Origin of the sequence: Candidatus Salinivivens marinus, assembly GCF_965655845.1 — a bacterium.
GTDB classification, from domain to species: domain Bacteria; phylum Pseudomonadota; class Alphaproteobacteria; order Rhodobacterales; family Rhodobacteraceae; genus Salinivivens; species Salinivivens marinus.
Genome location: NZ_CBFHHX010000002.1, coordinates 1 through 57671, shown reverse-complemented (window position 1 = coordinate 57671; position 57671 = coordinate 1). Strand labels below are relative to the sequence as shown.

Annotated in this window: 52 protein-coding genes, 2 tRNA genes, 2 rRNA genes and 1 riboswitch (1 of these 57 running past the window's edge); of the genes, 29 read left to right on the top strand and 27 right to left on the bottom strand. The window is 40.5% G+C overall.

The features are described 5' to 3' along the window. Both ACTF5Q_RS02530 and hisS read right to left on the bottom strand, forming a co-directional pair. A protein-coding gene (locus ACTF5Q_RS02530; protein ID WP_438953130.1) for an ATP phosphoribosyltransferase regulatory subunit crosses the window boundary here: on the bottom strand, positions 1–769 show its 5' portion. The gene continues 416 nt to the left of window position 1, outside the view; the window shows 769 of its 1185 coding nt (coding positions 1–769); it begins with the start codon at positions 767–769; its stop codon lies beyond the left edge, outside the window. Continuing rightward, on the bottom strand, positions 682–2157 hold the full coding sequence (gene hisS, locus ACTF5Q_RS02525; RefSeq protein ID WP_438953315.1) for a histidine--tRNA ligase: 1476 nt from the start codon (positions 2155–2157) through the stop codon (positions 682–684). The genes ACTF5Q_RS02530 and hisS overlap by 88 nt, the downstream gene beginning before the upstream one ends. Positions 2158–2264: 107 nt before the next feature. Between hisS and ACTF5Q_RS02520 the strand changes: the two genes are divergently transcribed. Beyond that, entirely contained in the window at positions 2265–2927 is a 663-nt protein-coding gene (locus ACTF5Q_RS02520) for an SDR family NAD(P)-dependent oxidoreductase (RefSeq protein WP_438953129.1), read from the top strand. Beyond that, on the top strand, positions 2921–4453 hold the full coding sequence (locus tag ACTF5Q_RS02515) for a cryptochrome/photolyase family protein (RefSeq protein ID WP_438953128.1): 1533 nt from the start codon (positions 2921–2923) through the stop codon (positions 4451–4453). The genes ACTF5Q_RS02520 and ACTF5Q_RS02515 overlap by 7 nt, the downstream gene beginning before the upstream one ends. Before the next feature lie 12 nt (positions 4454–4465). Here the strand turns inward: ACTF5Q_RS02515 and ACTF5Q_RS02510 are convergent, their stop codons facing one another. Both ACTF5Q_RS02510 and ACTF5Q_RS02505 read right to left on the bottom strand, forming a co-directional pair. After that, complete coding sequence (locus tag ACTF5Q_RS02510; RefSeq protein WP_438953127.1) at positions 4466–5911, bottom strand: MORN repeat-containing protein; 1446 nt, start codon at positions 5909–5911, stop codon at positions 4466–4468. Positions 5912–5989: 78 nt separating this feature from the next. Further along, positions 5990–6190: a SlyX family protein gene (locus ACTF5Q_RS02505; protein ID WP_438953126.1), complete on the bottom strand. Its 201-nt coding sequence runs from the start codon at positions 6188–6190 to the stop codon at positions 5990–5992. 318 nt (positions 6191–6508) lie between these two features. On the opposite strand from ACTF5Q_RS02505, the gene ACTF5Q_RS02500 reads away from it, so the two are divergent. Continuing rightward, the gene (locus tag ACTF5Q_RS02500) at positions 6509–8080 is read left to right on the top strand and encodes a 2-isopropylmalate synthase (protein WP_438953125.1); all 1572 of its coding nucleotides are present in this window, start codon (positions 6509–6511) and stop codon (positions 8078–8080) included. Positions 8081–8112: 32 nt separating this feature from the next. Here ACTF5Q_RS02500 and ACTF5Q_RS02495 read toward each other — a convergent pair whose 3' ends face one another. The 4 genes from ACTF5Q_RS02495 to ACTF5Q_RS02480 form a co-directional block, all read right to left on the bottom strand. Beyond that, positions 8113–9126 (bottom strand): ribonuclease E/G, encoded by a 1014-nt coding sequence (locus ACTF5Q_RS02495; protein WP_438953124.1) that lies wholly within the window; start codon positions 9124–9126, stop codon positions 8113–8115. Further along, positions 9123–9701, bottom strand: coding sequence for a Maf family protein (locus tag ACTF5Q_RS02490; protein WP_438953123.1), 579 nt, complete (start codon positions 9699–9701; stop codon positions 9123–9125). Before ACTF5Q_RS02490 ends, ACTF5Q_RS02495 begins: the two co-directional genes overlap by 4 nt. A 3-nt stretch (positions 9702–9704) precedes the next feature. Beyond that, a complete protein-coding gene (infA, locus tag ACTF5Q_RS02485) occupies positions 9705–9923 on the bottom strand; it encodes a translation initiation factor IF-1 (RefSeq protein ID WP_153692719.1) in 219 nt (72 codons plus the stop codon). 193 nt (positions 9924–10116) lie between these two features. Continuing rightward, positions 10117–10743, bottom strand: coding sequence for an arylesterase (locus tag ACTF5Q_RS02480; RefSeq protein ID WP_438953122.1), 627 nt, complete (start codon positions 10741–10743; stop codon positions 10117–10119). A 63-nt stretch (positions 10744–10806) separates the two neighbouring features. Here ACTF5Q_RS02480 and ACTF5Q_RS02475 point away from each other — a divergent pair, with 63 nt between their 5' ends. From ACTF5Q_RS02475 to ACTF5Q_RS02460, 4 genes are all read left to right on the top strand, one after another. Beyond that, positions 10807–11475 carry an ABC transporter ATP-binding protein gene (locus tag ACTF5Q_RS02475; protein ID WP_438953121.1) on the top strand — a complete coding sequence of 223 codons (669 nt, stop codon included), beginning with the start codon at positions 10807–10809 and terminating at the stop codon, positions 11473–11475. Further along, positions 11472–14000 (top strand): ABC transporter permease, encoded by a 2529-nt coding sequence (locus ACTF5Q_RS02470; RefSeq protein ID WP_438953120.1) that lies wholly within the window; start codon positions 11472–11474, stop codon positions 13998–14000. Before ACTF5Q_RS02475 ends, ACTF5Q_RS02470 begins: the two co-directional genes overlap by 4 nt. Positions 14001–14147: 147 nt before the next feature. After that, on the top strand, positions 14148–15683 hold the full coding sequence (locus ACTF5Q_RS02465; protein WP_438953119.1) for an adenylate/guanylate cyclase domain-containing protein: 1536 nt from the start codon (positions 14148–14150) through the stop codon (positions 15681–15683). Positions 15684–15751: 68 nt separating this feature from the next. Beyond that, positions 15752–16069, top strand: coding sequence for a hypothetical protein (locus tag ACTF5Q_RS02460; protein WP_438953118.1), 318 nt, complete (start codon positions 15752–15754; stop codon positions 16067–16069). A gap of 156 nt (positions 16070–16225) precedes the next feature. On the opposite strand, the gene ACTF5Q_RS02455 is transcribed toward ACTF5Q_RS02460, so the two are convergent. Further along, a tRNA-Ala gene (locus ACTF5Q_RS02455) sits at positions 16226–16301 on the bottom strand. 76 nt (positions 16302–16377) lie between these two features. Further along, complete coding sequence (locus tag ACTF5Q_RS02450; protein ID WP_438953117.1) at positions 16378–16701, bottom strand: TIGR02300 family protein; 324 nt, start codon at positions 16699–16701, stop codon at positions 16378–16380. Between the two features lie 122 nt (positions 16702–16823). Here ACTF5Q_RS02450 and ACTF5Q_RS02445 point away from each other — a divergent pair, with 122 nt between their 5' ends. Together ACTF5Q_RS02445 and ACTF5Q_RS02440 are read left to right on the top strand one after the other, a co-directional pair. Continuing rightward, complete coding sequence (locus ACTF5Q_RS02445) at positions 16824–17525, top strand: M48 family metallopeptidase (protein ID WP_438953116.1); 702 nt, start codon at positions 16824–16826, stop codon at positions 17523–17525. Positions 17526–17556: 31 nt separating this feature from the next. Next, on the top strand, positions 17557–18207 hold the full coding sequence (locus ACTF5Q_RS02440) for a GntR family transcriptional regulator (RefSeq protein WP_438953115.1): 651 nt from the start codon (positions 17557–17559) through the stop codon (positions 18205–18207). Here the strand turns inward: ACTF5Q_RS02440 and ACTF5Q_RS02435 are convergent, their stop codons facing one another. Beyond that, the gene (locus ACTF5Q_RS02435) at positions 18208–19170 is read right to left on the bottom strand and encodes an acetyl-CoA carboxylase carboxyltransferase subunit alpha (protein ID WP_438953114.1); all 963 of its coding nucleotides are present in this window, start codon (positions 19168–19170) and stop codon (positions 18208–18210) included. A gap of 250 nt (positions 19171–19420) precedes the next feature. Here ACTF5Q_RS02435 and ACTF5Q_RS02430 point away from each other — a divergent pair, with 250 nt between their 5' ends. Beyond that, a complete protein-coding gene (locus ACTF5Q_RS02430; protein ID WP_438953113.1) occupies positions 19421–20281 on the top strand; it encodes a D-amino-acid transaminase in 861 nt (286 codons plus the stop codon). Here the strand turns inward: ACTF5Q_RS02430 and ACTF5Q_RS02425 are convergent, their stop codons facing one another. Next, positions 20282–20842 (bottom strand): gamma-glutamylcyclotransferase family protein, encoded by a 561-nt coding sequence (locus ACTF5Q_RS02425; protein ID WP_438953112.1) that lies wholly within the window; start codon positions 20840–20842, stop codon positions 20282–20284. 79 nt (positions 20843–20921) lie between these two features. Next, positions 20922–21006, top strand: a riboswitch (glycine riboswitch). Between the two features lie 143 nt (positions 21007–21149). On the opposite strand from ACTF5Q_RS02425, the gene gcvT reads away from it, so the two are divergent. The 3 genes from gcvT to gcvP are packed head-to-tail and all read left to right on the top strand — an operon-like array spanning position 21150 to position 25551. After that, positions 21150–22280, top strand: coding sequence for a glycine cleavage system aminomethyltransferase GcvT (gene gcvT, locus ACTF5Q_RS02420; RefSeq protein ID WP_438953111.1), 1131 nt, complete (start codon positions 21150–21152; stop codon positions 22278–22280). A gap of 15 nt (positions 22281–22295) precedes the next feature. Then, positions 22296–22655: a glycine cleavage system protein GcvH gene (gcvH, locus tag ACTF5Q_RS02415; protein WP_154038094.1), complete on the top strand. Its 360-nt coding sequence runs from the start codon at positions 22296–22298 to the stop codon at positions 22653–22655. Positions 22656–22701: 46 nt separating this feature from the next. Beyond that, complete coding sequence (gene gcvP / locus ACTF5Q_RS02410; RefSeq protein WP_438953110.1) at positions 22702–25551, top strand: aminomethyl-transferring glycine dehydrogenase; 2850 nt, start codon at positions 22702–22704, stop codon at positions 25549–25551. A gap of 16 nt (positions 25552–25567) precedes the next feature. Here the strand turns inward: gcvP and ACTF5Q_RS02405 are convergent, their stop codons facing one another. Beyond that, positions 25568–28927, bottom strand: coding sequence for an indolepyruvate ferredoxin oxidoreductase family protein (locus tag ACTF5Q_RS02405; protein WP_438953109.1), 3360 nt, complete (start codon positions 28925–28927; stop codon positions 25568–25570). 345 nt (positions 28928–29272) lie between these two features. On the opposite strand from ACTF5Q_RS02405, the gene ACTF5Q_RS02400 reads away from it, so the two are divergent. The 6 genes from ACTF5Q_RS02400 (at position 29273) to ACTF5Q_RS02375 (ending at position 34590) form a co-directional block, all read left to right on the top strand. Next, positions 29273–30589: an amidohydrolase family protein gene (locus ACTF5Q_RS02400; RefSeq protein WP_438953108.1), complete on the top strand. Its 1317-nt coding sequence runs from the start codon at positions 29273–29275 to the stop codon at positions 30587–30589. Between the two features lie 4 nt (positions 30590–30593). Continuing rightward, positions 30594–31430: a purine-nucleoside phosphorylase gene (locus tag ACTF5Q_RS02395; protein ID WP_438953107.1), complete on the top strand. Its 837-nt coding sequence runs from the start codon at positions 30594–30596 to the stop codon at positions 31428–31430. Between the two features lie 16 nt (positions 31431–31446). Beyond that, entirely contained in the window at positions 31447–32226 is a 780-nt protein-coding gene (locus ACTF5Q_RS02390) for an SDR family NAD(P)-dependent oxidoreductase (RefSeq protein WP_438953106.1), read from the top strand. A gap of 26 nt (positions 32227–32252) precedes the next feature. Further along, positions 32253–32615, top strand: a complete 363-nt coding sequence (locus ACTF5Q_RS02385; protein WP_438953105.1) for a cupin domain-containing protein — start codon at positions 32253–32255, stop codon at positions 32613–32615. Between the two features lie 56 nt (positions 32616–32671). Then, the gene (locus tag ACTF5Q_RS02380) at positions 32672–33634 is read left to right on the top strand and encodes an aldo/keto reductase (RefSeq protein WP_438953104.1); all 963 of its coding nucleotides are present in this window, start codon (positions 32672–32674) and stop codon (positions 33632–33634) included. Between the two features lie 110 nt (positions 33635–33744). Beyond that, positions 33745–34590, top strand: coding sequence for a fumarylacetoacetate hydrolase family protein (locus ACTF5Q_RS02375; protein ID WP_438953103.1), 846 nt, complete (start codon positions 33745–33747; stop codon positions 34588–34590). A gap of 8 nt (positions 34591–34598) precedes the next feature. On the opposite strand, the gene ACTF5Q_RS02370 is transcribed toward ACTF5Q_RS02375, so the two are convergent. Genes ACTF5Q_RS02370 through ACTF5Q_RS02360 form a run of 3 tightly spaced genes read right to left on the bottom strand, consistent with a single transcriptional unit; the run spans position 34599 to position 37922 of the window. Continuing rightward, positions 34599–35603: an aldo/keto reductase gene (locus tag ACTF5Q_RS02370; RefSeq protein WP_438953102.1), complete on the bottom strand. Its 1005-nt coding sequence runs from the start codon at positions 35601–35603 to the stop codon at positions 34599–34601. 24 nt (positions 35604–35627) lie between these two features. Further along, a complete protein-coding gene (locus ACTF5Q_RS02365; RefSeq protein ID WP_438953101.1) occupies positions 35628–36374 on the bottom strand; it encodes an SDR family oxidoreductase in 747 nt (248 codons plus the stop codon). Positions 36375–36398: 24 nt separating this feature from the next. Beyond that, the gene (locus tag ACTF5Q_RS02360; RefSeq protein ID WP_438953100.1) at positions 36399–37922 is read right to left on the bottom strand and encodes a UxaA family hydrolase; all 1524 of its coding nucleotides are present in this window, start codon (positions 37920–37922) and stop codon (positions 36399–36401) included. A 116-nt stretch (positions 37923–38038) separates the two neighbouring features. On the opposite strand from ACTF5Q_RS02360, the gene ACTF5Q_RS02355 reads away from it, so the two are divergent. From ACTF5Q_RS02355 to ACTF5Q_RS02345, 3 genes are read left to right on the top strand one after another with little or no spacing between them, the layout of a single operon-like run. Continuing rightward, positions 38039–38737, top strand: coding sequence for a GntR family transcriptional regulator (locus ACTF5Q_RS02355; RefSeq protein ID WP_438953099.1), 699 nt, complete (start codon positions 38039–38041; stop codon positions 38735–38737). Positions 38738–38746: 9 nt separating this feature from the next. Next, positions 38747–39727 (top strand): sugar phosphate isomerase/epimerase family protein, encoded by a 981-nt coding sequence (locus ACTF5Q_RS02350; RefSeq protein ID WP_438953098.1) that lies wholly within the window; start codon positions 38747–38749, stop codon positions 39725–39727. Beyond that, positions 39728–40633, top strand: a complete 906-nt coding sequence (locus ACTF5Q_RS02345; protein ID WP_438953097.1) for a PfkB family carbohydrate kinase — start codon at positions 39728–39730, stop codon at positions 40631–40633. On the opposite strand, the gene ACTF5Q_RS02340 is transcribed toward ACTF5Q_RS02345, so the two are convergent. Then, complete coding sequence (locus ACTF5Q_RS02340) at positions 40622–41461, bottom strand: amidohydrolase family protein (RefSeq protein ID WP_438953096.1); 840 nt, start codon at positions 41459–41461, stop codon at positions 40622–40624. The two genes, ACTF5Q_RS02345 and ACTF5Q_RS02340, sit on opposite strands and share 12 nt — an antisense overlap. Positions 41462–41614: 153 nt before the next feature. On the opposite strand from ACTF5Q_RS02340, the gene ACTF5Q_RS02335 reads away from it, so the two are divergent. Genes ACTF5Q_RS02335 through ACTF5Q_RS02325 form a run of 3 tightly spaced genes read left to right on the top strand, consistent with a single transcriptional unit; the run spans position 41615 to position 45006 of the window. Next, the gene (locus tag ACTF5Q_RS02335) at positions 41615–42418 is read left to right on the top strand and encodes a BtpA/SgcQ family protein (RefSeq protein WP_438953095.1); all 804 of its coding nucleotides are present in this window, start codon (positions 41615–41617) and stop codon (positions 42416–42418) included. After that, the gene (locus ACTF5Q_RS02330; RefSeq protein ID WP_438953094.1) at positions 42415–43503 is read left to right on the top strand and encodes a M42 family metallopeptidase; all 1089 of its coding nucleotides are present in this window, start codon (positions 42415–42417) and stop codon (positions 43501–43503) included. Before ACTF5Q_RS02335 ends, ACTF5Q_RS02330 begins: the two co-directional genes overlap by 4 nt. Positions 43504–43512: 9 nt before the next feature. Next, a complete protein-coding gene (locus ACTF5Q_RS02325) occupies positions 43513–45006 on the top strand; it encodes an FGGY-family carbohydrate kinase (protein WP_438953093.1) in 1494 nt (497 codons plus the stop codon). A 21-nt stretch (positions 45007–45027) separates the two neighbouring features. On the opposite strand, the gene ACTF5Q_RS02320 is transcribed toward ACTF5Q_RS02325, so the two are convergent. The 3 genes from ACTF5Q_RS02320 to ACTF5Q_RS02310 all read right to left on the bottom strand — a co-directional run bounded on the left by ACTF5Q_RS02320 (position 45028) and on the right by ACTF5Q_RS02310 (position 48842). After that, on the bottom strand, positions 45028–45945 hold the full coding sequence (locus ACTF5Q_RS02320; RefSeq protein ID WP_438953092.1) for a carbohydrate ABC transporter permease: 918 nt from the start codon (positions 45943–45945) through the stop codon (positions 45028–45030). Position 45946: 1 nt separating this feature from the next. Next, the gene (locus ACTF5Q_RS02315; RefSeq protein ID WP_438953091.1) at positions 45947–47134 is read right to left on the bottom strand and encodes a carbohydrate ABC transporter permease; all 1188 of its coding nucleotides are present in this window, start codon (positions 47132–47134) and stop codon (positions 45947–45949) included. 70 nt (positions 47135–47204) lie between these two features. Then, complete coding sequence (locus ACTF5Q_RS02310) at positions 47205–48842, bottom strand: extracellular solute-binding protein (RefSeq protein ID WP_153692749.1); 1638 nt, start codon at positions 48840–48842, stop codon at positions 47205–47207. A 206-nt stretch (positions 48843–49048) separates the two neighbouring features. Between ACTF5Q_RS02310 and ACTF5Q_RS02305 the strand changes: the two genes are divergently transcribed. The 3 genes from ACTF5Q_RS02305 to ACTF5Q_RS02295 are packed head-to-tail and all read left to right on the top strand — an operon-like array spanning position 49049 to position 51519. Continuing rightward, a complete protein-coding gene (locus tag ACTF5Q_RS02305; protein ID WP_438953090.1) occupies positions 49049–50116 on the top strand; it encodes an ABC transporter ATP-binding protein in 1068 nt (355 codons plus the stop codon). A gap of 24 nt (positions 50117–50140) precedes the next feature. Then, complete coding sequence (locus ACTF5Q_RS02300) at positions 50141–50593, top strand: RbsD/FucU family protein (RefSeq protein ID WP_438953089.1); 453 nt, start codon at positions 50141–50143, stop codon at positions 50591–50593. Positions 50594–50598: 5 nt separating this feature from the next. Beyond that, complete coding sequence (locus tag ACTF5Q_RS02295) at positions 50599–51519, top strand: ribokinase (protein ID WP_438953088.1); 921 nt, start codon at positions 50599–50601, stop codon at positions 51517–51519. A 36-nt stretch (positions 51520–51555) separates the two neighbouring features. Here the strand turns inward: ACTF5Q_RS02295 and ACTF5Q_RS02290 are convergent, their stop codons facing one another. Next, the gene (locus ACTF5Q_RS02290) at positions 51556–52614 is read right to left on the bottom strand and encodes a fatty acid desaturase (RefSeq protein ID WP_438953087.1); all 1059 of its coding nucleotides are present in this window, start codon (positions 52612–52614) and stop codon (positions 51556–51558) included. 56 nt (positions 52615–52670) lie between these two features. Next, complete coding sequence (locus ACTF5Q_RS02285; protein ID WP_438953086.1) at positions 52671–53030, bottom strand: hypothetical protein; 360 nt, start codon at positions 53028–53030, stop codon at positions 52671–52673. Between the two features lie 256 nt (positions 53031–53286). Between ACTF5Q_RS02285 and ACTF5Q_RS02280 the strand changes: the two genes are divergently transcribed. Beyond that, a complete protein-coding gene (locus ACTF5Q_RS02280) occupies positions 53287–54789 on the top strand; it encodes an AMP-binding protein (RefSeq protein ID WP_438953085.1) in 1503 nt (500 codons plus the stop codon). Between the two features lie 278 nt (positions 54790–55067). On the opposite strand, the gene ACTF5Q_RS02275 is transcribed toward ACTF5Q_RS02280, so the two are convergent. The 5 genes from ACTF5Q_RS02275 to ACTF5Q_RS02255 all read right to left on the bottom strand — a co-directional run. Further along, positions 55068–56273, bottom strand: a complete 1206-nt coding sequence (locus ACTF5Q_RS02275; RefSeq protein WP_438953084.1) for an MFS transporter — start codon at positions 56271–56273, stop codon at positions 55068–55070. Between the two features lie 157 nt (positions 56274–56430). Next, positions 56431–56691, bottom strand: a complete 261-nt coding sequence (locus ACTF5Q_RS02270) for a hypothetical protein (RefSeq protein WP_438953083.1) — start codon at positions 56689–56691, stop codon at positions 56431–56433. 564 nt (positions 56692–57255) lie between these two features. Then, positions 57256–57332, bottom strand: a tRNA-Met gene (locus tag ACTF5Q_RS02265). A 30-nt stretch (positions 57333–57362) separates the two neighbouring features. Continuing rightward, positions 57363–57477, bottom strand: a 5S ribosomal RNA gene (gene rrf, locus ACTF5Q_RS02260). Between the two features lie 72 nt (positions 57478–57549). Further along, positions 57550–57671: ribosomal RNA gene (locus ACTF5Q_RS02255) — 23S ribosomal RNA — on the bottom strand; the annotation flags it as partial.

Here is a 57671-nt window from a genome sequence, read left to right as displayed (position 1 = left end):
TATCTTGCCGTAAACTTTCAATACGCTCAATTATCTCAGACTTGCTTCTTAAGCCAATTTCTTTAGCTTGGTTCTCAAAACTTTTTTCTTCGTCAAAACTATCAAATCGTTTAGTTGATAAGCTCACTTCATCCGTAAATTTTTCTAAAATAGTTTTAAATCTTTGAGGGCGCCATATATGGCGCAACAGAGATTTTTTGCGTCTATCGGTCGTTTTCAAACCAGATACAGCAGCCATTAGTATACCAATATCACCGGTAGCAACTTTGAGAGGCAAATCGCTCAAAGCATTTTTTATTCTACAAAAAGCATCCGCATCAGATTGGATCACGTCTGTGCGATCGAAAATCTCATAACCTACCTGCAAATATTCACTCGCTCGATCAGAGTTTTTTTCCTGCCGTCGAAATACCTTACCACAGTAAGCATAACGGGCAGTTTCATTCCCTGATAAATCGTTCATGTGGGCTTTTACAATAGGTACTGTAAAATCAGGCCGCAACATCATCTCACCATTAAAGGGATCACTTGTAACATACGCACGTGCCCGGATATCCTCACCATATAAATCCAGCAAAGTATCGGCCTGCTGCAAAATAGTCGGCTGTACTATTTTTGCTCCTGAATTCGAAAATAACCGTAAAATCCGGTCTGCTTCAATTTCTATCTGTTTCTGCTCATTCACTTTTTCAAAGCTTTCAGCATCTCTTGCACCGTAGAAACCATTTCGTTTCTGGGCACAGTAAATTGACTTGGCCTTTCCTTCCATTCTTCCAAGGTGGCGCTTTTGGCAAGTTGCGTGCCCAATATTAAGTCTTTAATTTGGATAAGGCCCTTATCTCTTTCCTCACTGCCCTCTATGATGGCCAGGGGTGAACGCCGTTTGTCAGCATACTTCAATTGGTTGCCAAAATTCTTCGGGTTTCCGAAATACATTTCTGCACGAATACCAGCAGACCTTAATTCTGACACGATACGTATGTAATCATTGAGCCTTTCTCGATCCATAACCGTTACAACAACTGGCCCAATTGTATCAATTCTAGATCCTGCTTTATCCCGCAGTGCAGCCATAAGTCTATCTACCCCAATAGAAACGCCAGTCGCTGGAATAGTTTGCCCAGTGAAGCGTTTAACTAAGTCATCGTATCGCCCTCCACCTGCAACAGAGCCAAATTGTCTTTTTCTTCCCTTTTTGTCATATATCTCGAATGTTAACTCTGCCTCAAATACCGGACCCGTATAATACTCCAAACCTCTTACAACAGATGGGTCCAGCTGAACCCGTTTAGAGGTATAATCGCCTACAGTTAGAAATTCGGCCATCATATCCAATTCTGATATACCCTCGAGACCAGTACTCGAATTCCCAACCACGTCCCGTAAATTCAAAAGTGTTTTTTCATTTGTGTCACCCTTTGCAGTAAGAAATGCAACAACAGGCGCAGCTTGATCTTTTGACAGCCCGACACCATCAATATATGCCCCTGAAGCATCCAATCTACCAGAGCCTAAAAGTTCTTCTACTCCCTGAACGCCAACCTTATCAAATTTATCAATAACCCTTAACACTGCAAGGCGCTCTGCCTGATTTTCAAGCCCGATCATTTCCAAGACACCATTAAGAATTTTTCGATTATTTATCCGCACCATATAATCGCCAAAAGGTATCCCGACCTCTTCTAAGGCATCTGCCAACATTGCACAAACTTCAGCATCCGCCGATACATTTGAAGCTCCAATTGTATCTGCATCACATTGATAGAACTGTCTAAAACGCCCCGGCCCTGGTTTTTCATTCCTCCAAACAGGTCCCATTGCATACCTACGATACGGGTTGGGTAATTCATTTCTGTATTGGGCATAAACACGAGCAAGAGGAGCAGTTAAGTCATAACGTAACGCGAGCCATGAATTGTCATCTTCTTGCCACGCAAATACTCCGTCATTTGGTCGATCGACATCTGGTAAAAACTTCCCCAGCGCGTCAACGTTTTCAACTGCTGATGTTTCCAGTGCATCAAAGCCGTGATGATGGTAGACTCGCGCAACCTGCTGCAGCATCTCGTTTCTTTCAGAAACTTCTTGATCAAAATAGTCACGAAAACCTTTAGGAGTTTCGGCCTTTGGTCGTGATTGTTTTTTGTCCTTCGCCATCTGAAATGGACCCCAAATCATATTTTCTCGGCATGATTTATTACAGAGTAAGCAAATGAGCAAGAAATCTTCTTGAATGTTACTTGCGGGCATCTATCTCCAAGGTAATGAAGAGAGCTTTAATATTAGGCGCGTCTGGTGGAATAGGAAGCGCAGTAGCAAACAATTTAAAGAAGCAATACTGGGATGTTACCAGCCTCTCTCGATCTTTAGATCAATTTGACATCACAAATGAAGACAGCGTGCGGTCTTCTTTAAGTTCTGTGAGAGGCCCATTTAATTATATCCTAATAGCCACAGGAGCTTTAGAAATTAAAAGCACGCCAGAAAAATCAATAAACCACCTCTCACAATGCAATATGATTGACCATTTTGTTACAAACACTATCGGCCCAGCTCTAGTTTTAAAACATATAAGGTTACTTTTAGATAAAAAGTCATCTTCAATAGTTACAGTATTATCAGCCAGAGTCGGATCAATTGAAGATAATAAATTGGGAGGATGGTATTCTTATCGAGCAGCCAAGGCCGCAGTGAACCAAATTGTTAAAAGTTTTTCTATTGAATTATCCAGATCTCACCCAAAAGCTTGTTTGCTCGCTATACATCCAGGGACCGTTGATACAAATCTTACCCATAAATATTCGAGTAATTATCCAAAGCAAACGCCAGCAGAAGCAGCTCAAAATATTTTAGATGTAACTCTTAATAAGGACACATCTCACACGGGGAAATTTTTTGATTGGGCTAATAAGGAGATCCCGTGGTAAAACCAAACCTAATCCTCGTCTTGGGAGATCAATTAACTTTGGATTTGGCAGCAATTAGGCAAGCAGACAAATCAAAGGATGTAATAATAATGGCCGAAGCGGATGCTGAAGCAGAATATGTTAATCATCATCCTAAAAAAATCGCTTTTATTTTTTCAGCTATGAGGCATTTTGCAAATACTCTCTGGGCATCTGGTTGGAAAGTTTTATACAGTAAAGTCGATGATCCGCAGAATTCTCAAAACATTTTGGGCGAAATTCTTCGATACGCGGACGAAGTAGGCGCAAATGAACTGATCGTTACAAAACCGGGTGAGTGGCGTCTAATAGAACTACTTAATGAAGCGCCATTAGAGGTTAAAATGATCGAAGATGATCGCTTTATTGCATCACAGGTAGAATTTGAAAATTGGGCACATGACAAAAAAACATTGAGAATGGAATTTTTTTATCGTGAGATGAGAAGAAAGACCGGTTTATTAATGGATGGTGATAAACCCATTGGCGACAAATGGAACTTCGATCAAGAAAATCGAAAGTCACCACCTAAAAAAATTATCAGTCCAGCACCTACTGAATTCAATAACGACAAAATAACGGAAGATGTTTTGGTTCTTGTTAATGCAAGGTACAATTCGCACTTTGGTGACGTATATCCTTTCAATTACGCAGTAACACCTGACGACGCTAACGTCGCTCTTGATAAATTCATAAAAAATTCACTACCGTTATTTGGGGACTATCAAGACGCTATGATGCTTGGCGAACCGTTTCTATATCACGCCCTTATTTCGTTGTACCTTAACACCGGACTACTCGATCCCTTAGAAACCTGCCGAAAGGTGGAAAAGGCTTTTATTACTGGTCTTGCGCCATTAAACGCTGTGGAAGGTTTCATTCGGCAAATAATTGGATGGCGCGAATACATTAGAGGAATCTATTTCCTAAAGGGTCCGGATTATATCAATCAAAATTATTTAAATGCAAAGGCAAAACTCCCAAGTTTTTATTGGAGTGGCGATACAAAAATGCAGTGCATATCTCAAGCTGTTCTACAAACTAAGAAGTACTCGTATGCTCACCATATACAGCGTCTTATGGTCACGGGCAACTTTGCTCTTCTAGCAGATATTGACCCAAAAGAAGTTCATCGTTGGTATCTTTCTGTGTACATCGACGCTTTTGAGTGGGTTGAGGCACCCAATACTTTGGGAATGAGCCAATTTTCTGATGGAGGGGTGGTCGCATCAAAACCGTACATCAGTAGCGGTGCATACATAAGTAGAATGTCAAACTATTGTAAGAGTTGCCATTACGACGTTAAAGACAAATTGGGCGATCGAGCCTGTCCATTTAATGCCCTATACTGGGATTTCCTTATTAGGCATGAAGAAAAATTTTCTTCAAACCCTAGAATGAGACAAATGTACCGCAATTGGGAAAGACAGGACGCAAATCTAAAATCTGCGACCTTAGCTAAAGCCAAAAAAATTCTTTCTGATATTTCAAAAAATCGTATGATTTAATCGCAGTTAATATCATTCATTGCCAGTAGATGCCTCAATATCCGTATCGGTTACTGAAGTCCCGGACTCAATAAGTGCACCATCTTGCCAATTACCTTTAGCCGACCTTCCGTTTGCAAATTTGATTGTGCCTTGACCTTGGCGGCGCCCATTAACGAAAGTTCCTTCATAAACATCTCCATTTGAATAAGTGGCGATGCCCTTACCAGTTATTTCACCAGCCAACCATTCACCCTCATATCTAAAGCCATCCGCAAGAGTGATTTTACCTACACCATGGCGTTTGCCGTTCAAATAATCCCCTTCATAAACCATTCCATCGGCAAATTTTGACACCCCCTTGCCATGGCGGTTACCATCTTTCCAATCACCTTCGTAAATGTATCCATTTCCATAATCCATTATTCCAAAACCATGATTACGGGCATTTTTAAATCCACCCTCATAAACGACCCCATTTGAATACTGAGCGCGGCCTATACCCTCGATAACCCCAGCCTTCCACTCTCCCTCGTACAAAGAGCCATCTGGATATTGAATTTTACCAGTACCACTAGCTAATCCATTTACAAAATTACCTGCGTAGAATGAACCATCAGGATAAGTAACTTCACCCGCACCTTGAATTTGCCCCTCGGCCCACTCCCCTACATACTTATAGCCATCAGAACCTAGGAAAGTGCCCTGACCTGCTCTTTGATCTTCTTTAAATTCTCCATCATATATGTCGCCGTTTGCATACTCTACAACCCCGTTACCGTTTCTTTTTCCATTAGAAAGTTCACCTTTGTAGATGTCGCCATTTGGCTGAGTTAATTTCCCTAATCCGTTAATCTCACCATTTTTCCAAAAGCCCTCAAAGATCAAACCTTCTGGCATCTCAAGGGTCCCTTTACCTTCTCGAGCTCCGCGAATGACACTTCCGCTATACACTGATCCATCGGGGTAGGTAATTTTCGCTGAACCTTCCTTGACGCCATTTACCCAATCACCGTCATATACATAGCCATCAGAGTTAGTCATGACACCTTGCCCATGATGCATTGCTTCCAAAAATCCGCCCTCGAACCGAGATCCGTTTGCGTAAACAGCTATACCCTGACCAGTTATTTTTCCATCTAACCAAGTTCCTTCGTAAGTTCCCCCGTCTGCAAAAATTATTTTGCCAGAGCCCTCCGGTTTACCTTTTATAAAATTTCCTTCATATACAGAGCCATTTGGGAATTTTGCTACACCAACTCCCAGAATCTCGCCGTCAACCCATTCGCCGCTATACTCATATCCATTCGGCAAACGATATGTTCCTATTCCATGCTGAACACCGTTTTTAAAGGTACCCTCATACATACCGCCATCGTCATATTGCTTTGTAACGACAACATCATCTTGAGCACCAACACTGAAGGGAACTGAAAACACCAAAAATGCTGATAGAAATAACTTAACAAAAAATTTCATAGTACGCCCATTTGTGCTTTATTTTATTTTTTAATAAAGCCTACTTTAGCTTCGATAGAATGACAATTGCTTTCGTATCTACCAATGTGGTGGAAGTTTTTCATCTGTAACCGTATTTTCGGCATTTTGACGTTCAAAGTCTCTCTCCAGAAGCCACTGTAGGCTATCCTTAATTCTGGATATTTCTTTATCTTGAGCCGCAACAATATCGGACAAATCTTCGCTATTGCGCACCAAATTAGAAATCACTGCTTCAATTTTTTCTATTCTTTCTTCCATTTGCTTGTTCAAAACTATTAGCCTCTTTAAAATCTCACTCGATATATAAAATATAACCTGATGCGCTATGTGTCTACTGCACACACTTTACGATCAAAAATTATTTTATTGTTTTCTTTTAGACCAATGCATGTATAAGTTCTCCCTCAAGAAACGTCTTGGTGTAAATGAGTTCAATGTCCAAAATTTGTAAGGTAATAGATCAACGTCAAAATCTGATACTAGGCAGCCTCTGAGCGTGCCAGAAAGGTGCGTCCGCTCAGAGGAGACAATGACCGCATCGAACTTATTTTTAAATACCAAACATAGAGATTCCAAATGAAAAATAATAACCATAGTGACAGGGTAGTAATTTTTGACACCACTCTCCGTGATGGCGAACAGTCACCAGGAGCAACTATGACCCATGACGAAAAACTTGAAATTGCTGAGCTATTGGATGAAATGGGTGTCGATATCATAGAGGCTGGGTTCCCGATTGCCTCAGAAGGAGACTTTAAAGCGGTCAGTGAAATCGCTCGACGCTCAAAAAATTCTACGATATGTGGTTTAGCTCGGGCTAATTACAAAGATATTGACCGGTGTTGGGAAGCTGTGAAAAATTCTAGTGCACCTCGGATACACACGTTTATTGGAACGTCGCCATTACACCGCGCCATTCCAAATCTTGATAAAGACCAGATGGCTGAGCTAATTCACGATACAGTTACACATGCTCGAAACTTATGCGACAATGTTCAATGGTCTCCTATGGATGCAACTCGAACAGAACATGATTACTTGATGCGCGTGGTAGAAATAGCAATAAGGGCCGGCGCTGCAACCATAAACATTCCTGACACTGTAGGCTATACTGCACCAGTCGAATCCGCTGATTTAATTCGTATGCTAATCGAGAAAGTCCCAGGGGCAGATGAGGTCGTGTTTGCAACTCACTGTCACAATGATTTAGGTATGGCCACGGCCAATGCTCTTGCAGCGGTAGAAGGAGGGGCTCGGCAAATAGAGTGCACAATTAATGGACTTGGCGAACGAGCTGGCAATACTGCACTCGAAGAAGTTGTAATGGCACTCAAAGTGAGAGGCGATATAATGCCTTACCACACAAGAATAGATGCAACTAAATTAATGAATCTCTCAAGGAGAGTTGCAACAGTTTCAGGTTTTCCAGTCCAATTTAATAAAGCAATTGTTGGCAAAAATGCATTTGCCCATGAAAGTGGCATACACCAAGACGGAATGCTAAAAAACTCTGAAACTTTTGAAATAATGCGCCCTGAAGATATAGGATTGTCTGAAACAAATCTTGTCTTAGGAAAACACTCAGGGCGGGCAGCTCTGAGAGCTAAATTGGAAGATTTGGGTTATCAGTTGGCGGATAATCAATTAAAAGATGTGTTTGTGCGTTTCAAAGAATTAGCCGATAGAAAAAAAGAGGTTTATGACGAAGACCTTATTGCGCTTATGCGTGCTGGAGAAGATACAGAAAATGATCACATAGTTTTAAAATCTTTAGAGGTTATATGTGGAACTCATGGGCCACAAAGTGCCAAAATGATCTTAGTAATTGATGGTAATGAGGTATCGACTGATGCTACGGGTGATGGACCAGTTGACGCAACTTTTAATGCAGTTAAAGCGCTTTATCCTCACAGTGCGAAATTGCAGCTATATCAAGTTCATGCAGTAACAGAGGGAACGGACGCACAAGCTACAGTGACTGTTCGGATGGACGACAAAGGAAATATTTCTACAGGCCAATCCGCAGATACTGACACTGTAGTTGCGTCAGCTAAAGCGTATTTAAATGCTCTAAATAGACTCCATATTCGACGCGGTCGGCTTGGAGAGGATAAAAAAGAGATAAACTACAAAGATACCGCAGTTTAAACCCTAAGAATTAATAGTTAAAGAAATGTAACTTATCGCGTTAACCAATTAGGGCGAACTCTTGCGCGCTGTAATTCGATCAAGCCCATTGCCGTCCAACCGACAAAATTAGTCTCTATGGTGTCCTTCCTCAGCGCGGACTTAAGAGCGTTTTCAACTATTTTACGGTCTTGCCGCAACATCGGAGCAGGATCTACGACTATTTGCCCACCCAACCCTCTCAAACGCAGTTGACGTGGCAAATCTTTAGCCATCGCCAAATTCGCCTTGAGCCCAGCGGCAAATGATATATCGCCGGCAGTATTTACATCAATCGCTACAAAGGCCTTTGTTGGTTCAATGTAATAATTACCATTATTTTGAATTACTTTTGAATGTTTTAATTCATCGATTAACTCTAAAACGCCATGTTCAGCAAACGTACCACTTGTTTTATCTAAAGCAGGCATATCAATCCACTCCCGCCATGCCAATTGATGAGGAGAAGGGGCTCGATGTATTAAACCCATCTGTTTATCCTCAGCTGATAATACATTCTGCGCCGTCGTTATTGTATTTTTACAGTCGCTGATAATTTCACTCTTATTAGCGGATGCGCAAGATGATCGCATAATCATACCATACGGTATATGGTCAAGCCCCTCTAAAACTAATTGCTTTAGCTGAATTCTTCTTTCATTATCTTGGATATTCTTCGCTATATTTAAGCCCTCATTAAACGGTGTTACGATTACATATCTACTTTTAAAAAGTAATTTTGTTGTAACGCGAGGAAGTTTTTCTCTGTCACCATAACTGCTGACTTGGACTAAAATAACATCTCCAGAATTTATTCCCTGCGTTTTATGCAAAAAGAAATCTCCATCTGGACTTTCGACGAAAATTCCTCCACTTCCTTTTATTTGATGTTTAACTTTCACCTTAAAGATGGAACCAGGCGCATTTGCGCCTGGTTCTGCAAAAAAATCATGCAATTCACCATCGATTAGCAATGCAGCTGCCTCTTTCCCATCAAAGTAATCAAGTAGAGCTATCTTCCCTTTCATTCTAAGACTCTTCGAATGGTATAACCTGCTTTGGTCAACAAGTTATTCGTTTCAAAAAGAGGCAGCCCCACTATTGCCGAGAAAGAACCTGCTATCCAAGGAATAAATTTACTAGCATGGCCTTGGATTCCATAGGCTCCAGCTTTTCCAATCCAATCGCCAGTTGCAATGTAATCTTCAACTTCTTTTTTCGAGAGAACCTTAAATTTTACTGTATTGACAACATCTTGTGTCCAAATTTTTTTGCTATTTCGCACTGCTATTGCCGTTATAACGCGATGCCTTCTACCGGAGAGAGAAGTTAAATACTCCATTGCTTGGTCAGCATCTTTCGGTTTGCCCAGAATACGCCTACCTAAAGCTACAGTCGTGTCCCCACACAAAGTAACTTCATCTCCCTTACATGATAGTGCATTAATTTTCGCTAATACTATTCTGTTGCAATAGTGGCGCGGAAGTTCGCCTCTTTTATATCTTTCATCAATGTTGGGTGCTTGAATTTTATCAGGGACCACACCTATTTGGGTAAGCAAATCCAGCCGCCGAGGGCTACTTGATCCAAGTGTAAGCTTCAAGTGTTATTTATGGCGAAAATTTATACGCCCCTTTGTCAAATCATAGGGTGTCATTTCAACCTGAACGCGGTCACCTGCAAGAACACGGATACGGTTTTTTCTCATTTTACCAGCCGTATGCGCAATAATTTCATGGCCATTTTCAAGTTCAACTCGGAATGTAGCGTTAGGAAGTAACTCTTTTACAACCCCTGGAAACTCGAGTAATTCTTCTTTGGCCATTTTATCTCCTAAAATACAAACCGGCGGTACACGCGCCGTTTAAAATACGTCTGTGTTTAGTCTTGTTTGTAACAAAAATTCAAGAGTCCATTTTTTTGCTGATGCTCTTTGTGACATCTTGGCATCTTATTCATCCATAACTTATACTGCATCGAATGAGACGTTGCGCGAAATCTAGCTAATTTCTGTTTAGTTACAATTGCGATAATGACTTTATAAAATTTCTAATTACCGGGCCAATATACGCCACAATCGCCTCGACTCCCTTATTGTTTGGATGAATACCATCATATTGTACCAAGTTAATTGAAATTTGCTGTGTTTGTTTGTCTACTAAAGGAGCGAAAAAGCTATCAACGTAAAAAAGACCATAATCCTTCGCCAATGCAGGGAAAATGTCGTCAAATTCCTTTTTAAATTCTGATCCATAGTTTAAGGGAGAAATAGTACCAACGACCGCAGCACTGATGCCCTTCGATTTTAACTTCATAAAAATTTTGTCCAGATTATTTTTTGTAAATTCTGGATCAAAGCCACGTAACAGATCATTTCCACCGAGAGCAACGACCACACCGTCTATATCTGGAGTAAGCAACCAATCTAACCGTTCAAGTCCACCCAGGGTCGTATCGCCAGAAACCCCACCATTTATTAACAAAACCTCTGTTTCATTACTTGATAGCCAGCGCTGAAGCACTGGGACTAATCCACTTTTTTCTTCTAAACCATAACCTTGGGTTAAACTATCGCCAAGCATAAGTATTTTTACTTGATTGTCTGCAATGGCAAATGAGGATACCACAAATAGTGAAATGATCATCTTGTTGAAGACCAAAAACAAACCATATTTTAATCTGTTAAGTAAAATCATGAGAGAGCTTTCATGGGAGCACCGATAATTTCATTACAAAATGTGTCTTTGACGCTTAAAGGCAATGCAGGCAATGTGAACATTATAAAAAATATTTCTCTAGACATTAATAAAGGTGAGAGTATCGGATTAATAGGTCCATCTGGATCTGGTAAATCGTCGTTATTGATGCTCGCTGGCGGACTAGAAAAACCATCAAGTGGGGAAATAAAAATTTTGGACCAGTTTATTACTGGATTGTCTGAAGACAGACTTTCTAAGCTTCGGCAAAATAATATTGGTGTTGTTTTTCAATCTTTTCATTTGATACCCACACTTACAGCACTGGAGAACGTTGCAACACCTTTAGAAATCTCTTCTTCAAAGAAACCGGCCGAATACGCTATGAAAGCATTAGATAGGGTTGGATTGTTAAAGCGCGCTGATCATTACCCTTCCCAGCTATCTGGTGGAGAACAACAGCGTGTGGCATTGGCCAGAGCATATGTTTCAAACCCTAAAATCCTTTTGGCAGATGAGCCCACTGGAAATTTGGATGAAGAAAATACGAAAGCAATCGTAGATTTACTTTTTGAACTTAAAGATGAGCAAGAGACTACCCTTTTTTTGGTAACGCACTCTCGCGAGCTCGCAAAAAAATGTGATAGGATCATAAAAATTAGAGATGGAAAACTCCAGTGACCAGTATTGGAAAATTGAAATTCCCAATGCTGATGGCAATCCGCGAATTACGCTCAGGTGTATCTGGTTTCCGTATTTTCCTCGCATGCTTAATTCTTGGGGTTGGCACTATTTCAGCCATTGGAACCGTGAAGAGTGGAATAGAAATTGCGATTAGTGAGAAAGGGTCTGAATTACTGGGTGGCAATGCAGAAGCAGAATTTACCTATCGATTAGCAAACACAGAAGAACTAAAATGGCTGGAAACGATATCTCAAAATATATCTGGAATTATTGAGTTCAGATCGATGGCCAAGTTCGTCAAGGGAGGTGCAAGCGAAAGAGCTCTAACTCAGGTAAAAGCTGTGGACAATGAATATCCGCTTATTGGAAATGTCCAACTCGCGAGTGGAAAATCATTCAAGGACGTGTTCCGCCAACCCAAAAGTGCAGTCATGGAGAGTGATCTTGCTTCAAGATTAGGAATTGATATAGGCGAAACTTTCAGTCTCGGGCTTACCAAATTTGTTTTACGAGATATAATTCAATCCTCACCAGACGATGCAGGAACTAATTTTGGTTTTGGTCCACGTACAATTATAAAAAGTGATGATCTTTTAGACTCTGGATTAATTGCGCCAGGAACGCTTTTTACAGCAAAATATAGGCTTTTAATTGATCCTTTTGAAAACTTGGATGAACTCAGAGCTCTAGCAAAAATTAAATTTGAAAATAATGGAATGCGTTGGAGGGATGCCAGAAATGGTGCGCCGGGTATTTCTGAATTTGTGAATAGATTATCAGCCTTTTTTATTATGGTTGGTTTGGCCGGACTCGTAGTAGGTGGTGTCGGAATCGGATCAGCCGTTAAAAGTTACCTAAATCGGAAAATTTCAACGATAGCCGTCATGAGGAGTTTAGGCGCTACAAATTTCCAGATTTTTATGACCTACTTCGTTCAGCTGGCTATCATCTCCTTCATTGGCATTACCATAGGTTTAGTAATTGGCGCGAGTGTGCCACATCTTTGCGCACCCCTGCTAAAAGTTTTACTCCCAATTCCAATAAGCATAGTTTTTTCCATCAAGCCAATAGTAGAGGCGGCTATTTATGGCACTTTAATTGCGACGTTATTTACACTTTGGCCATTATCAAGATGTGAAAATATACAAGCTGCAGCACTATTTAGAGAAATGAATTTAATTAAAGATGGCTTCCCACGTTTGAAATACTTAGTTTTGAGCTTTATCTTGGTACTTATTCTTTTAATTATCTCGGCCGTATTTAATCAGAATCCTGAACTTACAAGTTGGTTTGCGCTGGGATTTACGGTCGCGTTGGTAACTTTATTTTTGTCAGCGCGTATCTTGATGTACTGTATCAAAAAGTTTGGCCGGGTTATCAATGGCCATCCATCTACTCGTTGGGCGCTTGCTGCAATGGGGGGCACTCAAGAAGGAACCAATAATTCACTGATTGCAATAGGTCTAGGCTTAACCGTGCTTGCCATAATAGGTCAGGTTGACGGTAATCTGCGGACATCAATCAATAACGATTTGCCTGAAGTTGCGCCATCTTATTTCGTAATCGATATCCAAAAATCTCAAATTGAGGAAGTTCGAGACATTTTAAACTCTAATAAAGGGGTCATTTCTTTCGATGAAGCTCCGATGCTGAGAGGCATTATAACAAAAATAAATAACAAGCAGGCATCTGAGGTTGCTGGTGATCATTGGGTTATAAGAGGCGATAGAGGCATCACATACTTTGAGGAGTTACCCAAAAGATTCAATCTTACAAAAGGTCAGCTGTGGCCCAAAGACTATTCGGGTGCAACCCAAATAAGTTTTGCTGCTGAACAGGCCGAAGAGCTAGGAATTGGAATTGGTGATAGTGTAACAGTGAATATAATGGGAAGAGAAATTACTGGAGAAATTACAAGTCTTCGTAATGTAGATTTTTCATCCGCTGGAATTGGCTTCGTCATAGCTATGAATCCTAGTGCGCTCAAAACGGCTCCCCATAGCTTTATAATGACAATTTATGCGAGTACTGAAGCCGAGACTACGGTTTTCAATAATTTATCAAGTAAATTTTCCAACATTACCCTCATAAAAGTAAGAAATGTAATAGAACGTGTGAGTAATTTACTAAGCTCTATGGCGACAGCGAGTTCATATGGTGCGCTGACAACCTTAGCAATGGGCTTTTTAGTACTTTTAGGATCAGCAGCATCAGGGCAAAGCGCAAGGTCCTATGACGCAGCCATCTTGAAGACTTTGGGTGCTACCCGAAAGGACCTTATAATTAGTTATATAATTCGCTTTTCGTTAATAGGTGCTACAGCAGGCTTCGTGGCAATATTTTTTGCAATTGGTGGAGCATGGTGTATAACATCGCTCGTTCTGGAGCTCCCGTTTAAGATAATTTGGGATACCGCTTTAATGATTATAATAGGTGGATTAATTGCAAATCTCTTGGCTGGACTTTATTTCGCAACGCAGGCCCTGAAGATAAAACCAGCTAACTTTCTTCGGGCCCAGTAATTAAATAATTTGCTGACTTCAATATGTAATTTTCTCCAATTTTTTTGCCAAATTTTTCCTAATAAATTTTGATGGTCTCATTTGACTTACTATTTTTAAAGATTGAACTATTATTTTGAGGTATAAAGTATAATTTGGGATAGCTTGATGAACGTAAAGACACCATTTCCTGTTAAGCTAGAAGCGGGTTCAGATTACTTCTGGTGCAGCTGCGGTCAGAGTAAGCATCAACCATTTTGTGATGGAAGCCACAAAGGTACTCAACACAGTCCAAGAAAATTTACTGCTCAAAAAACAGAGACTGCATACCTGTGCGGCTGTAAAAAAACCTCAAACAGTCCGTTCTGCGACGGCACCCATAACCATTTGGAATTGCAAACGGAAGAGATAACATTCACTGCCTTGGTGCAGCCTGATAACCGAGAAATTGACATTACTGAAGAAGAGTCAATTCTTCTGGCTTCTTTAAGAAATAATATAGCCCATCTAAGTGCGTGTGGTGGTACAGGGAAGTGCTCTACTTGTCGTGTTGAAATTTTAGACGGCCTAGAAAATTGTCATCCAAGAAGTGAACTAGAGGAAAAGCTTGCCCAAAAGCTTTCATTTCCACCTAACATTAGGTTGGGATGTCAAACAAAATTGAGCGGCAATGTGTCCTTTCGCAGGCTGCTTTTAGACAAAAGAGATGCTGATCTTAACAATCAAATAACCGAAAAAAAATTAGAGTCTGTGGGAACCATACGGAACCTAACAATACTTTTTTGTGACATAAAAGGCTTTACCCCATTTGCAGCGTCTTTATCCGCATACGATGTCATATTTATCCTGAACAGATATTTTTCAATAATGAGGGAAGTCATTATACGCCACGGAGGCGAAGTTAATAACTACATTGGCGACGCTATCTTGGCAATCTTTGGCCTCAAAGAGTCGAGACAACAATCTTTGCGAGCAGTGAGCGCGAGCGTTGAAATGTTGAAGGAAATGGATCAGTTCAAATCATACCTAAAACAAGCTTACGGACGAGATTTCGATATAAGAGTTGGAGTACATTACGGAGAGGTTATTTCCGGATCTGTTGGAATTGGTGAGGATAGAAAAGTTACCGTTATTGGCGACGCAGTTAATATTGCAAGCAGAATTGAAGCCATTAACAAGGAAGCCGGTACCAGACTACTTATTTCTGAAACGGTATATGATCAAATTAAAGAAAAAGTCTCGGTTAAAAATTATCTCAGATTGAAACTACGGGGAACCAGTAACTTGATTACTTTGTACGAAGTAAGCGACGTAAACAGTAGTGCATTGGAGTTAAATGTTACCGAAGTCGAAAGAAATATAGATGGCAAAAAGTGGTTCCGAACCTTACCTATTGAGGAGTTGAATTTGGGTGAGAAGAAAAAGTTTAAACTTAAGGAAAAAGAAATTCTTTTGATCAACGAAGGCGAAATTTATGCCATTGAAAATCTTTGTCCTCACATGGACTTACCATTAGATATCGGACAAATAACCGAAAAAGCTACAATATTGTGCCCGTATCACAAAAGTGAGTTTTGCTTTAAGTCGGGCGAGGTTAAAAAATGGGTTGGCAAAAGACCTCAAGAACATCAAGATGAATGCAAACCTCTGAATACTATAAGCGTTGACACGGACGAAGATTACATTTGGGTTACAGACGACTAGTATCTGGATCAGATCTTTAATATTTTGTTGTTAAAAAAATATCAGTCTCCGCCTGGATAGCTACTAGAATGAAGAAAATTTTAATCACTTTTACTTTAATATTCTTGACAGGGCATGCATATGCTATGGATGCTTGGGTCATAACTTGGACAACAATACAGCCTGACTTCATTCACTCAGAAATTGTAGCTTACCCTCAATATCATTACAAAACACAGAATGAGTGTGAGAAAAACCTCCTGCCCTATTTAAATAATCAAGGTGCTGTTTCTAAAAATATTGCAGGCTTCATACAAATAGTGGAAGGTTCAAACCAGGTTGGCAATGGGGGCAATTTTAAACAGATGTGGAAGTGTAGCTACCTCAAAATAAACATTGATAAGTAAAAATATCTCAAGGTATAATTTTAACTAAAATATTATGCTTAATCCAAATTACTATTTGGATTGGATCTGCTCAACTGAGCTATTAATAAAACGATTTAGAGATGCTTTAAGGCAGTTGCTGTTTGATAATTATAGCAAATGGTATCTCACAAAAATTGGTGGAGCCTAGGGGGATCGAACCCCTGACCTCTACAATGCCATTGTAGCGCTCTCCCGGCTGAGCTAAGGCCCCAATTTTTGCAGTCTCTCTCTGAATTTAACTAAAATAACTTTGCCGGAAGCACAAGTTATTATCCTGCCAGGCTTAACTAACTTTCGTCCTCATCTGAAGAAACGTCCGCTATATCGTCCAATGAAACGTTATCATCGTCATCTTCTTCTAGAAGATCATCATCTAATTCGACATCCATATCATCATCATCTAGCACGACATCATCGTCTGATACGGCGGTCTCAGTTGCCCTTCGCACTGACAAATCTTCTCCATCCGCTTGTATCAAGCGCGACTTTGTATCGTCTAGTTTAACGTCCTCACCTGTGTACGGGCTTACTATAGGATCACGATTAAGGTCGTAGAAGCGCTTGCCGGTTGTGGGGCAGACGCGTTTTACACCCCATTCTTCTTTGGGCATGGGAAATTCCTTTTAAATAATGTACAAACTTAAAAGTTTCCGGCCATTTCGCATAAGATAGCCAATATGTCAAAGCCTTATCTGTGCAAAATGATGAAATTTAAGCAAGATTGTAAAAATTAATGTCAAAATCCATATTTTTTTTCGGAGAACCCCAAATCAAAGTGTCAGTTCGGAAAGTGCGAAATTCGAAAAGATTGTCACTCAGAGTCTCCTCCATAACCAAAAATGTAGTATTAACAGCTCCTGTCAATACGAAACACGATGTTTTGCTAAACTTTTTGAAAAGTAAAGAAAAGTGGATACGAGATAAGTTAATCAAAGTTTCAGAAAGAAATATAAAAGTGGGCGTCGGTGCATATGTCCCAATTTTTGGCATTGATAAACGTATAGAAGTTTGTTCGGAGTTGCCAAATGTAGTAATTGGTAACAATAATATTTATGTGCCAAGTAAGGTTTCAAAGCCAAGTCTAGTTGTTGAAAATTACCTTAAAAATTTAGCTAAAGAAGAGTTTACAAACACTGCAAATTCATACTGCAAAAAATTAGGAGTATCATACTCTAAAATTAAACTACGGGACCCAAGATCTCGCTGGGGCTCATGCTCTTTTAACGGTAATTTAATGTTTTCATGGAGGTTAATTATGGCACCCAAAAATATAATTAAATACTTAGTTGCTCATGAAGTGGCACATCTGGAACATTTTAATCATTCCATAGATTTTTGGACAGCGGTTTTATTTTTATTTGGACCTTATGAAAATGAACGTAAGTGGCTGAGAACAGAAGGCACAAAACTTCACTTTTATAAATTTAAAGGTTGACCAAAACTGGCTTTGTGATCACAAAATAATTATGGCAAATTCACAAGACAACATAGATAACAATTCATTGGCGCACGACCGCGTTTACAAGGGTCTTCGACTGAAAATCATGTATGGTCAAATTCAGCCGGGTCAATCATTAACACTAAGGGGAATTGGGGAAAGCTACGGCGTTTCGATGACCCCTTCTAGGGAGGCTGTCCGCCGACTAGTGGCAGAAGGCGCACTTGCTATGACTGCATCAGGCCGAGTTTTTACGCCAGAACTGACCAACGAGAGAATAGAAGAACTGGCGGCAATGAGATCTTTAATTGAAGTTGAACTTTCAAGTAGAGCTTTGCCACGAGCGCACCTAGCGTTAATCGATAGACTTCAAGCGATCAATGCACGTGTAGCTCAAGCTATAGATGATCATGACGCCGTAACCTATATCAAAACAAATCTTGAATTTCACAGGACACTATACTTAAGAGCGCAAGCTCCTGCGATGTTGGCAACCGCTGAGACTGTTTGGTTACAACTGGGTCCAACCATGCGCGCACTTTACGGAAGACTAAAAAGAAAGGAGCCCCCACATTTTCACAGACTAATTCTCTCCGCTTTGAGTGCCGGAGATGAACCCGGCTTACGAGTTGCAGTCAGGTCCGACGTCACTCAGGGTCTAAGAATGTTAAAAAATTGATTAAGACACCAAACCCTGTTGACCGAGAGATAAAAACTTATCTCTGCGATGTTTTATTAAATCTCCACGCTTCTTTTCGGCTAAGTCCAATAAAGCCTTACTGATAGCATTTTTGACTTCCTTAAAAATCATTTTTCTGTCTCGGTGTGCTCCACCTGTGGGCTCTTCGATAATAATATCATTTACGCCAAGTTTTGTAAGATCTTGAGCTGTTAGCCTCAATGCTTCAGCTGCCTCTCGCATCTTATCAGCATCTTTCCACAATATTGAAGCACAACCTTCAGGACTTATCACCGAGTATATAGAGTGCTCCAACATTATGACTTTGTTTGCAGTTGCAAAAGCGACCGCTCCACCAGATCCCCCTTCACCTATTATGAGTGAAATAATTGGCACACCAATTTGCAAACATTTTTCAGTAGACCGAGCTATCGCCTCAGACTGGCCTCGCTCTTCTGCACCTTTTCCAGGGTATGCGCCTGGAGTATCAACCAAAGTTATCACTGGTAAACCAAATTTATCTGCGAGATTCATTAAGCGTATGGCTTTTCTGTAGCCTTCAGGACGCGCCATTCCAAAATTTCTCTCAATTCGGGTCTTTGTGTCATTACCCTTCTCATTTCCAATGACCATTACAGGTGTATCGTTAAATCGAGCTATACCCCCAACAACTGCGTGGTCGTCTGCAAAATTCCTATCACCGGATAGTGGGGTGAATTCGGAGAAAAGTTCATTTACATATTCGATACAATGAGGCCTTTCAGGATGACGCGCAACTTGACACTTTCTCCAAGGGGTAAGATTCCGATAAAGATCTTTAAGCATTATCTCTGCCTTTTTATCTAAGGCCTCAGCCTCAGCTTCGACATCCATCTCATCATTCTGACGCGCTAAAGCTCTAAGTTCCTCCGCTTTTCCTTCTATTTCTGCCAAAGGTTTTTCGAAATCTAAGTAATGCCTCAAAAGATTCTCCAAGATTTTGATAGATAGTTTTCAAAATTGTGCTCTGATATTTCCTTTAAGGGATAAAGCAATAAAAGAAAATGATTTTTGATAGCTTGGTCTCATAGTTATCAAACTATATAAATTATAGACCGTGCCATTTACTTAGTTTTACAGTATCACTCAATAAACAGTCAAAAGTGGAGTTATTATAATTGCAGTTGCAAAGCAATAAGACTAAATCCTGTGATAATAGAGGGAGCTTAAACCAATGAGAACTGTCTATCTAAATGGAAGTTTTATTCCAGAAAATGAGGCCAAAATATCAATTTTCGACCGAGGCTTTTTAATGTCGGACGGCGTTTATGAGGTAACTTCAGTAATAGAGCGAAAACTTATTGATTTTGAAGGGCACTTTCATCGATTAGAAAGATCACTATCCGAACTGGACATGACCACTCCTCTTACTAAGGAAGGTTTATTGTCAATTCACAGAAGATTAATTGATAAAAACAGCGTAAATAACGGCTTAATATACTTACAAATAACACGCGGTTCGGCGGGTGATCGAGATTTTGTTTTTCCCGACCCTGAAACAACTCCTCAAACTGTAGTCATGTTTAGCCAAAATAAAGAGAACCTTTTGGATAGTCCTTCAGCTATTTCAGGTATCAAGATTATATCAATTGAGGATCAGAGGTGGGGACGTCGTGACATCAAAACGACACAACTTCTTTATCCATCAATTGGTAAAATGATGGCTAAAAAAGTAAATGCAGATGATGCTTGGATGGTTCAAGATGGTTATGTCACAGAGGGAACTTCAAACAACGCGTACATAATAAAAAATGGCAAAATCATTACGCGAGCCAAATCCAACGATATTTTACATGGGATAACGCGTGCTGCTGTATTACGTTTTGCAGAAGAAGCTCAAATGGAGATAGAAGAGCGAAACTTCTCAATAAGTGAAGCAAGAGATGCCGAGGAAGCTTTTATAACTTCAGCGTCATCTTTTGTCACTCCAGTTGTTAGTATTGACGGCCAAAATATCGCAAATGGATCTCCTGGACCTATGACCCAAAGGTTGCGCGAAATCTATCTCGATGAGAGTATAAAAACTGCAATTTAGTCATCTGCACATATCAATTTGATGATCGATTAGCGCATTATCAACTGCTGCGTAAAAACTATTCTCGTATTCTTGAGCACGAGGATATCTAGGCATCTCTCTATCGTCGAAGATACCACAATCCCAGCAGTCAGTTGTTTCAAAAAAGCTTAAAAACCCTTGTTTCCCAAATCGTTGTAAAAACCCCATCAGAACCACGTCTAGATAACTTAATAAGATCGGACATTTCTCAACACCCGCTAAATTATAATTAGGTATCCGATAAAAAGAGATACTATCCGCCTTTGAGGACATGTGTTCGACCATTTCAGACCCTATAATTCGCTCATATCCAGTCTCTCTTTCATCCAATTTCTTCCAATCACCATTAGGTACATTTGCGATAACGCCATCGATGCTAGACCCACCAGATTTGTGAACACTTAAAAATGAGAAATTTCTAAGGTTCGTTCTTTGCCATACTCTCCGCCATCCAATCAAGCGTGCGTTCGATATATCGCCAAAAGTATGTGAAGAAGTATTTACGAGACTACCATAGCCAAAGAAAAATTGATTACTCATACTTTGGATGTCACATAAAAAATTTAATTCTGTCAAATGACATTTAACTTGAAATGAACAATCTCAGTGTCTATCGTCAAAAAGAATAGTGGGAGAACTGGTGTATCAGTGCCGAAGGAGCAACCGCCCCGGAAACTCTCAGGCAAACGGACCACTGTTTTATAAAATCTGGAGAGAGATGCGAAAGCATCCGCCGAAGGGATAACGATCTCAGGCAAAGGGACAGAAAGGGGCATCATTTACGGCAAACGCCGTATTCATTTGATGCCGGAATCTTTCATAACTGGCTATTCGTTTGGGAAAGTTAATGTCTGATAAACTCATGCATACGCCATTAAATAATTTGCATAAAAACAGTCATGTCAGAATGATGCCTTTTGCTGGTTACGAGATGCCACTTCAATATAAAAACGGAATTATGAGCGAACATCTCCACACACGGAGCCACGCAGGGCTTTTCGATGTCAGCCATATGGGACAGGTCGTTTTAAGAGGTAATGACTTCAAACAAACGGCAAAAGCACTTGAAACATTGATACCAATGGAGGTTGAAACTTTAAATGTCGACCGGCAGAGGTATGGATTTTTCACAAACAGTACTGGGGGAATATTCGATGATTTTATGTTTTCCAATCGTGGTGATCACATATATATGGTAGTTAACGCTTCACGAAAAGAAGACGATATTAAATACTTGCGAGAGAATTTAGAACCGCTCGGGGTTAGTGTCAGAAATTTAGAAAATAGAGCCTTGATTGCATTGCAAGGACCTACCTCACAGAAAGTGCTTGAAGAACATTTCCCCAAGATTTCCAAAATGCGCTTTATGGATGTATCTACCATACCAATAGCAGGAGCGGAGTGCTGGGTATCAAGATCAGGTTATACCGGTGACGATGGGTTTGAAATTTCAATACCAAGCCAGGCAGCAGAAATTGTAACCACTAGTTTGTTGGAGCATGAAACTGTCGAACTTGCCGGCTTAGGAGCTAGGGACTCTTTAAGATTGGAAGCAGGACTTTGTCTATACGGACAAGATATTGATGCTACAACCTCTCCAGTTGCCGCAGGCTTGAAGTGGGCCATGCATACTTCAAGATTAAGTGGAGGGGATAAAGAAGGAAAATTTCCTGGAGCAGAAAAAATATTATCTGAAATAAGTGATGGGACAGAATATAAATTGGTGGGATTTGTTCCCCTTGGTAAAGCCCCAATCAGAGCAAACACTGAGCTTTTTGGTCACGATTCATCTTCAGATAAAATAGGATGGATAACATCAGGTTCATTCAGCCCCACATTAAAACACCCAATTGCACTCGGGTATGTGAAAAAAGAATATTCAATTCAAGGTAATAGAGTGAATGCGCAAGTTCGAGGAAAGTTGCTTGAAATAGAAGTCACTCAGCTACCGTTTGTAAAGAAGAATTTTAAAAAATAAATTTTGGAGGAACAAATGAAATTTACTGAAGAACATGAATGGCTTAGAGTTGAAGGCGATTTAGTAGTTGTTGGTATAACCGAGCATGCTAGCTCTCAGTTAGGTGATATTGTCTTTATCGAATTACCAGATGAAGGGACAACAGTGTCAAAAGATGATGAAATTGTTGTGATAGAAAGTGTTAAAGCAGCTTCTGACATCCTTTCCCCCCTTGATGGACAAATTGTTGAAATAAATGAGATGCTCGTAGATGAACCTAGCAAAGTAAATGAAGATCCTGTGGGAGATGCGTGGTTCTTCAAAATGAAACCAGATAACATGGATCAAATCGATGAATATATGGATGAAGCAGCATATTCAAAACTGATCAGCTAACCGCTTAGTTTGCAAATTACAAACAATAAAAATTTGGAGGTCTAAGATGCCTTTTACACCAACTGATTATCTTCCCTATGATTTTGCGAATCGTAGACATATAGGTCCGTCGCCATCTGAAATGGAGGAAATGTTCAAAACGATCGGAGTTGAATCACTAGATGAGTTGATAAATCAAACGGTTCCAGAAAGCATTCGTCAGAAAGATGCGCTAGACTTCGGAAAACCAATGTCCGAAAGAGAGCTTTTGAGACATATGCGCATCACGTCTTCAAAAAACAAAATTCTTACAAGTTTGATTGGCCAAGGTTATTACGGAACAGTAACGCCGCCAGTAATACAAAGAAATATACTTGAAAACCCTGCTTGGTATACGGCTTACACTCCCTATCAACCTGAAATAAGCCAGGGCCGATTAGAAGCACTTCTTAATTTTCAAACTATGATCTCGGACTTAACGGGTTTAGAAATAGCAAACGCTTCACTTTTAGATGAAGCGACTGCCTGTGCAGAGGCCATGACAATGGCTCAACGCATCTCGCGGTCAAAGAACACAATGTTTTTTGTGGATGAAAATTGTCATCCACAAAATATCTCAGTTTTGAAAACTCGAGCTAAGCCACTGTGTATTTCTTTAATAATTGATGACGTAGATAACCTTGACGCTAGTCAAGTTTTTGGCGCCATTTTTCAGTATCCTGGAACAAACGGTAATGTTAGAGATTTTACTGCAGAAATACGGAAGTTGCATGAATTTAAAGCTATAGGTGTAATTTCTGCAGATCCACTATCACTTACTTTACTGAAAGAACCGGGAGCCATGGGTGCAGATATAGCAGTAGGCACAACTCAAAGGTTTGGAGTGCCAGTAGGATATGGTGGGCCACATGCTGCTTACATGGCAACAAAAGATACTTACAAAAGATCAATGCCTGGAAGAATTGTTGGCGTTTCCATTGATGCCAATGGTAATAAAGCTTATCGATTAGCTCTTCAAACCCGCGAGCAGCATATCAGACGAGAAAAAGCAACGTCAAATGTTTGCACAGCACAAGCGCTGCTTGCTGTTATGGCATCATTCTATGCCGTATTTCATGGGCCTGAGGGTTTAAAAGCGATTGCTCAACGCATTCACCGAAAAACTGTGAGGCTCGCTAAGGGTTTAGAAAAAGCTGGGTTCAAAGTTGAACCTGACGCCTTCTTTGATACCATCACAGTCGATGTCGGATTATTTCAAAAAGGTGTCATGAGCGCGGCAGTCCAAGCAGGAATTAATTTAAGAGCAATTGGAAAAAATAAAGTAGCAGTATCTTACGATGAAACAACCAGACGCGATACTACGGAAGCTGTCTGGAGAGCCTTTGGCCTAAATATGAGGGACAATGATTTAGAACCAAGCTATAGAATACCCAATAACCTATTACGCCAAAGTACTTATTTGGAACATGAAGTATTTCATATGAATAGGGCCGAGACAGAAATGATGCGTTATATGAGGCGGCTGTCTGATAGGGATCTGGCACTAGACCGAGCGATGATACCCCTTGGTTCCTGCACTATGAAGTTGAATTCCGCGGCTGAAATGATGCCCGTAAGCTGGCGAGAGTTTTCCTTGCTCCACCCTTTTGCACCCAGAGACCAAGCAAAAGGGTATGAGGAATTAATAACAGATTTATCTCAAAAACTTTGTACCATCACCGGATATGACGCTATTTCCATGCAACCAAACTCTGGAGCTCAAGGAGAATATGCAGGTCTTTTAACTATCGCCGATTACCATAATTCGAGAGGTGAAAGTCATCGGAATGTGTGTCTTATTCCGACGTCCGCACATGGCACCAATCCGGCAAGTGCACAGATGGTAGGCTGGAAAGTGGTACCAGTTAATTCTGCCGATAATGGAGATATAGACATTGACGACTTTAAGGCGAAAGCAGAGCTTTATAGTAATGAACTAGCAGGTTGCATGATTACGTATCCGTCCACTCATGGAGTTTTTGAAAAAACAGTACACTCAGTTTGTGATATAACCCACATCCATGGTGGGCAGGTATATATCGATGGTGCAAATATGAACGCTATGGTGGGATTATCACGGCCTGGGGACTTAGGTGGAGATGTAAGTCATTTAAATTTACACAAGACTTTTTGCATTCCACATGGTGGTGGAGGACCAGGAATGGGTCCAATCGGAGTAAAAAAGCACCTGAAACCACACCTGCCGAATAATTTACACTCGGAAGGCGGTATTGGCCCAGTGTCCGCTGCACCATTTGGATCTCCTTCATTACTTCCAATAAGTTGGGCATACTGCCTGATGATGGGGGGAGATGGGCTCACACAGGCGACAAGGGTCGCCATATTGAATGCAAACTATATTGCAAAACGCTTACAAGGTAACTTTGATGTTTTGTATAAGGGTGAGTTTGATAGAGTTGCGCATGAATGTATTTTAGATGTACGTCCATTTTCAGATACTGCAGATATTTCGGTGGAAGATATTGCAAAACGATTAATTGATTGTGGCTTTCACGCTCCAACCATGAGTTGGCCTGTAGCTGGCACTCTGATGGTTGAGCCTACAGAGTCAGAAACAAAAGCTGAGTTAGACCGGTTTTGTGATGCAATGTTAGCGATACGAGAAGAAATAAGGCAAATAGAAGAAAATAAAATGGACCGCGAGAACAATCCCTTAAAGAACGCACCGCACACTGTGGAGGATTTAGTTGGGGATTGGAACCGCCCCTATTCCAGAGATCAAGGATGCTTTCCGCCTGGCGCATTTCGCGTAGATAAGTACTGGCCACCAGTTAACCGAGTTGACAATGCCCACGGGGATCGAAACCTCGTTTGTATCTGCCCACCTGTGTCAAATTATGCCGAGGCCGCAGAATGAATAGATCTGAGACAATTTAATTGAGTGCTAAAATTGCGGCTTCGAGACTTTTTTGCTTAACGTGACCGTATCCTTTTACTTTGAGTGCAGCGTCTAATTGGGCTTCCGATTTTTCTGGCATCTGCATCAGTTTTTTTGGATTTGAGAGTTTTGCAATTAAAGCAGCTCTAAAGCTGACTTCTAATTTTCTCTCACGACTGTGCGCAAAAGGATCAAAAGCAGTTCCACGCAAACTCTTCAATTTAGTCAGCACCCAAAATACAGTACGCACCCAAGATCCAAAGCGAACTTTTTTCGGAAAACCATTAGCATCTTTCAAAAAACTTAAAAAAGGAGGCGCTAAATAATAACTCGAGGGGCGAGAGTTGCCAAATTTTGATTTTAATGTTTGCCCAAAAGTTGGAGAAAGCATTAGGCGGGCAACTTCGTATTCATCTTTAATTGCCATTGCCCTAAATAATGCTTTCGCACTTTTTTGAGAGATGATATTATCACCAAACTGGGCAGTAATCGGATCCATAATCTTGCGATAACTTTTTGCATAATTTGCGTCTTGATATAAAATTAACTTTTCTGAAAAAGCATTCAATAACTCGTCTATTCCTGCATTTTCTAGTCCGGTATTTATTGAGCTAACTTTATTATGCCCAGAGACTTCAAGAACATACTGTTTATCATACGCAAGCCATCTTCCCCATTTTAGGGCTATTAAGTTATCTTGGACCGATGCACCATTTAAGGTTAAAGCCTTTTCTACTGATGCCACCGAAATAGGTATCATTCCCTTCTGCAAAGCAATGCCAAGCATCATAACATTTGCAGTAACCTTATTTCCCATCAAACTCTCACAAATTTGCTGTATACTGTACGTTGAGAATTTTTTGCTATCCAAAAACTTTTCCAATCTTGAAAAAATGACTTTTTCTGGGACAGTTGTACCATTGCCAAATCCAACGACACCTACGGGATCAACATCAATATTAATTATTGCTTGAGATTTATTCTTACTCAAAGTCTTTAAAGAATTATCAGCCACTCCCACAACTGCATCACAAGCTAGAAGCAAGTCAGCCTCACCATCCGGAATTCGGGACATCCGTAAACTGAGATCTTCAGATTTCGTGATTCTGATTTGACTGGTAACAGCACCGTTTTTTTGAGACAGTCCAGTTTGGCTCACAGCTTGAGCGTAAATATCATCAAGACGCGCGGCCATTACTAAAACTGCAGACAAGGTGGAAATGCCTGTACCACCAATCCCCGCTAGATATATATTTGTGATTTCTTTATCTAAAATAACCGGATCTGGAAGTTTACCGTTTTCTGGTAATTTAATTTTTTTTCTAGCATCTCCTACGCTTGGAACTACTGCAACGAAACTCGGACAGAAACCGTCTAGACAGGAATAATCATCATTACAAACTGAATGATCAATTACCCGTTTATATGCCTCGCCATCAAATTTAGGTTTAAGAGCAACGCAATTTGAACTTTTTGCACAATCACCACAACCCTCACAAACGGCTGCATTAATATACACACGCTCAGCCCGCTGAGGTATAGTTTTGCGCTTTCGACGACGTCGAAGTTCAGTAGCGCAGGTTTGTACATGTAACAGTGCACTAACACCTTTTATTTGAGACAATTCATCCTGAACTTTGAGTATTTTGTCCCTATGAAAGAAATCTACGGAGGCAGGCCAACGCGCGCTTTTACGAATTTGATCTGGCTGATCGGAGACAATCACAACTTTTTTAATACCTTCCGCTAATAACTGTTCAGTCATTGAAAACGGGCTTGATCCACCTTGTGCACTTTGCCCACCAGTCATAGCGACGGCGTCATTAACTAACATTTTGAATGTTATATTTACTCCAGCCGCAACTGCCGCACGGACACCTAAATATCCAGAGTGAGCATAAGTGCCATCACCCATGTTCTGAAAAGAATGCGAGCGCTCCGAGAATGGTGCACGACCGATCCAAAATGCTCCCTCACCACCCATCTGCGTAAAATTGGTTATGGTATCAGGGTTAATGAAACCAGATATTGAGTGGCACCCAATTCCCATCCCAACAATTTCACCATCAGATGCTTTGGTACTGCTATTATGTGGGCAACCAGCACAATAATAGGGTTGCCGAACTGGTATCTCATCCAATTTATTTACTATTGAAATCTTTTTAAGAGGATTTAGCTCTATAGAATGATGGGATGCTCTTTCCGCAATTACATTTATAATGTTCTCAAGTGATAGTTCGCCATAAGATGGTAATAAATTTTTTCCATATGGGTTAGTTTTCCCGGAAAGGAGCATATTACGATCTTTTTTTACACAAATTTTAGCAATTTGGTCTTCAACAAAAGAGCGTTTTTCCTCAATTACTAAGACTTCTTCAGCAATAGACAGCATATCAGATAAACTTTGCTCTGGTAATGGCCATGGCATATTTAAAGCAGTAAATGCCACTGTCTGGCTTTTACCTCCGTCAGGTAAAAGAGTAATTAAGGCCTCATTAATTTCGTTAGCAATTTTTCCAACGCCAATTATACCAAGCCTTGTTTTGCCTTTTTTCACCGGTAGGTAGATTTGCACAGCATTTTCACTTTTTGCACACCACTTCTGGACTTCAGGCAGTCTTATTTCATGAAGCTTACTTTCCCGGGCACCAGCTGGGTCATGCTTGGTTACATGGACGAGCTTGTTAGGCTTCATTTTTGGAAAATTTGGACGTAACCTAGACATATCTACGACCGCATTACTGTCTGCAGTATCCACCACAATTTTCAAACCAACACAACATCCGGAGTATCGTGAAAGTGCAAACGCCTCTAACCCCATGGGAATAATCTCAGAAACATTTTTGGGGAAAAAGTATGGAATTCCAAGTGAATGAAAATTCTGATCAGATTGGTACGCTAATGTAGACGATTTGCCTGTTGGGTCATCCCCCACAGCTATTAACATTCCACCATGTGGCGCGACACCCCCTTGGTTAGCATGGCGAAGCGCATCCATTGCCCTATCCAAGCCTGGCCCTTTACCATACCACATTGAAAAAACACCTTGGACACTAGGATTATCGTATAAATTTATATGCTGACTTCCCCATAAAGCAGTAGCAGCAAGTTCTTCATTAACTGCAGGTTGGAAATAAATTCCTTCTTCATCCAAAAAAGACTTTGCTTTCCCAAGCGCAATGTCCAAACCACCTAGTGGAGAACCAGGGTAACCACTTACCAGCCCCTTGGTTCTAAGGCCATTCATACGATCAATTCTAGATTGCTCAAGAAGTAATCGCACTAAGGCTTCAGTGCCAGACATAAGGGCCTTGCCTTCGCTCAGTGTATAACAATCTGTTAACTTTACTTCCAAAAAAACCTCGTTTTTATATAAATTTCTATTCAGCCCAATTGTATTTTCAATAGAATTTAATCAGCAAATTTAAATATCGTTCACTATTTAAACATGTATTTCTTCTTCCTGAGTTTCAACTAATTTATGCTACATCTTGAAATTGCTATTATTTTAAAGCCAGCAAAAATAACTAATTTCTTCAGCAAAAAATTTGACTTTTAGATCGAAATTCCTTTCACTTAGGTCTCAACCAAATCATGAGAAATCGTAAGGAAATGATGCCCTACTTCGCCTTACTTCCTGCCCTAATTTTTGTGTGTTACAGAAAACTAAAATTTGAAAGCAATACTCAAGGAATTAGAAATGTACGATCTGATAATTGAAAATGCAAATTTAGTTACTTGCGACAAAAATCATAACGTTTTTGAGAACGCCTCGATGGCAATTACTGATGGCAAAATACAAGCTGTAGAAAGCAATGTTGCAGAATCTTTCAAACAATTACCAGCATCACAAAAGATAAATGCGCAAAATAAAATAGTTATGCCTGGATTGATTAATATGCATTGCCATGCTGCAGATAGTTTATTTCGGGGATTAGTGGAAGAACTATCTTTAGAAGCATGGCTTCAAAAAGTATGGGTTGCAGAGAAAGCTATTCTAACACCAGAAACTACTTACACCGGCTCTGTGCTTGGATTTGCAGAGAATTTGTTGGCTGGCGTCACGAGTATAATGGACATGTTCTGGTACCCAACCCAAGCAGTAAAAGCTGCAAATGACTTAGGAATGCGAATTTCTACTGGAGGTATCTTCTTCGATTATCCAGGTATTGGGAACAGATCTCACGAGGATTTTTTACAGGAGGCTGAAAAATTCTTTGAAGATTACAATAGCAATGAAGCCGTTTTCCCGGCAGTGATGCCACACGGATCATATACAGTGTCGCCTGAACACCTTAAAGAAGCAAAAAAAATTGCATCAAAATACAATGGTTTATATCATATACATGCGGCCGAAACCCTCACAGAACAGTCTGATATCAACGAGCGATACGGAGAGTCGGTTATAAGGCATCTGCACTCTCATGGATTACTAGATCAGCAAGCTATTCTCGCTCATTGCGTGCATGTAGATGATACTGAGATCCAATTAATTGCTGATAATGAGAGTATTGTCGTACATAATCCGATGTCGAATTTAAAGTTAGGTTCAGGCATTGCACCTATTGATAAGATGTTTGAAGCGGGGGTCACTCTAACACTTGGAACCGATGGAGCGATAAGCGGTAATGACCTTGATATGTGGCTTACAATGCGTTTAGCCGCAAGTCTGCCAAAGGGAAATACACTAGACCCAAAAGTTATGAACGCCAAAACGGTACTGCATATGGCGACTCTTAACGGGGCAAAAGCATTAGGTAAAGAAGGCAAACTAGGTAGCTTAGAAGTTGGTAAAATAGCCGATTTTATATTCATTGACATCAATAAAATTCACGCCATTCCAGTTTTTGATCCTATTACCCACCTAGTTTATTCTGCGTGTAAGTCAGATATTAGCGATGTGTTTATTGGAGGAAAACAAGTAGTAAAGGATGGCGTCATTTGTACCCTTGATATAAACAACGTTATTGAAGAGGTGCGTGCACTATCTCCAAAAATTGCTGCTAGTTTGGTGTAAGGGAATGCTAGATAATCTTGAGGAAATGATTGCAACTATTGAAAGTGCCTCCAATCAAATACTGTCGAGAATTGGTAACCCGGTAGAATGCTTGTTAATGCTTGGAACTGGCCTAGGATCTATCGCAAACAAAGTCGAAGTAGAGTTCCGTTTTTCGTATGAGGAAATACCTGGTTTCCCGGTATCAACGGCTCCTACGCATGAAGGTAATTTAATTATAGGAAAGATAGGCGGTAAGCGCGTTGCAATTATGCAAGGACGATTTCACCTTTATGAAGGTTGGACCCCTTCTCAAATAGCCATGCCCATTCGAGTAATAAGAAAACTTGGCGCGACCCGATTTCTCGTTACAAATGCCGCAGGGGGCCTAAACATGTCATTTAAACCAGGTGACGTTATGATAATTCAAGATCATATCAATATGACCGGCTCAAATCCGTTGGTTGGTCCGCACGATGATCGATTGGGTTTGAGATTTCCTGACATGTCCGATCCATATGATAAAAATCTGCAAAATATCGTCAGCCAGCTCTTTGAAAAATATGATATAGCAGTTGCTAAGGGTATTTACATTGGGATAACGGGCCCATCGTTAGAAACTTCTGCCGAAAGAAGGTTTCTTGCACAGAGTGGTGGTGATGCCATCGGCATGTCTACTGTAATGGAGGTCATTGCAGCCAAACAAGCTGGTTTTCAGATTATTGGGCTTTCAGCTATAACGAATAAGGCAGATGGAGGACCTGACCAGAAACCAGATACAATCGAAGATGTGCTTTTGAACGCTACTACTGCAGGTCAGAAAATACTTAAAATTCTTCCGGAGCTACTAGAAAATTGGTAAAAAAGATCACAAGATCATGAACACTCCAGCATTCGAAAATTTATTAAACTTACAAGGACGTCACGCGCTGATTACCGGGGCAACTCAAGGCATTGGGCGAAGTATTGCACAACGCCTGACACAGGCAGGTGCTGAAGTCGTTTTACACTGCAGGGATGATCGCCCAGAACTGCATGCTTTGATTGATGAATTAAAAAAATTAAATAAGACAAAACCAAAGTATGTTACGGGGGATTTAAGAAAACCTGAAATTTGCAATGAAATAATGCGACATACTTTGGAAAAAGTTCCTAAGGTGGATATACTTATAAACAATGCAGCAATCCAACCAACTACGTCTTTAGAAAATATCACTGAAAAAGAAGTATCTGAAATGCTGACAATAAATTTGGCAACTCCATTACTTCTAATACAGGCGTTTTCTAAGCAAAAAATTGACAATGGATCGGTTGTTAATATTAGTTCAATAGAAGCCATTCGCCCAGCAATAAACCATAGCCATTATGCGTCCACAAAAGCCGGCTTACTCAATTTAACAATGTCTTCTGCACTAGAATTAGGTAAAAAAAATATAAGAGTTAACAGCATATGTCCCGGTTTAACGGATCGCCCTGGACTTGAGCAAGATTGGCCTGAGGGAGTAAAAAGTTGGCTAGATAAGGTACCACTTGGCAGATTGTGTAGAGGAGACGACATCGCCAATTCCACCTTATTCCTTGTAAGTGACGCATCAAGTTTTATTACAGGTGCATGCATTACAGTTGATGGGGGTATTAGTAGTGTCTCAGGCTGGTAATTAATAACCGATAACTGGAGTTCGTTATGCCAGAAATAATTGATAGCAAGAAAATTTCAGAGTTCTGGACATCAGAGCGTTGTTTTATCCTCGAAATTCTAAATGACCCAGCGCATCCCAAAAGTTCACTTGCAGTGGCTCGCGTTCCGCCAGGCGTGACAACACAATTGCATCGACTTAATGCTACTGAGGAAACATATATTATAAAAAAAGGTTGGGGAATTTTGGAAATAGACGGCGAAAAGTCAGAGTTAAAGCAAAGTGATGCTATTATTATTCCGGCCGGCGCCTCTCAAAGGATTTCAAATGATGGTCACGAAGACCTTGAGTTCTACTGCTTATGCACGCCCCGTTTTTCACCAGAATGCTATGAAAATTTAGAGGGTTAATATAAAACTCGTCAAACTCAATTTTTAATAATTGTCTAATGACTAAAGGAAATTAAATGGAAAAAAGTAGGATAAAAAATTCGAATATTCGAATTTCTAAGCTCTCCTTTGGGACTTCAGCTTTGGGGGACATGCCAGACACATATGGTTATAGCGTGGATGAGGGGCGAGCAAGAGAAACTATAAATGCTATTTTTGAAAGTGAGTGCAACCTGATTGATACCTCTAGGAATTATGGGTTCGGGAATGCCGAAAAAAGAATAGGCCAGGTAATCCAAGAACGGGGCGGTTTGCCAGATGGCTTTGTAATCTCTACAAAATTAGACCGTGACATGAAAACACAAAAGTTTGATGCAACAAGAGCACGCAAGTCCATTGAAGAAAGCCTGGATGCATTGAAGGTAGATAGTATTGGATTGCTACATCTCCACGATCCAGAACATTGTAGAGACATTACGGAAATCACCAGCCAACATGGCTCTTTGACCGAACTATTCAAGATGAAAGAAGAAGGCCTAGCCGAAACGGTTGGTTTAGCAATGGGCAAGACAGATTTAATGCTTGAAATAATTAAAGATTGGCCCTTCGATGCTATTATTAATCATAACCGTTTCACCATTCTAAATAGAAATGCAGATGAACTGTACAACTATGCTTATACAAATAACATCAGCATCATCAATGCAGCACCCTACGCGAGTGGTGTTTTAGCAAAAGGAACTGAAAGAAGCCGGCTAATCGCATATTCAGAAGCGACTGATAAGGAACTCGAGCCTGTAAAAGAACTAGAAAAAATTTGCCGCAAATACAATATCCCATTACCGGCCGCCGCACTACAATTTTCACTGAATGATAAGAGGATTAGCTCTACTCTTGTTGGCGTAACGAAACCCAAAAGGGTTATTGATACGATTGAGTTATCAAAATTTATTATCCCGAATGAGGCGTGGGACGAAATTAATCAACTCCCTTATACTACTCATGATGTAGAGGCAGCTCGCGAATATAAACCTGGCTAATGAACTTTCCAGCCATAAATTCCTTACAAAAATCAAAAATATATCCTTTAGTATTTAATGTTTAATGTATAAGGCTATGTTTAATTGTCTGCTTAACTTTTGAGGATGAAATGAAACTTTTAAGATACGGTGATACAGGCTTTGAAAAACCCGGACTGATGGATAGTGAAGGGGATATCAGAGATCTGTCTGCAGTAGTTGATGATATCACAGGTGCAGTATTGGATGAAGACAAGCTTGCGGATCTGAAAGCCCTTGATCCTGCAACATTACCTCTCGTTAGCGCTGATACGAGACTGGGACCTTGCGTTGGCCAAGTAGGTAAGCTTATGTGTATTGGCTTGAACTACGCTGATCACGCAGAAGAGACAGGTGCCGATATACCAGAACACCCTATCTTGTTTATGAAAGCCAATTCCGCAATTAATGGCCCAAACGACGACATTATACCACCTAGAGGTTCAAAATATACTGATTGGGAAGTTGAATTGGGTGTGGTAATTGGAAAAGCCGCTAAATACGTAGATGAGAATAATGCGTTAGATTATGTTGCAGGATACTGTTTGGTTAATGACGTTACAGAGCGCAAATTTCAAAGCAAACTTTCAGGTCAATGGACCAAAGGAAAATCATGCGATACGTTTGGCCCCATTGGTCCATGGATGGTAACGAAAGACGAAATTGGCGACCCTCAAAATCTAGATATGTGGCTAGATGTTAACGGGCAACGCATGCAAACTGGTAATACGAAAACAATGATTTTCAATGTAAAACAAATTGTTTCCCACCTATCTCAACTTTTTACACTATACCCAGGTGATATTATCTCAACTGGAACACCGCCCGGTGTTGGTATGGGAATGAAACCAAATCCTATTTTTCTTAAAGATGGAGACGTAATGACTCTTCACGTTGATGGGCTTGGCCAGCAAACTCAAAAAGTTAAATTCGAATAATACAAATATTAGATCAGATTAGGAACTGGGGCTTGTTCCTCGATTAAACCACTGTCCCTCACAGAGGACCAAAACTCGTTAGGAATTTTTGTCTGATACCAGTCCAAGATTTGTAGTAATTCACTTTTCGTTCTTGGACCCGGTATTACTGAAGAAATTATGTTATTCGCCAGAGGAAATTGGATTGCAGCGGCACCGAGTGGAATTGAATGTGCTTGGGCAATTTCATTCAATATTGCTGCTTTTTTAATTACTTTTTTTGGCGCCTTTGAGTAGTTCCAGGTTTCCCTGCCAACTAAAACCCCAGAATTGAACGGGCCACCACAAATTATACTCGTTCCTTGCTGAGCACACTTCGGAAATAGTTCAACCAAAGCGGTTTGTTCCAATAAGGTATATCTACCTGCCAATAGAAATACATCCCAATGACCGATGTTCATTACATCCAAACAGATCTGATTTTCATTGACTCCTAAACCAATAGCCGAAACAAGACCGGCATCTTTCAATTCAATTAAAGCCCTATATCCTGATTGAGCCAAATCACGAAAATAACTTTCATTTTGTTCGCCATGTTGAAAAACACCGATATCATGGACTAGCAGGATATCAATTCTATCGAGGCCAAGCCTTTGAAGATTATCCTCGTAAGCTCTGATAATTCCATCATAACTATAATCATACTTTACATTGAACGGAAGAGGATCGACCATCCCATAATTTGACGGGTCACTCACAGCTCCAGGCGCAAGTAATCTTCCAACTTTGTCAGATAAAATATAATTAAAGCCCCTAATACAGTCACCAACAACACGTTCTGATCTACCAAAACCATACCAAGGAGCCGTATCAAAATATTCTATACCATTTTCCATAGCGGCATGAATGAGGGCGGCAGCTTCTTCCCGGCTGAGATCGACCAAATTCCCACCTAATGGAGCACAGCCAAGACCCAATTCACTTATTTGAACATTTGTCTGACCAATATTTCTTTTGGGAATATTTTGTATCATTAATCCGTTAAAATTTCCAAAATGTTAAGTATTTGTCCATCCGCCATCAATCGAAATCGCTTGCCCGGTCACAAAAGAACTCTCATTCGATGCAAGATAAATTGCCAACTCTGCAATTTCATTTGGCTGACCTATTCTACCCATAGGCTGCCGATCAACAAAAGCTTTTCTCACATCTTCTATCTCTTTTTCATTAGTTGCTCGAGATCTTACCCTTTCATGCCAGCTAGGAGATTCTACTGTACCTGGACATATCGCATTAGCCCTTAAGCCCTGAGTTATAAAATCAGCCGCAATTGATTTCATCATTCCAATCACTGCTGCTTTTGATGCGCCATAAATAAAACGATTTGGTGCTGCGATCAGTGAAGAAACGGCTGAGGCGACAAATATTATGCTGGTGTTTTCACGTTTCAGCATATTTGGCAAAAATGCCTTTGTAACTTGATAGTTTCCTTTAACATTTAAGTTCATCGAAAAATCATAGGCCGCCTCATCACAATCTAGTATAGACCCGTGATGAACATAGCCGGCACAGTTAAACAAAATATCAACGCTAGCATATCTTTCGGCAAAGCTGTTTAAAGTGCTACTATCTAAAACATCTAACTGTGAAGTTTCTATTCCTAGCTTCTGTAATTCTGCAAATGAATTAGTATTTATATCAGTAGCGATGACGCGAGCCCCTTGTTCTGCAAAAGCAACTGCAGTTGCCCTTCCGATACCAGCTCCAGCCGCAGTTATCACAGCTGTCTTTCCCTTAAGCCTCATAAATTGCTCCCGAATTATAAAACATTACATAACCGCACCAATTTGCCACGGTACGAATTCCGAACCACCAAACCCAAGCTTTTCACTTTTAGTTCTATGACCGGACGCAACGCTAACTATTTGATCAAATATTTGTTTGCCTTTTTCTTCAAGGGTAACTCCACCTTCGATTATGTCTCCACAATCTAAATCTATATCACCGGACATTCGACGATACATACTTGTATTGGTTGATAGTTTTATGCAAGGAGACGGCTTGTAACCTGAAACTGATCCTCGTCCCGTTGTGAAGACAATTATATTTGCCCCCGACGCTATTTGCCCTGTGACTGAACATGGATCATATCCAGGGCTATCCATATACACAAACCCCTGAGTAGTAATTTTTTCTCCATATTCAAAAACACCCGCCAATGGTGCAACACCGCCTTTGGCCACCGCACCAAGCGACTTTTCAAGGATAGTGGTCAAACCACCCCGCTTGTTGCCTGGAGATGGATTATTATTCATTTCACCACCATTTCTGGCTGTGTAGTCTTCCCACCAGCTAATCCTATCTAATAATTTTTTCCCAATTTCTTCCGTTAATGCTCTACGAGTTAAAAGATGCTCAGCACCATAAATTTCAGGAGTTTCAGACAATATAGAAATACCGCCATTTTGAACAAGAATATCAGAGGCTACACCTAATGCAGGATTGGCAGTTATTCCCGAATAACCGTCAGATCCTCCACATTGCAAGCCAACTGTGAGTTTCGAAACTGATGTCGGTTGTCTGGTGGACTGGTCCGCACATTCTAATAATTCTGTTAAAATGCTTATGCCCCGCTCAATTGTCCTAGAAGTCCCACCCTCATTCTGAATTGTCATGTAGCGGAAACTGTCCTCGCTCTGTAACCTGCTTTTACCAACTAGATCGGCAATCTGCATAACCTCACAACCCAGGCCAATGAGTAAAATGGCTGCAAAGTTGGGGTTTCTTGCGTACCCTGAAAGTGTTCGAAATAATAATTCATAACCTTCGCCAGAATTAGCCATCCCACACCCGCTACCATGAACAATTGGAACAATCCCATCGATATTTTTATAGCGCTTTAGTAACCCACTTTTTTCAGCTTCCTCTGCAACAAATTTAGCTACACTTCCCGAACAATTAACAGAAGTCAGAATCCCGATATAGTTGCGTGTGCCTACTTTGCCATCATCTCGGTGATAGCCTAAAAACTCAGCATTAACCTCAACATTGAATTTATTTTGAGTCTCAGTAGCAAATTGATATCCTGTTTTATGATCAGTAAATTCGATATTGTGTGTATGCACATGCTCTCCAGCTAAAATAGCTGTTGTTGACCTACCTATTATTTGGCCATACTTAAAAACAGCATCTCCACGAGCTATTGCTCGTTTTGCAACTTTATGTCCTTTTGGAATATCTGTCTTAGCGGTTAGACCTAACTCGTCTATCAAATCATCCTTTAAGATCGCTGTTAATGCAATTGCGACGTTGTCTTTATCACCTAAAACAATTGTTGAATGCGGTTTATGCACTTTGGATACTTTCGGCTGTAACTACAGTAGCTGTTGCCAGTTAGATAGTAGTTATACTAACATGTTAGTATTATCTACTATCCTTAGATGATTGCAATAGCTAAGTATTAAAGTTAATGACACTGACACTAAAAATACGTACCTTGGATAATTTCCAAGGATCACTTACAGACAGAACCTTTCTAGCCATTCGCGAAGCAATAATGGAGCTCAATTTTTTGCCTGGCGAAATAATTCGCAAACATGATATTTGCAATACTTTAGGGGTATCGCGTTCCCCTGTCTCAGAGGCTTTGGCAAAGCTTAGAAACGAAGGTTTGGTTGAGGTTGTTCCGCAGTCGGGAACATTTGTTTCAAAATTTTCACTGCAGGATATAAAAGAAGGGGCCTTTTTGAGAGAAGCTATAGAATTAGCATGTATTGAAATCCTTGCCTCCAACATATCAGAGAAGCAACTTATAGATCTAAATAGAAACCTAAAATTGCAGAAAGTCTTGGCTGAAACCGATGATTATCAAGGTTTTTATCAATTGGATGCCGAAATGCATAGTATGATTATGGATTTTACGGGGTATAAAAATCTAGCAAAAGTGACAAAGACTGGGTGGGTTCAAGTCGATAGAGCACGTCAGCTATTGTTACCAGTCCACGGTAGACTAAAAAAAGCATTTCAAGAACATAGAGCTGTAATTAAAGCCTTAGAAAAAAACGATGTTGCACTTGCTAGGGAAAAGATGCGAACCCATTTAAACCAACTTATCTTGTTGCTAACACCCCTTGAAAAAAAACATCCGCATCTTTTTGAAAATAGCTGAGGCATTTTAGTGAACCATCCAAAAACATCCCCCAAATACGCTGCAAGACTAAACGCCTTTAAGTCATTGGCGAACAATCGAGGCATACTGGGGATGATTGAAGCCGCCGGGCTCGTTGATGGGATGGATGCAGCAGACTTAAATTTTCCAGACCATATTTCGTCAACCGAAGAAAAAGACATTATAAAAGCACTTAATGATAACGGGCTAAAATTAAATGGTTTGGCAATGCGCTATTACTCTGAGCCTGCTTTTGCCCTTGGAGCGTTTACAAATCCCGACAAATTAATAAGACAAAAAGCTATAGACTTAACTAAAAGAGGAATTGATACTGTAAAACGCATGAGTGGCGATGTAATGACTTTGTGGATGGGTCAGGACGGGTTTGACTACCCAATGCAAGCTGACTACTCCTCGATGTGGGAAAATACACTGGATGCACTTGATCAAGTCAGTGCTCATGATCCAACTTGCAAAGTTGCTATTGAATATAAACCAAATGAACCCAGAGCTAATGCTCTTCTTCCTAATATGGCTACAACTTTACTCGCAATCAGAGAGGTAAGAGCAGATAATATTGGCGTAACTATAGACTTTGCCCATATATTATACGCAGGTGAAATGCCTGCTTTCTCAGCATTTTTGGCAAATCGTTATTCAAAAATATTTGGGATTCATTTGAATGATGGATATGGAAAGCGAGATGATGGTTTGATGGCCGGAACGATCAACCCAATCGCCACGGTTGAACTTTTTATTCAATTGAAAAAACTAAATTACGAGGGTGTTATTTACTTCGATACATTTCCAGATCATTCCGGCTTAAATCCAATAGAAGAATCAAATACGAATATTTTAATTGTTAATCGATTAAAAAAAATAGCGAACAATTTATACCAAAACACTGAATTAAACCGCGCAATAGAAAGACAAGACGCCACAATCTCTCAAAGATTAATAGCACTAGAACTATACGGAAATAAAAATTAGATGGCTGGCAAAATACTTGTGTTAGGATCTTTGCACCTGGATGTTATTGTACACTCCTCAAGGCTTCCAAAACCGGAGGAAACGTTACTTGGTGATAAAGTTTCATATAGATTTGGAGGCAAAGGAGGCAATCAGGCACTAGCTGCTGCCAAAATAGATGTTCAGGTTTTTATGGCAGGGCGGATTGGAACCGACAATTTTGGCAAACAAATCTACGATACTCTCTCGAACCAGAATATAAATTTAGACGGACTTAAAATGGTGGATGAAGCTACCGGCATGAGCGTTGCATTGATTGGTTATGATGGTATCTATTCTGCAGTAGTAGTATCAGGTGTAAATCAAACAATTGATTTATCGGAGATCGCCCTCCCAGATGATTTATCCGTCCTTGTTTTGCAAAATGAAATAAACACTAATGCAAATTTTGACATTGTAAAAAAAGTTCCAGAATCTACATTCGTTATCTTTAATGCCGCTCCGGCGTTAACCCCTAACAAAGATTTTTTTGAGCGAATAGACTTATTAATTGTCAATCAATTGGAAGCAAAAATGCTTATAAACGAGGAATCCAGTATATTTAACAACTTCGATGCTCTTCAGAAGTTACAAAATTTAGGTCCTAAAGAGGTAATTATAACTTTAGGCGCTGACGGCTATACGGGTATATCTAAAAATGGAGAAATTTTTTCTGAACCTGGAATAAAAGTGGATGTGCTATCAACGCATGGAGCAGGAGATAGCTTTGTAGGAACACTTGCAGCATTTATTTGCAAAGGTGAGCCAATCAGTGTTGCTGCACAATACGCACAAGCTTCATCAGCATTGCACGTAAAAACACCAATCGATCAGCGTGAGAAAATTTTACAAGCTGATATAGAATATATGTTTTCCTTAAACCAATAACTTGTATGCCTTGATAGCATTTTTCCCAAATACATTAGCTTTGTTATCACTTGAGAGATGAGCTGTAAGCTCAGAGGCTGTACCGTGCCACGCATCGTACTCCGCACGCAATCGACATACTGGCCAATCTGAGCCCCACAAAATTCTATTTGCTCCAAATTTCATTAAAATATGCTCAACATATGGTCGCAGATCATCGATGATCCAATCTTCAGATGCTTCAGTAATTAAACCTGAGAATTTTATATATGCAGGTGTATCTTCAGCTAATGCCGAAATACCATCCGCCCAAAAATTAAAATTATCTTGTGAATGATTTTCTATTCTTGGCTTCATAAAATGATCAATAACAGTTCTCATATCTTTGTGCTTAAGCAAACATTTTCTAAAATTCTCAAGATGCTTTGGAAATCCTAAAGCGTCAAACGTTAGATCCATTTCTTTGATGGCAGCAAACGCCCATTGAATATCATCCCTTAGAACCCAAGTCTCATCAGGTATATCCTGAACCATTGGACGTACCCCCACAAATTTTGGATGCTTTGACAGACGCTCTAATTGAGAATAATCGGTAGCTTTTTCAAAATTTACCCATCCCACAACACCCGCAACGACCGTCGAAGAGTCTGCTATTCCTAAAAGATACTCGGTTTCTTCAATACTGGGTGCTGCCTGGACCAATATTGTCTTATCAATACCAAGTTTTTTTAAATACGGCTCCAGATCATGTTGTAAATAAGTTCTATAGAGAATTTTATTATCCTCAGGCATCCAGCCATAATCTCCCCTGGCTGGATTCCAAAAATGTTGATGAGCATCAATTTTCATTTACTCTCCCACGTTAAATCATAACTTTTTTAACTTAATGTAAAAAAATTTTTTTAATAATAACTATTTTATTAACCAATTCCATAAAATATCCTTGGGTAGAAATTTAATTAACGGTAAGCTGTTCCAAATATAAAAAACCAGAGGTTTGAATTGAAAAATTTTGAAAGCATCCTCAGAAACAAAAAGCCTGTGATCGCAATGGTCCATCTTGGAGCTTTACCCGGCACACCACTTTATGAAGAAGATGACGGGTTAGAGGGCATTGTAAAAAATGCACATAAAGACCTTACTGCATTACAAAATGCTGGTGTTGATGCAGTAATGTTTGGCAATGAAAATGATCGGCCGTATGAGTTGACGGTAGATGCCGCATCAACGGCGACAATGGCATATGTAATTGGATCCCTCAAAAGAGAGATTAAAATACCATTTGGCGTTAATGTTTTGTGGGATCCGATGGCAACAATTGCTCTTGCTGCCGCAACTGGAGCAGCCTTCGTCCGTGAAATATTCACCGGTACCTATGCATCAGATATGGGGTTCTGGGCTCCAAATGCAGGGCAAGCACTTAGGTATAAGAAACGCCTTGGGATAGATGATGTACTGACTCTTTTTAATGTATCCGCTGAATTTGCCGATAGTCTTGATCGCAGGCCTCTGCCAGATAGGGCACGAAGTGCAGTCTTTTCATCTATACCTGATGCTGTATTGGTATCAGGTGCGATTACGGGCGAGGCCGCTAAATTAGAAGACCTAGAAAGTGTGAAAAAAGTTTTACCTGAAACGCCCGTATTGGCAAATACAGGCGTGACCCACGAAACAGTAGAACAAGTTTTCGATATTGCAGATGGATGTATTATCGGATCGGCTTTGAAAGTTGATGGTAATACCTGGAACCCTGTTGACCCCGATCGTGCCAAATCATTCATGGAATTGGTTAAAAAAATAAGATGAAAGCACGTATAAAATCAGATTTGATGGAGTTGATGATGGTACCGGGACTGTCTGGCCATGAAGATCTTATTCGTGCTGAAATAAGAAAAAAGCTAAAGACTGAAGACATACAATGCGCGTCCGATCGCCTAGGAAATCTCATATCTACCTTCAAAGGGGATGCAGGTCCATCCGTAATGGTATTTGCACATATGGATCAACTAGGGTTTGTTGTACGCAAAATTAATGATGATGGTATTATAAAAGTTGTTCGCATGGGAGGAGTGCCAGAACGAGCCCTTTTATCACAATCAGTCATTCTTTACTCTAAACACAAGCCTTACCTTGAGGGTATAATCTACAATAAAAGCCATCACATTACTGAGCCCAATGAAAAGTATATTGTTCCAAAAGCATCCGAGATTAGTATTGATACTGGTTTAAGAAGCAAACTTGAAGTGGAACAGTACGGTATAAAAATTGGTTCGCCTGTAGTATATAAACCGCAATCCCTTGAAGTGAAAAATGACTGCATCGCTGGAACATCGATCGATGACCGAGCCGGCTGCGCTGTTCTTTTAGAGTTAGCGCGGCATCTTAAGAAAAGAAAAAATGGTCCAACAGTTCACATTGTATTTTCAGTACAGGAAGAATTTAACCTCAGGGGCGCAATGAGCGCAGCTCATCAGGTCAAACCAGATATTGCTATTCAAATTGATTTGATGCTGGCGACCGATACTCCAGAAACGCACGACTATGGCGAAATGGAACTAGGAAAGGGTCCAGGTATGTCATTATTTTCTTTTCATGGACGGGGAACACTGAATGGGGTCATTCCTCACCCAAGTCTAGTGGATCTGATGGAGCAAAGTGCGGATCTAAAAAATATAAAGCTACAGCGTAGCGCTCAGGTAGGAGTTTTAACAGACTTATCATATATCCAGCAATTGGGAAACGGTGTTGCATCAATAGACATGGGCTTTCCTATGCGTAATAGCCATTCAAGCTTAGAAATATGTAATATAAATGATCTCGTTTCATTAGAGGTTTTATTAGAAACTGCCTTGTCCAATATAACTAGCGAGTTTTCATTGATACGGAGTTAATATCCACCCATGCAATATTTTTTAGGGATTGATATAGGAACATATGAGTCAAAGGGCGTTTTAACTGATAAAGACGGATTTGTTCTCGCCAGCGCAAATCATCCTCACAAAATGTTAATTCCGGAGCCGGGATGGGCAGAACATAGACCTGAGGAAGATTGGTGGAACGATTTTGTTACAATAACAAAAACAATACTTAAATCTTCACAAATAAATCCTAAAAATATTTCCTGTATAGCAACTTCTGCAATTGGTCCGTGCATGCTACCTGTTTCACCGCAGGGTGAACCATTAATGAATGCTGTTCTGTATGGCGTCGATACGAGAGCCGAAAAGGAAATTAACGAGTTAAATGAAGAAATAGGGAAAGAAAATATCCTGCAGAGCTGTGGTAATGCTTTAACCTCACAATCCGTTGGCCCCAAAATTCTTTGGCTAAAAAAAAATTGTCCTAAGATTTACCAAAAAGTTGGCAAAATCTTGTCCTCGACTTCCTATCTTGTCCAAAAACTGACCAACGAAAATGTAATAGACCACTACACCGCAGCAAATTTTACTCCGTTGTATGATATAAATAACCTCAAATGGACTGATGCACTGACTAGCAATATAATTGAGATTGAACGACTCCCAAAACTTATGTGGACTACTGAAATTGCTGGCTATGTATCAAAGTTAGCAGCTGATGAAACCGGTCTAGCACCAGGAACGCCAGTGACTGTCGGTACAATTGATGCGGCAGCAGAAGCCGTGAGTGTCGGCGTTTGTGGCGCCGGTGATATGATGATGATGTATGGATCCACAATTTTTATGATCCAAGTAACCAATAAAAAAATAATAGATGAGCGTTTATGGTACGCACCTTGGCTTTTCAAAGGCTTGCACGGTTCCATGGCAGGCCTAGCAACATCAGGTACCCTAACCCACTGGTTTAGAGACAATTTTGCAAAAGAGATACCGAAAGACAAAGCTTTTGAAATACTAGCAGCTGAAGCGGCTGAAGCGCCACCTGGTGCAAAGGGGCTGATTGTCTTACCGTACTTCTCAGGAGAGAGAACGCCAATACATGATCCAAAAGCGAGAGGTACAATTTTTGGTTTAGATTTAACTCATAATCGAGCAGATATTTTTAGAGCTTTCTTAGAAGGCATCGCAATGGGTACTGCACATGTATTTGACACCTATGAGGCCATTGGACATAAACCAAAAAAAGTCATGGCTGTTGGAGGCGGGACTAAGAATAATATCTGGATGCAAGCAACCTCTGATTTCAGTAAGATTGACCAAGTGATATCTGAAAAAAGTACAGGAGCTAGCTACGGGAACGCGTTTTTGGCTGCTATCGCAGTAGGTGCAGTTTCGCAAAGCGATATAACAAGATGGAACCCTGCTCTATCTACAATAAAAACACAGCACTCAGCATTTCATACACAAAAAAATCAACTTTTCAGGCAACTTTACAAAGACTCCAAAGCTGTCGCACACGCAGTGGCTGGTTCCTAATAACAAATAAATAATTTGAGTTTACTTAACCGCACCTGCAGCCATACCTTTAATAATATAGCGCTCAAGTATAATGGCTATTACAATTAAAGGAAGAATAGCTGCAAAGGATAATGCAGCCATAGACCACCATGAAATACCCTGTGAACCAGTCTGGCTAGCCACCATAACAGGCAAAGTTTTTGCATGAGAGGATGTTAATAATGCAGCAAAAAAATATTCGTTCCAAGTGAGTACTAATGATAATATAAATGCTGCAACCATGCCCGGAAGTGCTATTGGCATTATAATTGTTGTAAAAGCACCCCAAATCGACAAACCGTCAACTAATGCCGCTTCTTCAAGTTCAGTAGGTATCGAACTGAACTGGTCTCGCATAATCCATATCACTATGGGTAAAACTGTCAGCGTATATAGTAGAATTAACCCGATGCGGGTGTCCAATAGGTCTAGCGATTTATACAGAACCAAAAAAGGCAAAGCTAGCACCACAGGTGGCAGTATAAGCTGACTCAAAAAGAAAAATGAAATGTCAGAATTCCTCATAAAACCAAAGCGATAATTGAAGCGGGACAGACCATAGGCCGCACAACTCCCCAAGCCAACTGCAAGTATAGAAGAGCAAACTGAAACTATAGCGGAGTTCCAAAACCGTTTGAGAAACTCTTCTCTTACAGTTGACTCAATTCCAATTGTTTCTGGCGATAGACCCAAAGAACGCCATCCAAGCCATTTGGGAGTAAAGTCGACCCAAGGAATTATATTACCTTTCATTACATCGGGAGCCATTTTAAATGATGTTGTAATGGTCCAATAAATGGGGAAAAGACATATAAACGCCCAGAGCAAAAGGATCGAGTAGACAAATACACGACCGGTGAGCCAAGATGCTGAAAATTGCCGATCGCTTTCACTATCTCTGAAAATTTGATTATTCATATTAATACCTTGGCTTCATCCATCGATCAGCGAGCTTAATGAGAATTGTCATAGCTATGACAATAATGACCAAATATACTATCGCTAACAAAGTACCATACCCGACATTCGATCGGTCTCTATATTCACGAAAAATAAAGCTTGTAACGCTATCTGTGGCGCCTCCTGGCCCACCTGAAGTAATATTTATAATAATATCTGCAAGCTTTAACTTAAAAATTATCCTTATCAGGACTGCTGTGATACTCACCGGTAGCATTAGCGGAAATGTAATTTCCAGGAACTGACGCCAGCGAGATGCGCCATCGACTTCAGACGCTTCATAAAGTTCACGGGGAATAGCTTGCAGTCCAGCCAAAATCATGATCATCATAAATGGTATAAAGGTCCATGCATCCATGGCCATGATCATTGTCCGAGCAATACCAGCAGAGCCAAAAAATGAGGGGCTAGCCCAGCCAAACCACTGTGCAAGATCAGCAATATAAATACCAGGATAGTACAAAAGCGCTGGAAGATCTTCTGATGGCTCAGAAGCAAGCCAGCGTAAAAAACGAGATATTGGCCCAAATCTAATCTCCAACATTGACTTTCCAATCATCCAGCTAACCGCCACAGGAGACAGCATTAATGGTAAAAGAAAGGCTACCCTAAAGAATTTACGAGCTCGGATTTGACTATTTAGTAATATAGCAAGGCCAAATGCTACGGCATATTCGATTATAATAACAGTCGTATACCAAACCATATTCTTTAAGGCATTCCAATAAAAAGGATCACCCCACATTTGCCTTACATTGTCCAGACCATTAAAAGTTCGGCCATCTGGGGACGAAAGGTTCCAATCTGAAAATGCTATTACTAATCCGAATAAAAGTGGGAATACCACCATAGAAATGACGAAGAGCGCGGCCGGCAATACGAATAAAACTCGTTTTCCATGCTCTCCACGAGTTAAAACCTGAGAAACACACAAACAAAAAGCCCAAAAAACATATGCATATAATGATGGTCGCCACGTTTCTAGATCAATAGTAAGATAAGAGTTCGTATCTAAAGCCTGTATAAAAAGCGTAAAGGCCAGAATTATGGCCGAACCCCAAACGAGGAATTTTCCTAATCGTTTTTTGTTATTTGAAATATCATCAGCCGTTACAACGTGAAGCTTGTCACCTTCTTCTGTGCTCATGAACTATTTTCCTGTAAAATAGCAGTAGTTGCTGAGGCCGATATTCAAGTATCGGCCTCGCAAGTTTCTTTTAAAGCCCCAATGCAGCTTTATACAGCTTTATTTGACTTTCACGACCGATTTGATCGGTAATTTTTTCCCATGCGACCGCTATAGCATCAGCAGTTTCTTGTGCAGATCCATACTGTCCTGCATAACCTTTCGCAAGTTCATCCTCTGCTACAGAATAGTATTGGAAGATACCAGGGATTCTCGGCTCATTTAGCGAATTTGGATGATTATAAGTATCGAGATTTGAACCTAAATAATCTTCCACGAACGCTCTATCGTAACCAGCCGCTTCCCACTCATCATAATTAAAATGTGAATTTCTATATGGTTGGAAACCAGAAGGATAGGCTGAGGTCCAAAGCGAAATATCTTTACCGCCGATATGAGCTGCGGCTGACCATGCTGCTTTCCTCTTTTTAGCATCACCTTCTACACGATTAGTTACGTATACACCCCAACCGAGATAAGCATTATTTGGTGCCTCATTATAGGTATTTTCCCAAGCACCCTTGCTATGGTTATATACTCGATCAGAGCCAGGAATAGCGCTAAATCCAACCACATCACCGATTACCGACGTATCAGATGTGCGAGCATTAGATCCAATATCACCCCACCAAGTGAGCATTGACCCAGTTCCCGCAAGGAACTGTTGGAATCCAGTAGTACCAGGATCAGCATTTATTTGATCTGCTGGATACGCACCCTCTATTTTTATGAGATCCATAACATCTTGTATCGCCTGAACCCAACCCGGGTTGTTTATACGAGGCTTCATAGTATCAATATCAAATAAGAAAGCAGGATCATCAGGATGTTTCACATAAGGCCCGGCTCTATCGGTCAAGAAATACATTCCGAAACCGCCCCATCCCTTAAGAGGATCCAAGAATCCATGCGCTGGAAGCCCAGTGAGTGGATCTGTCTTGCCAACAACATCTTTAGATATCTGATTGACTTCTTGCCAAGTATTTGGTGGGTTCATTCGCCCAGTAATCGACCCTGTGCCAAAGTAGTCTTTTCGATAACAAAATGTATGACAATCACCATCAATATTTATTCTGTAGGCTTTTCCGTCCCATGTACCTACTGGTGGTTGCAGGTATCCAACCAAATCATCATACTCAATTTGATCCTTCACCCATTCAGGCATTTCATTCAACAAACCCTGACCAGCGGTATCACCCTCGAAAGGTGCACCCATCTCTATAATGTCAAAGTCGACAGTCTTAGTAGCAATTGACTGTTGTAGCCTTGGGTTATAATCAGCTTGAGCCAAATCAATCCAATTGATTTTTGCCCCTGTGTACGCTTCCCAAGGCTTTAAAAACCCTCTGAAAAGAAAGTTATGCAAGTTTTGGTTGTTCAAACCCATAAAGGTCAACTCAACGCCCTTGAATTCTCCCTCTGCAACTCTCTCCTTTACTGGTCCCATGCAAAGTTCACCAACCTTTTGCCACTCAGGGTCACCAGGTGATCCCATCCCGACACCAGGAATCTTCATAATTTCAGCTCGCACACCTCCATGTGCACCAGCAGTGGCGGCTCCTCCTAAGCCACCCATTGCAGCAACTGCACCTAAACTCGCCGAACCCTTCAACATTTTACGTCGGCTCATTTGCGCAGAAACTATAGCATTGTATAAGTCTACTTTCACAGATCTTCCTCCCAGTTAGCTCTACTAAATTACTTAACAATAAACTCAAAATCATCTCAAAGAGATTCTCTTGAATACTGATAATATCAGTCTCTCAGTGACCGCTTAACAAGTCAAGAACTAACATGTTAGTATGCTAAAGTAATGGACAGACGAAAATTTTAATATTAGTTGTGAAAAGAAAAACATCAGAAGGTTTACGTAGTATGGCAGAGGTAACAATCCGAGATTTAAAAAAATCCTATGATGACCTGCAAGTTCTACATGGCCTAGACATCGACATACATGACGGTGAATTTGTAGTTTTAGTGGGGCCTTCTGGCTGTGGTAAATCCACATTACTCAGAATGATTGCAGGTTTAGAGAGCATAAGCGGTGGATCAATTCATATTAATGAACGTTTGGTTAACAACCTCCCCCCAGCCGAACGAGACATTGCAATGGTTTTTCAGAACTACGCTCTCTATCCCCATAAAACTGTGCGAGGAAATATTTCTTTTTCTCTGCGAATGAAGGGTTTATCTAAAAATGATATTGAGGATAGGGTGCAAAAAGCAGCAGAAATTCTAGGCCTGCTCCCATACTTAGACCGCTATCCAAGAGCATTATCTGGCGGCCAAAGACAACGGGTGGCGATGGGAAGAGCAATTGTGCGGGATCCACAAGTTTTTCTTTTTGATGAACCACTTTCTAATCTAGATGCAAAACTTCGCGTACAAATGCGAACAGAAATTAGAGAACTACACCAACGCTTAAAAACGACAACTATTTATGTAACGCATGATCAAATTGAAGCGATGACAATGGCTGATAAAATTGTTGTATTACAAAACGGCGTTATCGAACAAATTGGCTCTCCCTTGGACCTTTACGATAATCCTGCAAATCAATTCGTGGCAGGCTTTATTGGATCCCCCGCGATGAATTTCTTTACTGGGGATGTTGAAGTTCATGAGAATAAGTTAGTTGCACGTCTTAATAGCGGTACTCTTCCATTAAATGAAACCAAACATATTTCTGCTGGCCAGAAAATAAAAATAGGTATTCGTCCAGAGAACTTAATAATCACTGACTCAGGGATATCCGCAACAGCTTCTGTAATAGAGCCCACTGGACCCGAAACACATGTTGTCCTTCGCGATATAGAAGGATCAGAAATAACATTAGTTTCAAGGGAACGACGGAACTTCGAGGTTGGAGAAAAGCTCCATTTAACCGTGAAGCCAAACAATATGCACATATTCGATTCAGAAAACGGAAATAGTATAACTTGAACCATTTATTTTAGGAGGCCACTAATGCTAAAAGGAATAGATAATAGATTAAACGCAGAAGTACTTCATGCTTTGCGATTGATGGGTCACGGAGACGTTTTAATAGTCGCAGATACAAATTTTCCGTCAGACTCTATATCAAGATCCACAGTTTATGGAAAACTTTTAAGGATGGAGAATTTAAGTGCTGCTGAAACCATAGATGCGATTCTTTCCGTTATGCCTTTGGATACATTTGTTGATGATTTCGCAGGTAGAATGGAGATCGTGGGAGAACCAGACACACTACCACCTGTCCAAGAGGAAGTGCAAAAATTAATTATAAAGAATGATGAGAGAAAAAGACCTATGATTTCAATCGAGCGCTTTGCTTTTTATGATTTTGCAAAAACCAGTTATGCCGTCATACAGACTGGAGAACGACGGTTTTATGGATGCTTTATGCTTAGAAAAGGTGTCATACCACCAGAAGAGTGATAAAAATGTCTAATAAAAATATAGTAATTCTTGGGGTCTTTGTTGCGGATACAGCATACCGTGCATCGCGCCAACCAGAAATGGGCGAAACAATAATCGGAAATGAGTTCTCTCTAGGACCGGGAGGCAAGGGATCTAACCAAGCAGTCGCTGCGGCGTTGGCAGGGGGAAATGTACATTTTATATCACGCCTTGGAAAAGACGATTTTGCCAACATGGCCATAAGACTTTGGGAACAATCTGGCATCGAACCACATGTGACTCAGCATTCGGATAGCTACACTGGTGCAGCGTATATTTTTATAGAAAACAGCAGTGGAAATAATGCAATAATCGTCAGCCCTGGAGCCGCTGCAGATATAAACGACGATGATATATTGGCTAATAGGGAATTAATTCAACGATCACGCGTATTTATGACACAACTTGAGCAGTCACTTGATGCTGCGAATACAGCTCTCGCTTATGCTAAAGAAGGGGGGTCAATCACTATCTTAAATCCCGCTCCTGCCCAACCGTTGGGTGAAAATATTCTAAGACTATGCGATTTTGTTACTCCAAACGAAATAGAGGCAGAACAGATTACCGGGATACCTGTTAAAACTATTAGTGATGCAGAGGTTGCAGCAGATAAGTTACTTGAAAAAGGTGCCAGCGCTGCGGTAATTACGCTTGGGGAACAAGGTGCACTGTTTAAAGATAGTAAACAAATAGTCCATCAACCATCATTTCAGGTTGGGCCAATTGTTGAGACTACTGGTGCTGGAGACGCCTTTAATGGAGGACTTGCTGTAGCATTAGCAGAGGAAATGCCAATTGATAAAGCACTTCGTTTTGCATGTGCCACAGCTAGCATTTCAGTAACACGACCAGGCACAGCACCATCAATGCCAGATAGAAATGAAATAGACACACTACTCACATAACGTAGTTTCCTGTCATAGATGGGAAACTTTTAAAAATTATACCGCATCAGATAAATGATGATTGTAGGGTTTTGCAGTCGATGGGAGCTCCCTATTAATCCGATACTCAGGATCACTTAGCTGCCGTCTTAAAGCATAAAACACCTCTTTCAATCCATCTACAAAACCATGGTTTGGTTCAGGTAAATCATGCTTAATTAGCCGGTGTAATCGCGGAAGATTATGATATGGAACCATGGGAAACATATGATGCTCCACGTGATAATTCATGTTCCAATATATAAATCTACTAAAGAAATTCATATAGACTGTCCGAGTATTTAATCTGTGGTCAAGTACATTATCAGCCAGACCAGTATGCTGGAGCAAACCTGTCATAATTAAATGCCATGAGCCTAAAATAGCTGGACCAACGCCGACAAGCATCAGTGGCAAAATAGATTTTTTAATCAATGCTAAAAGCACCACACAAATCACAATTAAAACCCATACTCTTGCTATTTTCTGCGCCTCATCCACATATTGAGGAGGCGTGAACTCCCGCTCTTCTTCACTCAATCCTTGCACTGCGTGACGAAAAGTTGCTTTCAAACCCTCAAAGGTGTGTAGACCAAAAAACAGCATTGCAACTTTGATTAAATCTGGCGGCCGCATGGTTACTATCTCGGCATCGCGACCAACAATGATTGTATCTGTATGATGTCTTGAATGACTCCACCGCCATAAAACTGGATTCCGAAAAAGCATAAAGCAAGCTATTTGATAAACAAAGTTATTCATCCATTGGGTTTTAAATGCCGTTCTGTGGCCTGCTTCATGCCACCTACTGTCGGCACCCGCTGTATAAAGCAGGGAATAAACCAGCCAAAATGGTATACAATAAAGAGTGCCCCATAGCAAAACACCCAGGATCGCCGTTGATAAAAGTAAGAGATAATATATCAAAATATCCCTAATCGCAGGTAAATCTCTGCGCTGCATAAGGTCTTTCATGTCTTCTCTTGAGATATCACTATGATACCACTTTGCAGCAGCCAGTCCCTTTTTTTCAGCATCTTTAGCAGAAGGCCCCAATAAACTGTAATCACGAAGCATTTTCACAAACCTGTTATTTCAAGTAACATCGCTCTCAAATATTATTAAATAAAATTTTATGTCAAATATATAGCGCTCAATTGGATTAGGGCGATTACCACAAAGATGATCGCAAAAAGTATTTTTAATATGGGAAACGGTATTGACTGCATAGCATTCCCATAGTTTGAGCTCTTCATCTTATCATCCATATCACTGACTAAAAGTGTCATATTTGTAAGTAGTCTTATTATCCCAAAAGAACCAATTAAACACGGCCCAATGACTGAAGCCGCAACCACACTTTCTTTTCCCTCAATATCCGCAAATACAATAACCATCATTGTGGATAATTGAGAAATTGTCGTAAGCACCATCACTATCATAAAATAATAGAATGTACTTGTTTGAATAGATGCTCTTAAAGTTTGATCCATTTTAGTCCCTCCTATGGCTAACGTAAGTTTAGCAAGCCAAGAACTAACTTTCTACATGTCTCGAAAATAACGTAAAGTAATTTTTCTGGTATAATACTGATCTTCTTTACAATTTTGTAAAATCAGGAAACAAAACCCTAAATTTAAAACTTTTCATTAAACAACAATAATATTAAAAACCCGAAGGTTATGCTAAATTGTGATCATGTGAATTCCTAAATAAATTAACTGAGTAAGAAGATTAAAATTTTGATAAATGGCTAATCCTTTGTATGACAATCTGATAGGTAAGCATGCAACTAATGACGCATGCTTTTTGAGGCAACCTGGAAAGCCAACTGTTAGTTTCCGTCAATTTTCTGAACGAACAAGCCAGGTTGCAAATCTACTTTTGAAACATGGCCTTAAGCCTGGAGACCGAGTTGCAGTACAGGCATCTAAAACTATAGAAATGGTCATCTTGTACGGAGCGACCATTCAAGCAGGAGGTGTTTTTCTTTCATTAAACACAGATTATAAGAAAGATGAAATCTCGTACTTCATCAAAGATGCTTCTCCAAAAATCTTTGTATGTGACCCGCAGAAACGAATAGAGCTAGAGGACATCGCAGACCAAGTTGCTTCGCAAGTCTTAACTTTGGACAAAGATGGGCAAGGCAGCCTGCAATCTCAAGCCAATATGTTGTCGAAAACATTCAACACTATAGATAGGGGACCTGATGATTTAGTCGCCCTTCTATATACTTCCGGCACTACAGGACGGTCCAAAGGGGCGATGCTAACGCAGAATAACTTGCTCTCGAATGCAAAAACTTTGAAAAATTTATGGGAAGTCAATGAAGATGATATTCTTATTCATGCATTACCAATCTTCCACACCCATGGCTTATTTGTGGCTTTAAATACGGCGTTACTGGCCGGGGCTGAGGTAACCTTTTTACAGAAATTTGAAATCACCGAAATTATTGAGGCAATACGCGCTTCAACACTTATAATGGGTGTCCCAACTTTTTATACCCGGCTGTTAGCAGATGAACGACTTACAGCGCACCTTGCAAAAAATATGAGATTATTTATCTCAGGAAGTGCACCACTTTTAGCCGAAACTCATGAAGAATTTACCAGGCGGACAGGCCACTACATTCTAGAAAGATATGGAATGACCGAAACAAATATGATCACTTCTAATCCATACAATGGTGAAAGAAGACCTGGCACGGTTGGCAAACCCTTACCTGATGTTGAAATCCAAATAAATGATTCACAAACGGGAAGGGAAAATGCCGACGGCGAGATTGGCATGATAGAAGTACGTGGACCAAATGTTTTTAAGGGTTACTGGAATATGCCTGACAAAACTGCTCTTGAGTTAAAGGAAAATGGATTTTTTATTACAGGTGATTTAGGGAAATTGAGTTCTGATGGATACTTATCGATTGTGGGTAGAGAAAAGGACTTGATAATAACTGGGGGTTACAACGTGTACCCCAAAGAGATTGAGGATGTGCTGAACGAACTAGAGAAAATTGATGAAACAGCAGTGTTTGGTATTTCGGACACCGATTTTGGAGAACGAGTGGTTGCTGCTGTTGTGATGGCAGAAAATGAAAGTTTCGATAAAAGCGAAACTGAGATTTTTGTTAATCACAAATTAGCTCGCTATAAGCAACCCAAGGAATACTTTGTATTAAAATCTCTGCCAAGAAATTCAATGGGCAAAGTTCAGAAAAACGAATTACGAAAACAATTTTCCATGTGACGAGCTTACTGCAAACTCCTCAGGAGTTGAAACAAGATGAAATAATATTAATTTAACATAAATTGCATCAGTTCGTCATCAACTTGCCACACCGCCCATGTACTCCAAGACGCCCCTGAAACCCAGCTAATGCTTTTCTTGCAGCGCTAATGCAATCTTAGAATTCGGTCGTCAGATCTTTATGCAGACTGAACCCCTGCAACTCAATGTCGCGATCAGAGTCAAAAAGCCAGTTGCGGTGATCTTCAATTTCACGCGGAGCAAGGCAAGCGCCAATTTTAAGCGGAGTCATAAGCAAGGTTCCTTCTTGGATCTTCAATTTTCATATAGGCGAGGAATGAAACAAATACGCAAAGCGCCATGACTGCGAAACTCCACCATCCACCATAAGTTTGCGTTAACCAGGCAAAGACAAATGGAGCGGTTGCGTTGACTGCCATTGACACGGACGCAATCCATCCCAAGCGCACCCCGTATCCTTTATTACCAAAAAGTGCGAGTGGAAGCGTTCCGCGAACAATCGTTTTAATGCCATCGCCCATTCCATAGATTGCGGCTGCTATCATGAGTCCAGGCAATGTAAAGCCAATAAACAAAAGTACAGCAAAACCAATAAACTGGAGCGATAATGCGAGAAGGTAAGTACCCAGCGGGTGCATGTTTTTAGCGATAAGCATTTCAAAAAACCGCCCAACCGTCTTAAAGGGTCCTATGACGGCTCCGGCTAGGGCAGCCATAGCCACAGTATGCCCAAGGTCTTGTACATTAGTAACCCAAAGAGCCATTACAGCACCCATCAGGTAACCAGAGAAGATAAAGGAAATTACCATCCAAAGCATCCCACGCTTACGGGCAGCGCCTTGCAGCTCAGGCCAATCGCTTCCTTTTTCCTGATTTTCCAATACTGTGAGATGTGCTGGACCACGTAGAGCAAACCCATGAATCGGTAGGCACACAATAAGATAAGCCACCCCGAGGATGACCCAGGTAGTCTGCCAGCCATGTTCATTGAATAGAAAAAGTGTCAGCGGCCAGAAAACTGTCGAGGCAACGCCACCAAAAAGAGTGATGATTGAGATTGAGCGCTGCGCGGGAACGCTCAGATCAAGGCGCACCACTGCGGCAAAGGCAACGTTATACAGTACGAACATGCCCGCGCCTTCAGCAACAATGATCGTGACAAGAAGCTGCTGCCAATTGGTGACTTGACCCATGGAGATTAAAGCCAGCCCCGCAACGAGCGAACCGCCTACCATTATCCAACGGCCGCCAAAACGGTCCGTCAGGCTCCCTGAAAGAGGCGAGAAAAGCCCGCCAAACAACAGACCTGCCGAAAGTACACCAAAGATCTGGCTCAGACTCAGCCCAAGTTCTATCGCCATATGCGGCAAAAGCACAGCGTAGGCGTACATGAGTGTACCGTAGCCCATGATTTGCGTGATACCCAGGCCAATAGCAGGAAGATAATCAAAATTAAACCTCATGCAATCAATGGCACCCTACTGTACATGCTCGTTTCATGGGCATATAAGAACTCCACAAATCGTGCTTTAGAATTAGTAATTGTTAAGCTTTGTGAAATAAAATTCTTCAAAAATGCGTCTTTCAAAATAACGTTCCAACAGTTGGCAGCAAAGTAGGTTAACCCTTCAACCTTCGAACATGCTGAAGTGAAGTTAATTTACCATACGACAATTCAGCGAAAATCATAAAGATATTCTCACCATTTTCTTCCATTGTAAGTCCGGTTAAGACCAATGCACTAATACTTTGATATAGCGACTTAAAAGTCACCCCGCCTCGGGAGTTTCGAATGAGATCAAACCATTGAACTTTATTCCGAGCATGCGTTTTAAGACCTGATTTCGTTAATGAAATCCAAACCGCCTTTTCGTCAATCATTCTATCTAGCTGGTCTGGTATTTCTTGGTTATTATGCGCTTCCTAAGAAGCATTGATAAAATTATCTCCACAAGACATCAGTTACTCAACATTTTAATTATTAAGCAGTTATAATATGAGAATGAAACAATTTTCTCACAGCCAATCAAAAATTTTATGACACGCACCTATGCTCAAGAACCTATTTATTATTCCTGTACTGCCACTACTTGGGCAGCTTCACTCTTATCAATTGACAAAGTTTACCTTATCCACCGTCCTATCAATGTATGCGTCAAAACCCCCTCATACTTCCGATAACGGGGACTTTGTCATTTCAATCGTTGGGGAATGAGTTATACCCATTTGAGCAAGCTAGATCTCCAACAGTTTACTAACGTATATTATCTGGTGTTGATTGAGTATCATCTCAATACGCCCAGATTTCTATATAACGCGAAAAAGAAGTTACAGGCATGTTTTACAGTATTCTAACGTAGCAACGAACGCGGCAATATTTCTGAGGCGCTCGATGAGATACGAAGCCGTTACGTTCTTAGGTTATTGTATTTGTTCGCTTAATTTTGGTTGCGGGGAGAGGATTTGAACCTCTGACCTTCAGGTTATGAGCCTGACGAGCTACCTGGCTGCTCCACCCCGCGACAGAGGTTGTGTATATTGCATTTTATTAGGTTTGGCGGTGACTTACTCTCCCACACCTTAAGATGCAGTACCATCAGCGCGACAGTGCTTAACGGCCGGGTTCGGGAAGGGACCGGGTGTTTCACTTGTGCTATAGCCACCAAACCGAATAAAATGCAACGTACACCAATTGTACGTGATTGAGAGATACAAATTTTAATCTGACTATTTCTGAATCAAATCAAGCCTATCGGGCAATTAGTACCGGTCAACTGAACATGTTACCATGCTTACATCTCCGGCCTATCGACGTGGTGGTCTTCCACGGCCCTCAGGGATACCTTGTTTTGAGGGGGGCT

Coding starts and splice junctions, on each gene's coding strand:
- hisS (WP_438953315.1), bottom strand. CDS start 2,157: ATGGCGAAGGACAAAAAACAATCACGACCAAAGGCCGAAACTCCTAAA.
- ACTF5Q_RS02520 (WP_438953129.1), top strand. CDS start 2,265: ATGAAGAGAGCTTTAATATTAGGCGCGTCTGGTGGAATAGGAAGCGCA.
- ACTF5Q_RS02510 (WP_438953127.1), bottom strand. CDS start 5,911: ATGAAATTTTTTGTTAAGTTATTTCTATCAGCATTTTTGGTGTTTTCA.
- ACTF5Q_RS02505 (WP_438953126.1), bottom strand. CDS start 6,190: ATGGAAGAAAGAATAGAAAAAATTGAAGCAGTGATTTCTAATTTGGTG.
- ACTF5Q_RS02500 (WP_438953125.1), top strand. CDS start 6,509: ATGAAAAATAATAACCATAGTGACAGGGTAGTAATTTTTGACACCACT.
- ACTF5Q_RS02495 (WP_438953124.1), bottom strand. CDS start 9,126: ATGAAAGGGAAGATAGCTCTACTTGATTACTTTGATGGGAAAGAGGCA.
- infA (WP_153692719.1), bottom strand. CDS start 9,923: ATGGCCAAAGAAGAATTACTCGAGTTTCCAGGGGTTGTAAAAGAGTTA.
- ACTF5Q_RS02480 (WP_438953122.1), bottom strand. CDS start 10,743: ATGATCATTTCACTATTTGTGGTATCCTCATTTGCCATTGCAGACAAT.
- ACTF5Q_RS02475 (WP_438953121.1), top strand. CDS start 10,807: ATGGGAGCACCGATAATTTCATTACAAAATGTGTCTTTGACGCTTAAA.
- ACTF5Q_RS02465 (WP_438953119.1), top strand. CDS start 14,148: ATGAACGTAAAGACACCATTTCCTGTTAAGCTAGAAGCGGGTTCAGAT.
- ACTF5Q_RS02460 (WP_438953118.1), top strand. CDS start 15,752: ATGAAGAAAATTTTAATCACTTTTACTTTAATATTCTTGACAGGGCAT.
- ACTF5Q_RS02450 (WP_438953117.1), bottom strand. CDS start 16,701: ATGCCCAAAGAAGAATGGGGTGTAAAACGCGTCTGCCCCACAACCGGC.
- ACTF5Q_RS02445 (WP_438953116.1), top strand. CDS start 16,824: ATGTCAAAATCCATATTTTTTTTCGGAGAACCCCAAATCAAAGTGTCA.
- ACTF5Q_RS02440 (WP_438953115.1), top strand. CDS start 17,557: ATGGCAAATTCACAAGACAACATAGATAACAATTCATTGGCGCACGAC.
- ACTF5Q_RS02430 (WP_438953113.1), top strand. CDS start 19,421: ATGAGAACTGTCTATCTAAATGGAAGTTTTATTCCAGAAAATGAGGCC.
- ACTF5Q_RS02425 (WP_438953112.1), bottom strand. CDS start 20,842: ATGAGTAATCAATTTTTCTTTGGCTATGGTAGTCTCGTAAATACTTCT.
- gcvT (WP_438953111.1), top strand. CDS start 21,150: ATGTCTGATAAACTCATGCATACGCCATTAAATAATTTGCATAAAAAC.
- gcvH (WP_154038094.1), top strand. CDS start 22,296: ATGAAATTTACTGAAGAACATGAATGGCTTAGAGTTGAAGGCGATTTA.
- gcvP (WP_438953110.1), top strand. CDS start 22,702: ATGCCTTTTACACCAACTGATTATCTTCCCTATGATTTTGCGAATCGT.
- ACTF5Q_RS02400 (WP_438953108.1), top strand. CDS start 29,273: ATGTACGATCTGATAATTGAAAATGCAAATTTAGTTACTTGCGACAAA.
- ACTF5Q_RS02395 (WP_438953107.1), top strand. CDS start 30,594: ATGCTAGATAATCTTGAGGAAATGATTGCAACTATTGAAAGTGCCTCC.
- ACTF5Q_RS02390 (WP_438953106.1), top strand. CDS start 31,447: ATGAACACTCCAGCATTCGAAAATTTATTAAACTTACAAGGACGTCAC.
- ACTF5Q_RS02385 (WP_438953105.1), top strand. CDS start 32,253: ATGCCAGAAATAATTGATAGCAAGAAAATTTCAGAGTTCTGGACATCA.
- ACTF5Q_RS02380 (WP_438953104.1), top strand. CDS start 32,672: ATGGAAAAAAGTAGGATAAAAAATTCGAATATTCGAATTTCTAAGCTC.
- ACTF5Q_RS02375 (WP_438953103.1), top strand. CDS start 33,745: ATGAAACTTTTAAGATACGGTGATACAGGCTTTGAAAAACCCGGACTG.
- ACTF5Q_RS02370 (WP_438953102.1), bottom strand. CDS start 35,603: ATGATACAAAATATTCCCAAAAGAAATATTGGTCAGACAAATGTTCAA.
- ACTF5Q_RS02365 (WP_438953101.1), bottom strand. CDS start 36,374: ATGAGGCTTAAGGGAAAGACAGCTGTGATAACTGCGGCTGGAGCTGGT.
- ACTF5Q_RS02355 (WP_438953099.1), top strand. CDS start 38,039: ATGACACTGACACTAAAAATACGTACCTTGGATAATTTCCAAGGATCA.
- ACTF5Q_RS02345 (WP_438953097.1), top strand. CDS start 39,728: ATGGCTGGCAAAATACTTGTGTTAGGATCTTTGCACCTGGATGTTATT.
- ACTF5Q_RS02340 (WP_438953096.1), bottom strand. CDS start 41,461: ATGAAAATTGATGCTCATCAACATTTTTGGAATCCAGCCAGGGGAGAT.
- ACTF5Q_RS02330 (WP_438953094.1), top strand. CDS start 42,415: ATGAAAGCACGTATAAAATCAGATTTGATGGAGTTGATGATGGTACCG.
- ACTF5Q_RS02325 (WP_438953093.1), top strand. CDS start 43,513: ATGCAATATTTTTTAGGGATTGATATAGGAACATATGAGTCAAAGGGC.
- ACTF5Q_RS02320 (WP_438953092.1), bottom strand. CDS start 45,945: ATGAATAATCAAATTTTCAGAGATAGTGAAAGCGATCGGCAATTTTCA.
- ACTF5Q_RS02315 (WP_438953091.1), bottom strand. CDS start 47,134: ATGAGCACAGAAGAAGGTGACAAGCTTCACGTTGTAACGGCTGATGAT.
- ACTF5Q_RS02305 (WP_438953090.1), top strand. CDS start 49,049: ATGGCAGAGGTAACAATCCGAGATTTAAAAAAATCCTATGATGACCTG.
- ACTF5Q_RS02300 (WP_438953089.1), top strand. CDS start 50,141: ATGCTAAAAGGAATAGATAATAGATTAAACGCAGAAGTACTTCATGCT.
- ACTF5Q_RS02295 (WP_438953088.1), top strand. CDS start 50,599: ATGTCTAATAAAAATATAGTAATTCTTGGGGTCTTTGTTGCGGATACA.
- ACTF5Q_RS02290 (WP_438953087.1), bottom strand. CDS start 52,614: ATGCTTCGTGATTACAGTTTATTGGGGCCTTCTGCTAAAGATGCTGAA.
- ACTF5Q_RS02285 (WP_438953086.1), bottom strand. CDS start 53,030: ATGGATCAAACTTTAAGAGCATCTATTCAAACAAGTACATTCTATTAT.
- ACTF5Q_RS02280 (WP_438953085.1), top strand. CDS start 53,287: ATGGCTAATCCTTTGTATGACAATCTGATAGGTAAGCATGCAACTAAT.
- ACTF5Q_RS02275 (WP_438953084.1), bottom strand. CDS start 56,273: ATGAGGTTTAATTTTGATTATCTTCCTGCTATTGGCCTGGGTATCACG.
- ACTF5Q_RS02270 (WP_438953083.1), bottom strand. CDS start 56,691: ATGATTGACGAAAAGGCGGTTTGGATTTCATTAACGAAATCAGGTCTT.